The 40,537-nt window shown below is 41.7% G+C and carries 55 protein-coding genes and 1 other annotated feature (1 of these 56 cut by a window edge); of the genes, 2 read left to right on the top strand and 53 right to left on the bottom strand.

The genetic code is table 11. The annotated features are described in order from the left end of the window. Positions 1–306: 306 nt before the first annotated feature. Positions 307–534, bottom strand: a complete 228-nt coding sequence (locus ACXAF2_RS12800) for a hypothetical protein (RefSeq protein WP_113970914.1) — start codon at positions 532–534, stop codon at positions 307–309. Positions 535–674: 140 nt separating this feature from the next. On the opposite strand from ACXAF2_RS12800, the gene pdaB reads away from it, so the two are divergent. Then, complete coding sequence (gene pdaB / locus ACXAF2_RS12795; RefSeq protein ID WP_475139048.1) at positions 675–1,424, top strand: polysaccharide deacetylase family sporulation protein PdaB; 750 nt, start codon at positions 675–677, stop codon at positions 1,422–1,424. Between the two features lie 46 nt (positions 1,425–1,470). Here pdaB and ACXAF2_RS12790 read toward each other — a convergent pair whose 3' ends face one another. Next, on the bottom strand, positions 1,471–2,106 hold the full coding sequence (locus ACXAF2_RS12790; protein ID WP_475139046.1) for a KinB-signaling pathway activation protein: 636 nt from the start codon (positions 2,104–2,106) through the stop codon (positions 1,471–1,473). A gap of 149 nt (positions 2,107–2,255) precedes the next feature. Here ACXAF2_RS12790 and gerD point away from each other — a divergent pair, with 149 nt between their 5' ends. Continuing rightward, a complete protein-coding gene (gene gerD / locus ACXAF2_RS12785) occupies positions 2,256–2,906 on the top strand; it encodes a spore germination lipoprotein GerD (protein ID WP_475139045.1) in 651 nt (216 codons plus the stop codon). A 56-nt stretch (positions 2,907–2,962) separates the two neighbouring features. On the opposite strand, the gene ACXAF2_RS12780 is transcribed toward gerD, so the two are convergent. The 51 genes from ACXAF2_RS12780 to rplA all read right to left on the bottom strand — a co-directional run. Further along, a complete protein-coding gene (locus tag ACXAF2_RS12780) occupies positions 2,963–4,012 on the bottom strand; it encodes a P-loop NTPase (RefSeq protein ID WP_459227782.1) in 1,050 nt (349 codons plus the stop codon). Positions 4,013–4,156: 144 nt separating this feature from the next. Beyond that, positions 4,157–4,885, bottom strand: a complete 729-nt coding sequence (gene cwlD, locus ACXAF2_RS12775; protein ID WP_475139044.1) for an N-acetylmuramoyl-L-alanine amidase CwlD — start codon at positions 4,883–4,885, stop codon at positions 4,157–4,159. 93 nt (positions 4,886–4,978) lie between these two features. Beyond that, positions 4,979–5,425: a DUF2521 family protein gene (locus ACXAF2_RS12770; protein ID WP_475139042.1), complete on the bottom strand. Its 447-nt coding sequence runs from the start codon at positions 5,423–5,425 to the stop codon at positions 4,979–4,981. A 183-nt stretch (positions 5,426–5,608) separates the two neighbouring features. Then, positions 5,609–6,001 (bottom strand): 30S ribosomal protein S9, encoded by a 393-nt coding sequence (gene rpsI, locus ACXAF2_RS12765; protein ID WP_148971251.1) that lies wholly within the window; start codon positions 5,999–6,001, stop codon positions 5,609–5,611. Between the two features lie 22 nt (positions 6,002–6,023). Beyond that, positions 6,024–6,461, bottom strand: a complete 438-nt coding sequence (gene rplM, locus ACXAF2_RS12760; RefSeq protein WP_113970906.1) for a 50S ribosomal protein L13 — start codon at positions 6,459–6,461, stop codon at positions 6,024–6,026. Positions 6,462–6,874: 413 nt separating this feature from the next. Then, positions 6,875–7,627 (bottom strand): tRNA pseudouridine(38-40) synthase TruA, encoded by a 753-nt coding sequence (gene truA / locus ACXAF2_RS12755; protein ID WP_475139040.1) that lies wholly within the window; start codon positions 7,625–7,627, stop codon positions 6,875–6,877. 14 nt (positions 7,628–7,641) lie between these two features. Then, positions 7,642–8,439 carry an energy-coupling factor transporter transmembrane component T family protein gene (locus ACXAF2_RS12750; protein WP_475139039.1) on the bottom strand — a complete coding sequence of 266 codons (798 nt, stop codon included), beginning with the start codon at positions 8,437–8,439 and terminating at the stop codon, positions 7,642–7,644. Then, positions 8,436–9,305: an energy-coupling factor ABC transporter ATP-binding protein gene (locus ACXAF2_RS12745; protein ID WP_475139037.1), complete on the bottom strand. Its 870-nt coding sequence runs from the start codon at positions 9,303–9,305 to the stop codon at positions 8,436–8,438. The genes ACXAF2_RS12750 and ACXAF2_RS12745 overlap by 4 nt, the downstream gene beginning before the upstream one ends. After that, a complete protein-coding gene (locus ACXAF2_RS12740; protein ID WP_475139035.1) occupies positions 9,281–10,117 on the bottom strand; it encodes an energy-coupling factor ABC transporter ATP-binding protein in 837 nt (278 codons plus the stop codon). The genes ACXAF2_RS12745 and ACXAF2_RS12740 overlap by 25 nt, the downstream gene beginning before the upstream one ends. 282 nt (positions 10,118–10,399) lie before the next feature. Continuing rightward, positions 10,400–10,762: a 50S ribosomal protein L17 gene (rplQ, locus tag ACXAF2_RS12735; RefSeq protein ID WP_034765940.1), complete on the bottom strand. Its 363-nt coding sequence runs from the start codon at positions 10,760–10,762 to the stop codon at positions 10,400–10,402. 46 nt (positions 10,763–10,808) lie between these two features. Then, the gene (locus ACXAF2_RS12730) at positions 10,809–11,753 is read right to left on the bottom strand and encodes a DNA-directed RNA polymerase subunit alpha (protein ID WP_034765941.1); all 945 of its coding nucleotides are present in this window, start codon (positions 11,751–11,753) and stop codon (positions 10,809–10,811) included. Between the two features lie 171 nt (positions 11,754–11,924). Beyond that, entirely contained in the window at positions 11,925–12,314 is a 390-nt protein-coding gene (gene rpsK, locus ACXAF2_RS12725; RefSeq protein WP_032085294.1) for a 30S ribosomal protein S11, read from the bottom strand. Positions 12,315–12,339: 25 nt separating this feature from the next. Beyond that, positions 12,340–12,705: a 30S ribosomal protein S13 gene (gene rpsM / locus ACXAF2_RS12720; protein ID WP_034765943.1), complete on the bottom strand. Its 366-nt coding sequence runs from the start codon at positions 12,703–12,705 to the stop codon at positions 12,340–12,342. Positions 12,706–12,729: 24 nt separating this feature from the next. Further along, the gene (gene rpmJ, locus ACXAF2_RS12715; RefSeq protein WP_003156543.1) at positions 12,730–12,843 is read right to left on the bottom strand and encodes a 50S ribosomal protein L36; all 114 of its coding nucleotides are present in this window, start codon (positions 12,841–12,843) and stop codon (positions 12,730–12,732) included. 38 nt (positions 12,844–12,881) lie between these two features. Next, a complete protein-coding gene (gene infA / locus ACXAF2_RS12710; RefSeq protein WP_034765945.1) occupies positions 12,882–13,100 on the bottom strand; it encodes a translation initiation factor IF-1 in 219 nt (72 codons plus the stop codon). Continuing rightward, complete coding sequence (locus tag ACXAF2_RS12705) at positions 13,093–13,416, bottom strand: KOW domain-containing RNA-binding protein (protein ID WP_148971246.1); 324 nt, start codon at positions 13,414–13,416, stop codon at positions 13,093–13,095. The genes infA and ACXAF2_RS12705 overlap by 8 nt, the downstream gene beginning before the upstream one ends. 15 nt (positions 13,417–13,431) lie before the next feature. Beyond that, positions 13,432–14,178, bottom strand: a complete 747-nt coding sequence (map, locus tag ACXAF2_RS12700) for a type I methionyl aminopeptidase (RefSeq protein ID WP_148971245.1) — start codon at positions 14,176–14,178, stop codon at positions 13,432–13,434. Continuing rightward, positions 14,178–14,828, bottom strand: coding sequence for an adenylate kinase (locus ACXAF2_RS12695; protein WP_475139032.1), 651 nt, complete (start codon positions 14,826–14,828; stop codon positions 14,178–14,180). The genes map and ACXAF2_RS12695 overlap by 1 nt, the downstream gene beginning before the upstream one ends. 63 nt (positions 14,829–14,891) lie before the next feature. Continuing rightward, the gene (gene secY / locus ACXAF2_RS12690; RefSeq protein ID WP_113970898.1) at positions 14,892–16,184 is read right to left on the bottom strand and encodes a preprotein translocase subunit SecY; all 1,293 of its coding nucleotides are present in this window, start codon (positions 16,182–16,184) and stop codon (positions 14,892–14,894) included. After that, positions 16,184–16,624 (bottom strand): 50S ribosomal protein L15, encoded by a 441-nt coding sequence (rplO, locus tag ACXAF2_RS12685; RefSeq protein ID WP_113970897.1) that lies wholly within the window; start codon positions 16,622–16,624, stop codon positions 16,184–16,186. The genes secY and rplO overlap by 1 nt, the downstream gene beginning before the upstream one ends. Before the next feature lie 32 nt (positions 16,625–16,656). After that, entirely contained in the window at positions 16,657–16,839 is a 183-nt protein-coding gene (gene rpmD, locus ACXAF2_RS12680; protein WP_475139029.1) for a 50S ribosomal protein L30, read from the bottom strand. Between the two features lie 13 nt (positions 16,840–16,852). After that, complete coding sequence (rpsE, locus tag ACXAF2_RS12675) at positions 16,853–17,353, bottom strand: 30S ribosomal protein S5 (protein ID WP_044340531.1); 501 nt, start codon at positions 17,351–17,353, stop codon at positions 16,853–16,855. Between the two features lie 23 nt (positions 17,354–17,376). After that, entirely contained in the window at positions 17,377–17,739 is a 363-nt protein-coding gene (rplR, locus tag ACXAF2_RS12670; protein ID WP_113970895.1) for a 50S ribosomal protein L18, read from the bottom strand. Between the two features lie 33 nt (positions 17,740–17,772). Then, positions 17,773–18,312 carry a 50S ribosomal protein L6 gene (rplF, locus tag ACXAF2_RS12665; protein WP_475139027.1) on the bottom strand — a complete coding sequence of 180 codons (540 nt, stop codon included), beginning with the start codon at positions 18,310–18,312 and terminating at the stop codon, positions 17,773–17,775. A 30-nt stretch (positions 18,313–18,342) separates the two neighbouring features. After that, positions 18,343–18,741 carry a 30S ribosomal protein S8 gene (gene rpsH / locus ACXAF2_RS12660; protein ID WP_060674108.1) on the bottom strand — a complete coding sequence of 133 codons (399 nt, stop codon included), beginning with the start codon at positions 18,739–18,741 and terminating at the stop codon, positions 18,343–18,345. Positions 18,742–18,771: 30 nt separating this feature from the next. After that, positions 18,772–18,957: a type Z 30S ribosomal protein S14 gene (locus tag ACXAF2_RS12655; protein WP_010191505.1), complete on the bottom strand. Its 186-nt coding sequence runs from the start codon at positions 18,955–18,957 to the stop codon at positions 18,772–18,774. Between the two features lie 24 nt (positions 18,958–18,981). Beyond that, a complete protein-coding gene (gene rplE, locus ACXAF2_RS12650; protein WP_148971242.1) occupies positions 18,982–19,521 on the bottom strand; it encodes a 50S ribosomal protein L5 in 540 nt (179 codons plus the stop codon). Positions 19,522–19,547: 26 nt separating this feature from the next. After that, on the bottom strand, positions 19,548–19,859 hold the full coding sequence (gene rplX, locus ACXAF2_RS12645) for a 50S ribosomal protein L24 (RefSeq protein WP_034765969.1): 312 nt from the start codon (positions 19,857–19,859) through the stop codon (positions 19,548–19,550). A 39-nt stretch (positions 19,860–19,898) separates the two neighbouring features. Beyond that, positions 19,899–20,267, bottom strand: a complete 369-nt coding sequence (rplN, locus tag ACXAF2_RS12640; RefSeq protein WP_032085280.1) for a 50S ribosomal protein L14 — start codon at positions 20,265–20,267, stop codon at positions 19,899–19,901. A gap of 44 nt (positions 20,268–20,311) precedes the next feature. Further along, complete coding sequence (gene rpsQ / locus ACXAF2_RS12635) at positions 20,312–20,575, bottom strand: 30S ribosomal protein S17 (protein ID WP_032085279.1); 264 nt, start codon at positions 20,573–20,575, stop codon at positions 20,312–20,314. Between the two features lie 20 nt (positions 20,576–20,595). Beyond that, positions 20,596–20,799 (bottom strand): 50S ribosomal protein L29, encoded by a 204-nt coding sequence (rpmC, locus tag ACXAF2_RS12630; protein ID WP_032085278.1) that lies wholly within the window; start codon positions 20,797–20,799, stop codon positions 20,596–20,598. Beyond that, positions 20,789–21,223, bottom strand: coding sequence for a 50S ribosomal protein L16 (rplP, locus tag ACXAF2_RS12625; RefSeq protein ID WP_044340527.1), 435 nt, complete (start codon positions 21,221–21,223; stop codon positions 20,789–20,791). The genes rpmC and rplP overlap by 11 nt, the downstream gene beginning before the upstream one ends. Positions 21,224–21,225: 2 nt before the next feature. After that, on the bottom strand, positions 21,226–21,882 hold the full coding sequence (gene rpsC / locus ACXAF2_RS12620; RefSeq protein ID WP_034765973.1) for a 30S ribosomal protein S3: 657 nt from the start codon (positions 21,880–21,882) through the stop codon (positions 21,226–21,228). 3 nt (positions 21,883–21,885) lie between these two features. Next, complete coding sequence (gene rplV / locus ACXAF2_RS12615) at positions 21,886–22,227, bottom strand: 50S ribosomal protein L22 (protein ID WP_034765976.1); 342 nt, start codon at positions 22,225–22,227, stop codon at positions 21,886–21,888. 19 nt (positions 22,228–22,246) lie between these two features. After that, entirely contained in the window at positions 22,247–22,525 is a 279-nt protein-coding gene (rpsS, locus tag ACXAF2_RS12610) for a 30S ribosomal protein S19 (RefSeq protein ID WP_148971241.1), read from the bottom strand. A 60-nt stretch (positions 22,526–22,585) separates the two neighbouring features. After that, on the bottom strand, positions 22,586–23,416 hold the full coding sequence (rplB, locus tag ACXAF2_RS12605) for a 50S ribosomal protein L2 (RefSeq protein ID WP_044340525.1): 831 nt from the start codon (positions 23,414–23,416) through the stop codon (positions 22,586–22,588). 31 nt (positions 23,417–23,447) lie between these two features. Further along, complete coding sequence (rplW, locus tag ACXAF2_RS12600) at positions 23,448–23,732, bottom strand: 50S ribosomal protein L23 (protein WP_058300085.1); 285 nt, start codon at positions 23,730–23,732, stop codon at positions 23,448–23,450. Next, positions 23,732–24,355 (bottom strand): 50S ribosomal protein L4, encoded by a 624-nt coding sequence (gene rplD / locus ACXAF2_RS12595; RefSeq protein ID WP_148971240.1) that lies wholly within the window; start codon positions 24,353–24,355, stop codon positions 23,732–23,734. The genes rplW and rplD overlap by 1 nt, the downstream gene beginning before the upstream one ends. Positions 24,356–24,385: 30 nt before the next feature. Next, a complete protein-coding gene (rplC, locus tag ACXAF2_RS12590; RefSeq protein ID WP_148971239.1) occupies positions 24,386–25,015 on the bottom strand; it encodes a 50S ribosomal protein L3 in 630 nt (209 codons plus the stop codon). A gap of 35 nt (positions 25,016–25,050) precedes the next feature. Continuing rightward, the gene (gene rpsJ, locus ACXAF2_RS12585) at positions 25,051–25,359 is read right to left on the bottom strand and encodes a 30S ribosomal protein S10 (protein ID WP_007085291.1); all 309 of its coding nucleotides are present in this window, start codon (positions 25,357–25,359) and stop codon (positions 25,051–25,053) included. A 721-nt stretch (positions 25,360–26,080) separates the two neighbouring features. Then, positions 26,081–27,271: an elongation factor Tu gene (tuf, locus tag ACXAF2_RS12580; RefSeq protein WP_113970887.1), complete on the bottom strand. Its 1,191-nt coding sequence runs from the start codon at positions 27,269–27,271 to the stop codon at positions 26,081–26,083. Between the two features lie 129 nt (positions 27,272–27,400). Beyond that, positions 27,401–29,479 carry an elongation factor G gene (gene fusA / locus ACXAF2_RS12575; protein ID WP_475139022.1) on the bottom strand — a complete coding sequence of 693 codons (2,079 nt, stop codon included), beginning with the start codon at positions 29,477–29,479 and terminating at the stop codon, positions 27,401–27,403. 51 nt (positions 29,480–29,530) lie between these two features. Further along, positions 29,531–30,001: a 30S ribosomal protein S7 gene (gene rpsG / locus ACXAF2_RS12570; protein WP_034765993.1), complete on the bottom strand. Its 471-nt coding sequence runs from the start codon at positions 29,999–30,001 to the stop codon at positions 29,531–29,533. Positions 30,002–30,045: 44 nt separating this feature from the next. Further along, complete coding sequence (gene rpsL, locus ACXAF2_RS12565) at positions 30,046–30,468, bottom strand: 30S ribosomal protein S12 (RefSeq protein WP_032085266.1); 423 nt, start codon at positions 30,466–30,468, stop codon at positions 30,046–30,048. 99 nt (positions 30,469–30,567) lie between these two features. Beyond that, complete coding sequence (locus ACXAF2_RS12560) at positions 30,568–30,816, bottom strand: 50S ribosomal protein L7ae-like protein (protein WP_475139021.1); 249 nt, start codon at positions 30,814–30,816, stop codon at positions 30,568–30,570. 160 nt (positions 30,817–30,976) lie between these two features. Then, a complete protein-coding gene (gene rpoC, locus ACXAF2_RS12555; RefSeq protein WP_475139019.1) occupies positions 30,977–34,576 on the bottom strand; it encodes a DNA-directed RNA polymerase subunit beta' in 3,600 nt (1,199 codons plus the stop codon). 51 nt (positions 34,577–34,627) lie between these two features. Next, on the bottom strand, positions 34,628–38,185 hold the full coding sequence (rpoB, locus tag ACXAF2_RS12550) for a DNA-directed RNA polymerase subunit beta (protein ID WP_148971235.1): 3,558 nt from the start codon (positions 38,183–38,185) through the stop codon (positions 34,628–34,630). Positions 38,186–38,417: 232 nt separating this feature from the next. After that, positions 38,418–39,026 carry a class I SAM-dependent methyltransferase gene (locus ACXAF2_RS12545; RefSeq protein WP_475139017.1) on the bottom strand — a complete coding sequence of 203 codons (609 nt, stop codon included), beginning with the start codon at positions 39,024–39,026 and terminating at the stop codon, positions 38,418–38,420. Positions 39,027–39,183: 157 nt separating this feature from the next. Next, the gene (rplL, locus tag ACXAF2_RS12540) at positions 39,184–39,543 is read right to left on the bottom strand and encodes a 50S ribosomal protein L7/L12 (protein ID WP_148971233.1); all 360 of its coding nucleotides are present in this window, start codon (positions 39,541–39,543) and stop codon (positions 39,184–39,186) included. A 57-nt stretch (positions 39,544–39,600) separates the two neighbouring features. Next, positions 39,601–40,101 carry a 50S ribosomal protein L10 gene (rplJ, locus tag ACXAF2_RS12535; protein ID WP_148971232.1) on the bottom strand — a complete coding sequence of 167 codons (501 nt, stop codon included), beginning with the start codon at positions 40,099–40,101 and terminating at the stop codon, positions 39,601–39,603. Positions 40,102–40,143: 42 nt separating this feature from the next. Beyond that, positions 40,144–40,288 (bottom strand) — a sequence feature (ribosomal protein L10 leader region). Between the two features lie 51 nt (positions 40,289–40,339). Then, positions 40,340–40,537 carry the 3' end of a 50S ribosomal protein L1 gene (gene rplA / locus ACXAF2_RS12530; protein ID WP_282139298.1) on the bottom strand. It continues 549 nt past the right edge of the window, so only the last 198 of its 747 coding nucleotides appear in the window; its start codon lies off the right edge, out of view — the gene reads right to left on this strand; it ends in the stop codon at positions 40,340–40,342.

The following is a 40,537-nucleotide window of genomic DNA, read 5'->3' as shown; positions in this document are numbered from 1 at the left end:
GTGTGTCACGTCCGTTTGGAGCGACTTTATTAATTTATCACACACCATCGTATGATGTCAACTGTTTTTTTGAATTAATTATTGGTGTTTCTTCTAAATAATTCATTGCGTTTCAGCGACGTTTATTAATATACCAAGATTTTCGGGAAGGGTCAATACATTTCATGAACTTTTTCAAAAAATATTTCAATCACATTACCTTCTTTTACACTCCCGCCTTTTATATTGCTAGCCGCTACCATCAAATCATTCATTGACAGGAAATAGTAAAGCTCCCGTTCGTATAGATACGGAAGCTGATTTTCATCAATATGTTTCTTTCTTCGCTGCCGTCTTCATATACTTTAGACATTCCTTATGACTGGCAAACCTTTTAAAGAGTGAAAATAAGATTTTGTACCGTTCATCCATTGCTCTCTTAACGATATGATCAATTCGAGAATCTTTTAGATCAAACAGTATTTCATCCATCTCTCTTTTTAACAAATACTCTATTTCTTGTTTCTCTCTGTCATTAATCATTAACCCCAGCAAGTATGTCACCCCTTAATGTTTGTATTTGTAGTTTTTTCCATTAAAAGAAATTTATAATCATTTTTTTATAAGATAGATATTTTTTCCGGGGACATGCATATCTTTAGTAGAGATAGACGGTTGAACGGAGGGATGGAATATTGAATACGTTTCACACAGTCAATGCCAAGAAGTTAAAGCAGATCAGTCTGATTATCGTGATTTCATTTTTTACTGCTTTGTTTGTATATAGCAGTAACCTTTCGACTCTTTCTGTTTTTAGTACGAAGGATGGCCCGAAAGCGATCTACAAGGGGGAAAAAGGAGTCGCGATTACATTCAATATTGGTTGGGGAGATGAAAAAGCGGGGCCGATCCTTGAAGAATTAAAGAAGATGAACGTCCAGTCCGCTACCTTCTTTCTTTCAGGGGCCTGGGCGGAGAGACACCCTGATTTAGTGGAGCAAATTGTGAAGCAGGGATATGAAATCGGAAATCTTGGCTATGCCTATTCCGATTATACGGATATGGAACCAAATAAGATCAAACAGGACATTTTAAAGGCCGATACCGTTTTTAAGAAGCTGAATGTAAAAGATGTAAAGTTATTACGCGTGCCAACCGGTCACTTTAATAAAGAAACATTAAAGGTAGCTGACTCTCTTGGACTTACTGTGGTTCACTGGAGTGTAGACTCTAAAGATTGGACGAATCCTGGTGTAGATGAAATCATCAATAATGTGAAGAAAGCCAAAAAAGGGGACATCATTCTCCTTCACGCATCGGATTCGGCTAAACAAACGAAATCCGCGTTGCCGACCATCGTGAAAGAGTTGAAAGGAAAAGGGAACTTCATTACGGTTTCTGACATGATTTCAAACGGGGATGCCAAGTCTTCCCTCATACAGTAATAAAAGCCCGCTGATGAAGAGATCTCACCAGCGGGCTTTTATTTGTTTAACTCTTTGTTGGCTGCTTACGTTGCCTTTCCATTTGGGACTTCTCGATATATTTAGGAAGACGCAGAAGCTGAAATGCATTACATGCCAGTAAGGCGAGCAGCATAAGGTACAGCCATTTAACGGAGTTCACCAGTAAAACCGGCAGCCACTCCAGTGTCGTTACAACAATCATAAAGAATAAGGCAGACACAAATGTGTTCGTCTTGGCTTCTGATTGCTGATTCTTCAAATAAGCTACGATTAAGCCAACGACCAGGATTCCGATTCCCAGAAAAATATAAGGCGTATACGACTCGCCTTCCTCAGCAAAAGCTCTGAAGCGAAAGTAGATTAAATCAAACAGGACAAGAACAATCAGTACGACTTGAACGGAATTCCATAAGCTCTTAAACATTCCCATTCCGAATTGATGGATGGTTAAATAAGCGAAATACCCCATCTGACTGATTACACTAAATGTGAAACCTACAAATATAAACCAAAGCAGACTTGATAATATGCCAATTACGTTTCCATCTTGAATGTATGGTCCGAACTGATCCCATCTAATGAGAAGTGCGGCGGTGGCAGTCACAGCTCCTCCGATCACTAACGTATGAATAAAAAAACGAATCCAATTGCGGATGGTCACTTCTATTTTCCTCCAAATAAAAAAATATACACTCTTTTGATTGTACCAACGCATTCTTAAAAAATCCAGGTTCCAGTTTTTCTTGTGCATATTTTTTTCGTTATTTCTCATATTAAGGGTAAGGGAATTTGTATGGAAGGAGCCTACCCATGAAAAAATATTCCTTTCTTTTTCTACTGTCGGTCCTTCTTCTATCCGCTTGTGGCGGTGGAGGAGATGCAGGCAGTGGCAAAATGGATTATGAAGAAACCAAGAAAATGGTTGTCGATATATTAAAGACCGATGATGGTAAAAAAGCGATTGAAGAGGTCATGTCTGATGAAAAAATGAAATCAGAGCTTATTATGGACCAAGGGGTTGTGACGGATACCATCTCGAAGACGTTAACCTCAGAAAAAGGAACTGAATTCTGGAAGAAATCCTTCGAAGACCCTAAGTTTGCCGAAGCGATGGCAAAAAGCATGAAGGATGGAAATGAAAAGTTGCTCAAAGACCTCATGAAGGATCCCGAGTATCAAGGAATGATGATGGATCTGTTAAAGGACCCTGAATTTAAGAAGGAACTGACTGAAGCATTAAAAAGCAAAGAGTATAGGGAACATTTGCAAAAAGTCATTACGGAAACATTTGAAAGCCCTCTGTTTAAGGCTAAGATCCAGGATGTATTATTGAAGGCTGCCGGTGAAATGAAAGAAGGCGGTAAAAGCGGCGGTGGCGGCGAGTCTTCTTCCGGTGGTGGTGAAGAAGGCGGATCTGGTGATTCTGGAGGTTCTGGCAGCGGTGGCGGAGGAGGCCAATAAATTTTAAGAAAGGACAAATGCGGGGTAACCCTCCCATTTGTCCTTTTTTAGTTTCATTAAGATAGTTTTTCAATTACTTTATGAGCGATTTCACCATAGATCTGCCCCAGACGATGGTCCTCTGCGTAAATAGAAGGAGCAAAATCCTCTTCGTTCCAGTCAGGCTGTTGAAGTGGAAGCTTGCCTAATAAGTCGGTACGGAGTTCTTCCGTTAGCTTCTCTCCGCCACCTTGACCGAATACGAATTCTTTTTCGCCTGTCAATTTACTTTCGAAATAGGACATGTTCTCAACCACACCAAGAATATCGTGATCCGTTTGCAGGGCCATGGCACCTGCTCGAGCTGCTACGAATGCTGCTGTTGGATGCGGTGTCGTGACGATGATCTCCTTACAATGTGGAAGCATCGTGTGAAGATCAAGGGCAACGTCTCCTGTTCCCGGCGGCAGGTCCAGCAGTAAATAGTCCAGTTCTCCCCACTCTACTTCTGAGAAGAAGTTATTCAGCATTTTCCCTAGCATAGGACCTCTCCAAATGACTGGAGCATTGTCTTCAACAAAGAAGCCCATGGAAATGACTTTTACTCCAAAACGTTCTACTGGGATAATTCTCTCTCCCCGAACGACTGGCCTTTTCACGATTCCCATCATATCCGGCACACTGAATCCGTAAATATCCGCATCCACGAGCCCGACTTTTTTGCCTTGGCGGGCCAAGGATACAGCTAAGTTAACAGAAACTGTTGATTTTCCTACTCCTCCTTTTCCGCTGGCAATCGCAATAAACGTTGTTTTACTTGCAGGTGATAATAAATCCGTTCCTTGTCCGCCGGATCCTCTATGCTTTTCAAGCTCTTCCTGTGGAAGCTCCGTGAACCTGATTCCGACAGATTCCGCTCCGTTATCCTTTAAGACTTGTACAATCTTTTGTTGGAATTGCATTTGTTCACCAGTACCTGTCTTGGCAATGGCGATCTTCACGCTCACATGCTTCTTTTCTTCCTTAATTGAAATTTCAGCGATACCGTTAGTTTCTTGTAACGTTTTATTTAAAAAAGGATCTTTTAATCCAAATAAAAGTTCGCGTGTCTGTTGTTCAGTTAACATGAATAACCACCCTTTTCTATGTATTCGTTTTCAATCAATCTGCTTTCAGTATAACATATTCTTAGTTGAATGAATGATCAAAAGGTTTTGAATGCTTTTGTTGAATAATGAAATAATTCATTTAAAAAAATAAAAGCTGAGAGGTTATTCCTCATCAGCTTTTTCTTTATCTTCTTCTTCCATTGTTAAATAATTGAGAACACCCTGATATACAGAAGCAGCGATTTTTTGCTGGTAGTCCTCTTTAAGTAAGTTGGCCCGCTCTCCTGGATTGGATAAGAACCCGATTTCCACTAAGGCTCCCGACTTTTTGGCGTGTTTTAAAATATACACATTCTGAATGCCCTTCGCTTCACGTGTTGTGTTTTCTAAATTACGTATAAGCTCTCCCTGAATGGCTTTTGCAAGGGCTTTGTTTTCTTTATACTTTGGATTATAGAATGTTTGGGCACCGCTCCACTTAGCAGAGGGAATGGAGTTCAGATGGATACTTAAAAATAAGTCTGCTTCAGATTCATTGATTAAGCTTAGCCTCTTCTTCAGATCCTCCACTTTCCTGCGGCTGTACCCTTTGGTTCCTTCCTCGGCAAGGTCTTCGTCTTTTTCACGTGTCAGTATCACAAGAGCCCCTTGTTCCTGGAGATAATCCCTTATCATCAGAGAAACATTTAAAGCGATGTCCTTTTCCAGGGCATCCTGATCACCAGCCCCACCGTCCGGACCGCCATGTCCGGGATCTATATAGATGATTTTACCTGATAAGGGGAGATTCCAGGAATCCCACGTATCCTTGTCCAGAATCTTATATTGAATGATGAATAATAATATCGCCAGTGCAGAAATCATCCCGATAACCTTTAGTTTCTGAATCATTCCAGTCCTCCCATTTCAGTTTCAACCCGGAGTAAAACTCCGCTGCCCTTACTAAAAAATATGGGACGAGAATGATTTTTAGAACTGAAATGATTAATTCAAACGCAGTTTATGACGCTTGATCCCCTTTTCATACCCTTCTGACCACCATGTTTCCACAAAGTGCTCGCAGCAGAAATAAAAGGATTCATCCACTTGATTAGAGACGCCCATCTCTGACCAATACAACCAGAAATTATAAAGTGTATCAATAAAGTGCTTTAATTCTTCCTCGCACCGCTTTTTCACGATGTCTGTGGGTTCCCCGGTATAACCAAACTTGCTGACCTTTCCACCGAGCAGGTAGGCTTCAATGGCCACATCAAAGCAAGCCTCATCAAAACCCTGCTGCATAAATACTCCGCCTTGAACCTTTATATATCCAAAATGCTTTCGGACACTCTCCTGAAGCATTTTAATCGAAATCTCTTTCAGCAATGTTCTTTCCGTCTTAATTTGCTTTTCTCTTCTCTTTGTATTGAAAGTTGTAATAACGTTCAAAGATCATCCACCCCTTTGAACGTATTTTCCTACTTAACACACCACTTCATTCGAGTAACTGTTACCAATTTTTTTGAGGGACGGACCTCTGATATTTGCGTGGAACAGAAGGTCCGTCCCTCTCTCACATAACAAAAAAAGCCCAACCGAATGAATCGGTTGAGCTTTTGTTTGAAATAATAATTAACGCTTAGAGAATTGTGGCGCGCGACGTGCACCTTTAAGACCGTATTTTTTACGCTCTTTCATACGAGAGTCACGTGTTAATAATCCAGCGCGTTTTAGAGTTCCACGGTACTCAGGGTCTGCTTGTAGTAAAGCACGAGCGATTCCGTGACGGATCGCACCAGCTTGACCAGCATAGCCTCCACCATGAACGTTTACTAAAACGTCATAGTTACCAAGAGTTTCAGTTGCAACTAGTGGTTGCTTAATTACTTCTCTTAGTGCTGCGAATGGGATATAAACTTCTACTTCACGATCATTGATAACAATGTTTCCGTTACCTGGTACTAAACGTACACGAGCTACTGAGCTCTTACGACGACCAGTTCCGTAATATTGAACTTGAGCCAAGATAATAACCTCCTCTTATTAATTATCCACGAAGTTCGTAAACTTCAGGTTGTTGTGCTTGATGCTTATGCTCTGCTCCAGCATACACATGTAATTTCTTGAACATTTGACGACCTAGAGAACCTTTTGGAAGCATACCTTTGATAGTAAGCTCTAACATTTTCTCTGAGTAGTTTGTACGCATTTCTAATGCTGTACGTTGCTTTAAACCACCTGGGTGATTCGTGTGACGGTAGTAAATCTTATCCGTTAACTTTTTACCAGTTAGTTCAATTTTTGAAGCATTAAGAATGATAACATGATCACCAGTGTCTACATGTGGTGTGAATGTTGGTTTGTGTTTTCCGCGTAGAATAGAAGCAACTTCACTAGCTAAACGTCCTAGAGTTTTGCCTTCAGCATCTACAACGAACCATTTACGATCGATTTCGTTGGCTTTTGCCATATACGTTGTACGCATGATTTAACCTCCTATTTAATGAATCCGTAGTATTTATTTTCTAATCACAATAAGTTTCCGGGGCTTATCGTGGGGTTAATAACATACCATATGCTATATTATCTTGTTCCCAGTCTATTGTCAAGAGAATGTTACACCAGGATTAGTTGTTTTAGATTTTTTTTTTGAAACTTGATTATCATCTTTATTTAACCAATTCATTTTATGATTACGAGAAGATATGTCTATACCTAGATAGTAGTGGTTGATTTCCGCTCCAGGTGCTCGCTTTCCGCGGGGCGGGCGGTGAGCCTCCTCGGCTTCGCCTGTGGGGTCTCACCTGTCCCGCTATTCCCGCAGGAGTCGAGCACCTTCCGCTACAATCAACTTCAAGGGTGCTAATATAAACTCTCTTTCAGAATGTTTAACACCCACTAATTCTGATTACAACCATAATCAACCTTCCACAGATATAACCCATGGGGTGGCGCTGTCTTCCCTGCCCTATTGCGATCCCGCGCTTCCAGTATTTCAGGGATTTCCTCTATCGGTAAATCCCCGGAGCCTACTTCTAATAAGGTACCAACCAATATCCTTACCATATTGTATAAAAATCCATTTCCCACAAAGGAAAAAATGATCTCTTCTTCATGCTCTTGAATGTCTATATGGTGAATGGTTCTTACTTTGTCTTCCACTTCCGTCTTAGCTGAACAAAAGCTCGTGAAGTCATGCTCCCCGATCAGATGCCGTGCAGCAAGCTTCATATCCGCCACTGAGAGATCGTACGGATAATGAATGGAAAAGTGACGGTTAAACGGACTTCTCGACTCTCCCGTATACACACGGTAACGATATTCCTTCTGTACGACAGAGAATCTGGAGTGGAATTGAGTTGGAACAAACTCAGCTTCTTTAACGGTCACTTCATCCGGTAAGCGTGTGTTCAGCACGACCGGCCATTTCTCTTCAGGGATGGATAAGGGTGTATCAAAATGAAAAACCTGACCATTCGCATGAACACCAGCGTCTGTCCGCCCCGACCCACTGATCCGGATTCTCTCCCCTTTATGGATAGTGGACAGAATATCTTCTATGAGCCCCTGAACGGTTCGCTGATTGGGTTGTACCTGATAACCATGAAAATAGGTGCCATCATAAGCGATGGTACACTTCACTCTCTGCATACACGACACTCCCGTTATCCTCTAAAAATAATCAATACAACTGTTAGAAGGGCCAGTACCACTAAAGCCCCCGTATCCTTCTTGTGCCAGGATAACAGGCGGTATTTCGTCCTGCCCTCTCCACCTTGATACCCTCTTGCCTCCATGGCGGTTGCCAGGTCCTCAGCCCTTTTAAAAGCACTGACGAAGAGTGGGATCAACAGAGGGATGATGGCTTGGATCCGATCTTTGATGGGACCGGAAGAAAACTCAGCCCCCCTTGCAATTTGAGCCTTCATGATTTTATCCGTTTCCTCCATCAGAGTCGGAATGAATCGTAAGGAAATCGACATCATAAGGGCCAGCTCATGAACGGGAAACTTCACTTTCTTCAATGGGTTCAATAGCGTCTCGAGTCCGTCCGTAATCGTGATGGGGGAGGTCGTCAACGTTAATAAAGACGTGATGAGAATCAGATAAAAGAATCGTAAAGAAATGAATATCCCTTGTCTTAACCCCTCTTCATGAACAGATAATATACCTAAGTCCAGGATGACGGGACCTTCCTTGGTGAAAAACACGTGTAAAAAGAACGTAAACAGAATCAACCATAGAATAGGCTTCAATCCACCGATAATAAAACGCAAGGAAAGATTAGAAAGAATGAGTGCGCTAAATGTAAAAAGACCGAGCAATGCATACGTAACTAAATTATTTGCCAGAAAGACGACACAAATAAAGCCAAAGATAAATAATAGTTTTGCCCTTGGATCCATCTGATGAAGGATGGATTTAGCAGGTACGTAGCGACCAAAGATCATTTTCTCCATCATAGGGCTTCACCTCCGTCACTGACTCTACGGATGGCTGAGGCTAATTCCTCTATCGTTAAACACGTCTTCGGTAGCTTCTTCCCTGTTTTGTGTTCAAATTGATATTGAAAACGAACGACGTCGGGCACGTCCAACCCCATCTCAAATAGTTCCTCCGCCGAAGAGAATATCTCTTCAGGACTTCCTTTTCTCTTTAGACGGCCTTTCTGCATGATCACAATCTCTTCTGCATAATGAGCAGCGTCTTCCATGCTATGGGTGACGAGAATGGTCGTCAGTCCTTTTTCTTTATGAAGGTCATAGAACATGTCCATAATTTCACGTTGACCCCTTGGATCGAGTCCTGCAGTAGGCTCATCGAGTACAATGACCTCCGGGTTCATAGCAAGTACACCTGCAATGGCTACACGTCTCATTTGTCCCCCTGATAAATCAAAAGGGGATTTAGTAAGTACTTCTTCTGAAAGTCCAACCTTTACGATCAGTTCCTTGGCTCTTCTTATCGCTTCTGCTTCTGATACGCCAAAGTTCATTGGTCCGTAACAGATATCTTTAAGGACTGTTTCTTCAAACAGCTGATGCTCAGGGAATTGAAAGACGATGCCTACCTTCTGTCTGACCGGTTTTAAACTTTTCTGCTTTTGTTTTGCTTTTATTTGATGTTCCCCTACTTGGACAACTCCCTCAGTAGGCTTTAAAAGTCCGTTTAAATGCTGCAGGAGTGTTGACTTCCCCGAACCGGTGTGACCGATTACCGCAAGGAATTGACCTGTCGGGATGGTAAGGTCGATATCTTGAAGGGCAAGCTTTTCGAATGGAGTGTTGAATGAATATCGGTATTCTACCTGTTGAAATGTGATTTGCATAATTCATTCACCAACTCTTCTTCTGTAAAATATGTTTTTGATAAGGGTATCCCTGCGTCTTTAAGAGCTCCAGCCAGCTTTATTGTGAAAGGAGAGTCCAGACCCAGATTGATTAACTCGTCCTCTAATAAGAAGATTTCTTCCGGGGTTCCTTCCTTAAAGACCACCCCTTGATTTAATACAATCATTCGATCGGCTTTTGTCGCTTCTTCAAGGTCGTGGGTTATGGAAATCACCGTCAGGTTTTCTTCCTCTTTCAACTTGCGTACTGTTTCAAGGACTTCTTTTCTTCCTTTGGGATCAAGCATCGATGTCGCTTCATCTAAAATGATGATGGATGGCTGAAGGGCTACGACCCCGGCAATTGCTACACGCTGCTTTTGACCACCTGATAAATGGTGCGGCTCTTGATTAAGAAAATCCTCCATATGGACGCTTTTTAAAGCATCATTGACTCGCTGTACCATAGATTCATAAGGTACTCCATGGTTTTCTAACCCAAAAGCCACATCATCTTCTACTGTAGCACCAACAAATTGATTATCGGGATTCTGAAAGACCATGCCCAGCTTTGAACGGATGTCCCAAATAGAGCTCTCTTCAAGAACGATCCCGTCCACCGTTACCTTTCCCTTTTCAGGAAAATGAAGCCCGTTCAACATTTTGGCAAGAGTCGACTTACCGGATCCATTATGACCGACAATCGCTAACCATTCACCTTGATTGACAGTCAGGCTAATCCCTTTAAGGGCGTAGGAATTCTGATCAGGGTATCTGAAATGTACATCGTCTACTTGAATGATTTCTTTCAATTTTTGCAACCTCCTCTACGCTCTTCATACTCAGCTCTGCTAAAAAACCTCTGCATATAAAAAAAAGCCTGCACCCCGACCAAAGAAAAGAGAACTTTTCTTGTTCAACCATTGAACAGCTTCTATGAAAATAGAAGTTGGAAGGGGTGCACGAGCTAGACGAGTCAGCCGGAGCTGCTCATCGTAACGCTCTGCTTTTCATCAACATGCACTTATACAAAAAGGGCAAAGAAGCAGTTAAGGATTAACTGTCCTGCCCTTAATGTTAGAAGTCACGAATTATTAAACTAATTCGATGATTGCCATTGGAGCACCGTCACCACGGCGAGGACCAACCTTCATAATGCGAGTATATCCGCCTTGACGCTCTGTGTAACGAGGAGCGATGTCAGAGAATAACTTTTGTAGAGCATCTTGGTTGTTTTCAGCGTTTGCAACTTCTTTACGAATGAATGCACCAGCTTGACGACGCGCGTGAATGTCACCACGTTTACCTAGAGTGATCATTTTTTCAACAACTGAACGAAGCTCTTTCGCACGAGTTTCAGTTGTTTCGATGCGCTCGTTAATGATTAGGTCTGTAGCTAAATCACGTAGCATTGCTTTACGTTGAGCACTGGTACGTCCTAACTTTCTGTAAGCCATTAAGGGTTCCCTCCTTTGTTGAATCTATATATGAAAGAAGATGTTATCAGTCGTCTTTACGTAAGCCAAGTCCAAGGTCTTCAAGTTTAACTTTAACCTCTTCAAGTGATTTACGTCCTAAGTTACGCACTTTCATCATATCTTCTTCTGTCTTGTTAGCAAGCTCTTGAACAGTATTGATTCCAGCACGCTTCAGGCAGTTATAAGAACGAACAGAAAGATCTAATTCTTCGATCGTCATCTCAAGAACTTTCTCTTTTTGGTCTTCTTCTTTTTCTACCATGATTTCAGCATTCTGCGCTTCATCTGTAAGGCCAACGAAAATATTTAAGTGTTCTGTTAGAATCTTAGCACCTAAAGAAATCGCTTCTTTTGGTCCAATACTTCCATCAGTCCATACATCAAGAGAAAGTTTATCGTAGTTCGTCATTTGACCAACACGAGTATTTTCTATTTGATAGTTAACGCGTGAAACTGGAGTGTAAATAGAATCGATTGGGATCACGCCAATAGGAAGATCCTCACGTTTGTTCTGGTCTGCCGGTCTGTATCCACGTCCACGTGATGCGCTTAAACGCACACGGAAGTGTCCACTCTTAGATAATGTTGCAATGTGTAAATCAGGATTTAACACTTCTACATCACTATCATGAGTAATATCAGCAGCCGTTACAACTCCTTCGCCCTGTACATCAATTTCTAGCGTTTTCTCTTCATCAGAGTAGATCTTTAACGCTAACTTCTTGATATTCAAAATGATGGATGTGACATCCTCTACGACGCCTTCAATTGTTGAAAATTCATGCAGTACTCCATCTATTTGAATAGATGTGACAGCAGCACCTGGGAGTGACGATAGTAGGATACGACGTAAGGAGTTACCCAAAGTTGTACCATATCCACGCTCAAGTGGTTCTACGACGAACTTTCCATATGTGGCATCATCGCTGATCTCAACCGTTTCAATTTTTGGCTTTTCAATTTCGATCATTAATATTTACCCTCCTTCAAAACGTCGAAACTCCGGGCTAAATAAGTTAAAGTCCGAAATTCCCCATGTTTACGTTCCCTATTGTGCACCAACAACTGGTTACTTTTCTGAATGAACGTATCTTGTATCATATCCCATTATAGACAACGATACAAAATTTATACAGAAAAATTAAACGCGGCGACGTTTTGGTGGACGGCATCCATTATGAGGAACTGGAGTAACGTCTCTGATTGCAGTAACTTCTAGACCTGCTGCTTGAAGAGCACGGATAGCTGCTTCACGACCAGCACCAGGACCTTTAACTGTTACTTCAAGAGTTTTTAAACCATGTTCTTGAGAAGCTTTCGCTGCAGTTTCAGCTGCCATTTGCGCTGCGAATGGAGTCGATTTACGAGAACCTCTGAATCCTAGTGAACCTGCACTTGACCAAGCAACAGCATTTCCGTGAACATCAGTAATAGTTACGATTGTGTTATTGAATGTAGAACGAATGTGTGCAATACCAGCTTCGATATTCTTTTTCACACGACGTTTACGAGTGTTTGTTTTACGTGCCATACTAAGAAGTAACCTCCTTTACCTATTATTTTTTCTTATTAGCTACAGTCTTACGAGGACCTTTACGTGTACGAGCATTGTTCTTCGTATGTTGTCCACGAACAGGTAGTCCACGACGGTGACGAAGACCGCGGTATGAACCGATTTCCATAAGACGTTTGATGTTTAGTGATACTTCACGACGAAGATCACCTTCTACTTTTAATTTATCAACGATATCACGAATCTTTCCTAGTTCGTCGTCAGTTAAATCGCGAACGCGAGTATCCTCAGATACACCAGCTTCAGATAAGATTTTCGCTGCAGTATTTTTACCAATACCGTAGATGTATGTTAATGAAATGACAACACGTTTGTCACGTGGAATGTCTACACCAGCAATACGTGCCATAGTGATAGCGCACCTCCTTTAAGATTAGCCTTGTTTTTGTTTGTGTTTAGGGTTTTCACAGATAACCATGACTTTACCTTTTCTACGAATAACTTTACATTTTTCGCAGATTGGCTTAACAGATGGTCTAACTTTCATCTTATTCTAACCTCCTTAATAGTACGGAGTGCAATAGATTATTTATAACGATAAGTGATTCTACCACGAGTTAAGTCATACGGTGATAATTCTACTGTTACCTTGTCACCAGGTAGGATACGAATGAAATGCATACGGATCTTTCCTGAAACATGTGCCAGTACTGTATGACCATTTTCTAATTCTACCTTAAACATCGCATTGGGCAAAGTCTCGGCGACCTTACCTTCAACTTCAATTACATCATCCTTAGCCATCGAACATGTCTCCCTTCTTCTCATCATTTAAAACTTCGTTAACAAACTTTGAAACAGCATAACGGAGTTTACCGTTCGTCACTCTTCCTGTTTCTATAATACTGTTTTGAACTTCTGGAGAAACATAGTCACACAAGTGAAGATGAGCGATGTTCTTTCGCTTGGCGCGATCAAACTTTCTTCGATCTCCATCTGCTATGAGTACAAAACGTTCATCCAATTGCTGAACTACGACCGAGTAGCTTCCTGTTTCTCTCCCTTTAAGGGTTTGAACAATCTGGCCTATCCTCGGAATCGTCGAATCTGACTCGATCAATCCAATCACCTTCACTTAGGCTTTCGTCAATATCTCATAGCCGTCTTCAGTAATTGCAATGGTGTGTTCAAAGTGCGCACACATTTTATCATCTACTGTGACGACTGTCCAGTTATCTGATAACGTTCTAACATATCGACTTCCTGCATTAACCATAGGTTCAATAGCCAGTACCATGCCAGGCTTTAAACGGGGGCCTTTGTTGGGTGGTCCATAATGAGGAATTTGCGGGTCCTCATGTAAGTCTTGACCAACTCCGTGTCCCACATACTCTCGAACGATAGAAAAGCCATTAGCCTCAACAAATGTTTGTATACTATGAGAGATATTCGACAGACGCTCGCCTGGTTTAGCTTCCTTAAGTCCCAGAAATAATGATTCTTCCGTAACATCCAGAAGCTTCTGGGTTTCATCATCTATTGTTCCAACTGGATATGTCCAAGCTGAGTCACCGTGATAACCGTTATACTTAGCACCGATATCGATGCTGATAATATCGCCATCCTTCAGTACCCGATCGCCTGGAATTCCATGAACCAACTCATTGTTGACGGATGCACAGATGCTGCCACGAAACCCATTATACCCTTTAAAAGATGGAATTGCATCATGTTTACGAATGAATTTTTCAGCAATTGCATCCAATTCCTTCGTCGATATTCCCGGAGAAATATGCTTCTGCAATTCCGCATGAGTTAATGCCACAATCTTTCCAGCTTGCCGCATAATCTCAATCTCTCGCGGAGTTTTAGAAATGATCATTATGAAAGGCCTCCAAGTAGTTCATCAATGTCATCAAACACTCTATGGATGTCTTGTTGACCGTCAATGTTTTTCAGATAGCCTTTATCTTCGTAGTAAGCCAATAGTGGTTGAGTTTGTTTGATGTTTACGTCTAAACGGTTTTGAACCGTTTCTTCGTTATCATCTGCACGTTGATATAACTCACCGCCGCAGCGATCACAAACGCCCTCTTCTGTTGGCGGATTAAAGACAAGATGATAAGTAGCGCCGCACTCTTTACAGATCCTGCGACCTGTCAAGCGCTCCATCAGGATGTCCTTATCTACATTTATATTAATGACATAATTCATTTTTTTACCAAGATCAGCCAGGATGTTTTCAAGTGCTTCTGCCTGAGCAACCGTTCTTGGAAACCCATCCAGTAAGAAGCCTTTTACACAGTCCTCTTCGCTTAAACGTTCACGAACGATACCGATTGTCACTTCATCAGGAACAAGATCGCCATTATCCATGAATGATTTAGCCTTCAAGCCTAGTTCGGTACCGCCTTTGATAGCTGCACGGAACATATCGCCAGTAGAGATATGGGGGATACCATATTTATCTACGATCTTTTCAGCTTGAGTGCCCTTTCCTGCGCCTGGTAAGCCCATAAGAACTATATTCACTCTCGAACTCCCCCTAATTGTCTATAAAATGGCTTCAGGAACAAAATGTTCCCGAAAACCCTCTTATTTAATAAATCCTTTGTAGTGACGTTTCACTAACTGTGCTTCGAGTTGCTTCATTGTCTCAAGTGCAACACCTACTACGATGAGTAGACTTGTTCCACCAATTTGAGCTGCAGGAGGTAATCCTGCAAAGTTAATGAAGAAAACAGGAAGTATAGAAATGACAGCTAAGAAGATTGCCCCAACAAATGTTAGACGATACAGAACGCGAGTGAGATACTCTTGTGTGGTTTTACCTGGACGAATACCAGGGATATATCCACCTTGCTTCTTCAAGTTTTCAGCCATTTGTTCTGGATTCACTTGAATGAAAGCATAGAAATACGTAAAGGCAACGATCAGAGCTACATAGATGATCATACCAACTGGTTTAGTGTAATCAAAGATGTACTGAATAGTACTTGTCACATCATTTTCCCCGAAGAAAGATGAAATGGTCTGTGGCGTGATTATGAAAGAAATCGCAAAGATAACTGGAATAACACCCGCAGCATTTACTTTTAACGGTAGATGTGTTGATTGACCACCAACCGGACTACGCCCCACTAAACGTTTTGCATATTGAATCGGAATCTTACGAAGTGCTTGTTGAATAAACACGACACCAACCACGATTGCAATAACTGCTAAAACAAGAAGTGCAAGAACCACAATTCGAAGGAAAAGCTGTTCGCCTGCCCCTTCAATTTGCTGAGCATAGATTTGGTTTACTGTGTTAGGGATAGCAGCAACGATACCTGCAAAGATCAGGATCGAAATACCATTCCCTACACCTTTAGCCGTAATTTGTTCACCCAACCACATAAGAAAAGCCGTACCAGCTGTTAGAACTAACGCTATTAGTAGGTACGTACTAACTCCAGGGCTTTGGATAAGCATTCCACCATATATTCTATTGAAACCATAGGACATACCTAAAGCTTGGATAAATCCAAGAACAATAGTGAAATAACGTGTGAACTGAGCTAATTTCCGGCGTCCGACTTCACCTTGCTTAGACCACTCTGTAAACTTCGGAACAACATCCATTTGCAGGAGTTGTACGATGATAGAAGCGGTAATGTAAGGCATAATTCCCATCGCGAAGATGGAGAAGTTTTGCAGTGCACCGCCACCAAATGTATTAAGGAATCCAAGAATTCCTGCCTGGTCTTGCATTTTCAATACATTAGCGTCTACGTTTGGCACCGGAATGAAGGTACCAAGACGGAAGACTATTAACATTAGAAGGGTGAAAATAATTTTATTTCTTATATCACCCACGCGCATAAAATTGGAGATAGTTTGAAACATTAGATCACCTCGGATGTACCGCCAGCAGCTTCGATAGCTTCTTTAGCAGTGGTTGAGAATTTTTGTGCTTTTACTGTAAGCTTTTTCTCGATTGAACCTTTACCAAGAATCTTAATTCCCGCTTTTTCGTTACTCACTACGCCAGTTTCTACAAGTAGGGCTGGAGTAACTTCTGTACCATCTTCGAAGCGATTCAATGCGTCAAGGTTGACGATTGCATATTCCTTACGATTGATGTTCGTGAATCCACGTTTTGGTAGACGTTGGAATAATGGTGTTTGACCACCCTCAAAGCCAGGACGAGTTCCGCCACCTGAACGAGCGTTTTGTCCTTTATGACCTTTACCAGAAGTCTTTCCATTACCTGAACCAATACCACGTCCTACACGATTGCGGACCTTACGTGAACCTTCTGTAGGCTTTAACTCATGTAATTTCATGTCGGCACCTCCTTTTTTTCGAAAGAAATCGATTATTTTTCTGTAAGCGTTACAAGGTGAGCAACTTTGTTGATCATACCGCGGATAGCAGCATTATCTTGTTGTTCAACTGTTTGATGCATTTTGCGAAGTCCTAAAGCTTCAACAGTTTTACGTTGATCTTGTGGACGACCAATTGTACTGCGAGTGAGGGTAATTTCTAGTTTGTTAGCCATCGTTATCCCTCCCTTATCCTAATATCTCTTCTACTGATTTACCACGTAATTTTGCAACGTCTTCAGCACGCTTTAATTGTTTTAAACCTTCGATAGTAGCGCGAACCATGTTAATTGGAGTGTTAGATCCTAAAGATTTAGATAGGATATCTTGAACACCAGCTAATTCAAGTACGGCACGAACAGGTCCACCAGCAATAATTCCTGTACCCGCAGAAGCAGGTTTGATCAGAATTTGACCAGCACCAAATCGTCCAGTTACTAGGTGAGGAGTTGTACCTTCAACCATAGGAACTTCAATTAGATTTTTCTTCGCATCTTCAATCGCTTTACGGATTGCATCAGGTACTTCCTGAGCTTTACCAGTTCCGAAACCAACGTGACCGTTTTTGTCGCCTACTACTACAAGAGCAGCGAAACGGAAACGACGTCCACCTTTAACAACTTTCGCAACACGATTGATTGTAACTACGCGTTCTTCAAATTCTAGTTTACTTGGATCAATACGACGCATCTGGATTGTCCCTCCTTTTTTTATTAAAATTCTAAGCCGTTTTCACGAGCTGCTTCAGCTAAAGCTTTGATACGGCCATGATATAAATATCCTCCACGGTCAAATACCACGGATTTCATTCCTTTATCTACTGCACGTTTCGCAACTAGTTCTCCAACTTTTGCTGCTGCATCGATAGTAGCGGCTGAGTCTAGATCGAAATCTTTATCTTGAGAAGATGCACTAACTAGAGTAACACCGTTCACGTCATCGATAAGTTGAGCGTAGATATTTTTGTTAGAACGGAAAACGTTCAAACGAGGACGAGTTTCAGTTCCAGTAATTTTTGAACGGACACGAGCATGTCTCTTCTTACGTGTTTTGTTCTTATCTGGCTTAGTAATCACCTACGGTCACTCCTTTCTTTTGCCTACGCGGCATTATTTACCTGTTTTACCTTCTTTACGACGAACATATTCACCTTCGTAGCGAATACCTTTTCCTTTGTAAGGCTCAGGAGAGCGTACAGCACGAATGTTTGCAGCTAATGCTCCAACACGTTCTTTATCGATACCTTTGATAGATATCTTTGTGTTTGCCGGTACTTCGATCTCGATACCTTGTTCTGGTTCGATCTCAACTGGGTGAGAGTAACCAACGTTAAGTACAAGCTTCGTACCTTGTTTTTGAGCACGGTAACCTACACCGACTAGCTCAAGATTTCTTTGGTATCCTTTAGATACACCTTCAACCATGTTCGCGATTAGGGCACGAGTTGTACCGTGTAACGCGCGGTGTTCTTTTGCATCAGAAGGGCGAGTAACTGTTGCTACGTTTCCTTCTAATTCAACTTTAATATCAGAATTGAATGTACGAGAAAGTTCCCCTTTAGGTCCTTTTACAGTTACAGTGTTATCTTCACCTACTGTTAGAGTAACGTCAGATGGAATTTCGATTGGTAGTTTTCCTACACGTGACATCCTGTTGCACCTCCATTCATATAAAAAATATTACCAAACGTAAGCTAGTACTTCTCCGCCTACTTGTTGAGCACGAGCTTCTTTATCAGTTAAAACACCTGTAGAAGTAGAAACAAGTGCGATACCTAAACCGTTTAATACTCTAGGTACTTCTGTAGATTTCGCATATACACGTAAACCAGGTTTAGAGATACGCTTTAATCCAGTAATTACACGTTCGTTGTTTGCTCCATATTTTAAGAAAATGCGGATAACACCTTGCTTGTTATCTTCTACATATTCTACGTCACGTACGAAACCTTCACGTTTAAGGATTTCTGCAATTTCTTTCTTGATGTTAGAAGCAGGAACTTCTAATCTTTCGTGACGAACCATGTTCGCATTACGGATGCGAGTAAGCAAATCTGCAATTGGATCTGTCATTGTCATAATAATTTACCTCCTTCCCAATATAGGGTATTACCAACTAGCTTTCTTAACGCCAGGAATCTGACCCTTGTATGCAAGTTCACGGAAACAAATACGGCAAAGCTTGAATTTACGGATAACTGAATGAGGACGTCCGCAACGTTCGCAACGTGTGTACGCTTGAACATTATGCTTTGGCGTGCGTTTTTGTTTCGCAATCATAGATTTTTTAGCCACATTTTCGCCTCCCTTATATAGCGATTACTTTTGGAATGGCATTCCGATTTGTGTCAATAATTCACGAGCTTCTTCGTCTGTGTTCGCAGTTGTTACGATTACGATATCCATACCGCGTACTTTAGACACTTTATCATAGTCAATCTCAGGGAAAATCAATTGCTCTTTAACTCCTAATGTGTAGTTACCGCGACCGTCGAATGCTTTTTTAGAAACACCACGGAAGTCACGTACACGTGGAAGTGAAACAGAAATTAATTTATCTAAGAATTGGTACATACGCTCTCCACGAAGAGTAACTTTTGCACCGATAGGCATACCTTCACGAAGACGGAAGCCTGCGATAGATTTTTTAGCTTTCGTTACAACTGGCTTTTGACCAGTGATTTGAGTCAACTCATCAACAGCTACATCAAGAGCTTTTGAGTTTTGAACAGCTTCACCGATACCCATGTTGACAACGATCTTTTCAACTTTAGGTACTTCCATTACTGATTTGTAATTGAATTTGCTCACTAGAGCTGGACTGATTTCTTGTTGAAATTTTTCTTTTAGGCGGTTCATTCAGAATACCTCCCTTCTTAATCGTACTATTTATCTAGAACTTCACCTGATTTTTTTGCTACACGTACTTTTTTGCCGTCTTCTGTCTTATAACCTACACGAGTTGGCTCGTTAGATTTCGGATCTAGAAGCATAACATTTGATACATGGATAGATGCTTCTTGGCTGATGATTCCGCCTTGCGGGTTCATCTGTGAAGGCTTAGCGTGTTTTTTCACAACGTTGATTCCTTCAACCAGCACTCGGTCTTTCTTAGGGAATGAAGCAAGAACAACACCTGTTTTGCCTTTATCTTTCCCAGTAATGACCATTACTTTATCGCCTTTTTTTACATGCATTTCATCGCACCTCCTTGAATGGCCCAATGCTAATATCTATTAAAGAACTTCTGGAGCTAAAGATACAATTTTCATAAAGTTGCTGTCACGTAGTTCGCGAGCAACAGGTCCGAAGATACGAGTTCCACGTGGTCCCTTATCGTCACGGATAATTACACAAGCGTTCTCGTCGAACTTAATGTAAGTACCGTCTTGACGACGTACACCAGATTTAGTACGTACAACAACCGCTTTTACTACGTCACCTTTTTTAACAACGCCACCTGGTGTTGCTTGTTTTACTGTACACACGATAACATCACCGATGTTAGCTGTTTTGCGTCCAGAACCACCAAGCACTTTGATAGTTAATACTTCACGAGCACCAGAGTTGTCAGCAACTTTTAAACGTGATTCTTGTTGAATCATGTAGGTAACCTCCCTTCGGAATTTAAAATATCCGAACAAATATATTAGATAATAACTGCTTTTTCAACAACTTCTACTAAACGGAAACGTTTTGTAGCAGATAGTGGACGAGTCTCCATGATACGTACGATATCGCCTACTTTTGCTTCGTTGTTCTCATCATGAGTTTTAAACTTCTTAGAGTACTTAACGCGCTTGCCGTATAGAGAATGCTTTTTATAAGTTTCTACCATAACCGTTACTGTTTTATCCATTTTGTCGGAAACAACACGGCCAGTGTATACCTTACGTTGGTTGCGGTCACTCATTTAAGCAAACCTCCTCTCATTTATCGATTGTTAACCCCGATCTCTCTTTCACGGATTACAGTTTTCATACGAGCGATCCCTTTGCGGACTTCACGAATGCGAGCTGTATTTTCTAATTGCCCAGTCGCAAGTTGGAAGCGAAGGTTAAATAACTCTTCTTTTAGAGTTTTTACTTTTTGTTCAATTTCAGCAGTGGTTAGGTCACGAATTTCATTAGTTTTCATTTGATTCACCACCAATTTCCTCACGTTTTACAAACTTCGTTTTGATTGGAAGTTTGTGTGATGCTAGACGAAGTGCTTCACGAGCTACCTCTTCAGACACACCAGCGATTTCAAACATGATTTTTCCAGGCTTAACTACTGCTACCCAACCTTCTGGAGCACCTTTACCTGAACCCATACGTACTTCTAAAGGTTTTGCAGTGTAAGGTTTATGAGGGAAGATTTTAATCCATACTTTACCGCCACGTTTCATGTAACGAGTCATAGCGATACGAGCTGCCTCGATTTGACGGTTTGTGATCCAAGAAGCTTCCACTGCTTGTAAACCGTATTCACCGAACGCTACCTCTTGACCGCCTTTAGCACGTCCACGCATTTTTCCGCGGTGTTCGCGACGATGTTTAACGCGTTTAGGTAATAACATAATTATTTGCCTCCTTCCTCAGATTTCTTTCTTGTAGGAAGAACTTCTCCACGGTAGATCCATACTTTAACGCCAAGCTTACCATAAGTTGTGTCAGCTTCTGCATGAGCATAGTCAATGTCAGCGCGTAGTGTATGAAGTGGAACAGTACCTTCACTGTAATGTTCTGCACGAGCGATATCTGCTCCGCCTAAACGACCAGATACTTGTGTTTTGATTCCTTTAGCTCCAGCACGCATCGCACGTTGGATTGATTGCTTTTGAGCACGACGGAAAGAAACACGGTTTTCTAATTGACGAGCGATGTTTTCTGCTACTAATTTAGCATCAACGTCAGCTCTTTTGATTTCAACGATGTTGATGTGTACACGTTTTGAAGTAAGTTCGTTAAGTGCTTTACGAAGAGCTTCAACTTCTGTACCACCTTTACCGATAACCATACCAGGCTTAGCTGTATGAACAGTAATGTTAATACGATTTGCAGCGCGCTCGATTTCCACTTTAGAAACAGAAGCGTCTACTAAACGTTTTGCAATATATTCACGTACTTTAATGTCTTCGTGTAATAGATTAGCGTAATCTTTATCTGCGTACCATTTAGATTCCCAATCACGGATTATACCGACACGAAGTCCGACCGGATGTACTTTTTGACCCACAGCTTATCCCTCCTTCTTTTCTGATACGACAAGTGTAATGTGACTTGTACGTTTGTTAATTTGACTTGCACGTCCCATCGCACGAGGACGGAAACGTTTAAGTGTTGGTCCTTCATTTACATAAGCCTCAGTTACCACTAGGCTATTAATATCCATGTCAAAGTTGTGCTCTGCGTTCGCAATAGCAGACTTAAGTACTTTTTCGATTACTGGTGAAGCAGCTTTAGGTGTATGCTTTAAGATAGCAACCGCTTCTCCAACTTGCTTACCTCGGATTAGATCAACGACTAAACGTACTTTACGAGGAGCAATACGTACTGTTCTTGCAACAGCTTTTGCTTGCATTAGGATACCCTCCTCTCAATTAGCGTCTTGTTTTCTTATCATCACTTGCATGACCTTTGTAAGTACGAGATGGTGCGAATTCACCAAGCTTGTGTCCTACCATGTCTTCAGTGACGTATACAGGTACATGTTTACGACCATCGTAAACTGCGATAGTGTGACCGATGAATGCTGGGAAGATCGTTGAGCGACGAGACCAAGTTTTAACAACTTGTTTGCCTTCAGTTTCGTTCAATTTCTCAACCTTACTCATTAAATGATCATCAACAAAAGGTCCTTTTTTTAAGCTACGACCCATGTTTGAACCTCCCTTCGTGATTGATCTACGGCTCTTTTCAGGAACCGTAGTACAATCCCGTTATTTTTTGCGACGACGCACAATAAATTTATCAGATTTGTTGTTTTTCTTACGTGTCTTGTATCCAAGAGTAGGTTTACCCCATGGAGACATTGGTGATTTACGTCCGATTGGAGCGCGTCCTTCACCACCACCGTGTGGGTGATCGTTAGGGTTCATTACAGAACCACGAACTGTTGGGCGTTTACCTAACCAACGAGAACGTCCGGCTTTACCAATGTTGATAAGTTCGTGTTGTTCATTTCCAACTTGACCTACAGTAGCACGACAAGCAGAAAGAATCATACGAGTTTCACCAGAGTTAAGACGTACAAGTACATATTTACCTTCTTTACCAAGTACTTGAGCAGATGTTCCAGCAGAACGTACTAACTGGCCACCCTTACCTGGTTTAAGTTCGATATTGTGTACGATTGTACCAACTGGGATGTTGATAAGTGGTAATGCGTTACCCACTTTAATATCTGCTTCAGGTCCAGACATTACTTCCATACCTACTTCGATTGTTTTCGGTGCAAGAATGTAACGTTTTTCCCCATCAGCGTAGTTAATTAGTGCAATGTTTGCTGAGCGGTTTGGATCGTATTCGATCGTAGCAACGCGTCCAGGTATACCATCTTTTTCACGTTTGAAATCGATGATACGGTATTGGCGCTTATGACCGCCACCTTGATGACGAACTGTTAACTTACCTTGGTTGTTACGGCCACCCTTTTTGTGTAGGGGTGCTAAAAGTGACTTTTCCGGAGAATCTGTAGTGATTTCAGCGAAATCAGAACTAGTCATGCCGCGACGACCATTAGAGGTAGGTTTATACTTTTTAATCGCCATGTTTTTCCCTCCTCTTCTTAATTAAAGAATTTTATACTTCAAAGAATTCGATTTCTTTACTATCAGCAGTAAGCTTAACGATAGCTTTACGACGCTTGTTAGTGTAACCAGCGTGTTTACCCATACGTTTGAACTTACCTTTGTAGTTCATGATGTTAACTTTATCTACTTTCACGTCAAAGATTTCTTCAACAGCGTCTTTTACTTGAGTTTTGTTAGCTCTAGTATCAACTTCGAAAGTATACTTTTTCTCAGACATAAGATCAGTTGAAGCCTCTGTAATTACGGGGCGCTTAATGATTTCACGTACATCCATTATGCAAGCACCTCCTCTACTTTTTCAACAGCTGATTTAGTGATCACTAGTTTGTCGTGTCCTAACACATCCAGAACGCTAATTCCATCAGCAGGAACAACAGTTACACCAGGGATGTTACGAGCTGAAAGTGCTACGTTTTCGTCGATGCCATCAGTGATTACTAATGTTTTAGAATCAACAGAAAGACCTTTAAGAACGTTAGCAAATTCTTTTGTTTTAGGAGCATCGAATGATAATGCTTCTAATACTAAGATGTTTTCTTCTACTACTTTAGAAGAAAGAGCAGATTTGATCGCTAAGCGACGAACCTTCTTAGGAAGTTTGTAGCTGTAGCTGCGTGGAACTGGTCCAAATACAGTACCACCACCGCGCCATTGTGGAGAACGGATTGACCCTTGACGAGCACGGCCAGTTCCTTTTTGACGCCAAGGCTTACGCCCACCGCCACGTACTTCAGAACGATTTTTTACTTTGTGATTCCCTTGACGTAAAGAAGCTCTTTGCATCAATACTGCTTCAAACATTACATGTTTGTTTGGTTCGATACCAAAAACAGTGTCATTAAGTTCGATATCACCAACTTTAGAACCGCTTTGGTTAAATAATGCTACTTTCGGCATTCTTGTTTCCTCCTTTCTTGAAAAGTTCTATTAGTTTGCTTTAATAGCTGACTTTACTTTGATCAGTTGTTTCTTAGGTCCAGGTACATTACCTTTAACCAAGATAAGGTTACGATCTGCATCAACTTTTACAATTTCAAGGTTTTGAATTGTAATTTGCTCTCCGCCCATACGTCCAGGTAGTAATTTACCTTTGAATACACGGTTTGGATCAACAGGACCCATTGAACCAGGACGACGGTGGTAACGAGAACCATGGGACATAGGTCCGCGAGATTGGTTATGACGCTTGATAGCACCTTGGAATCCTTTACCTTTTGAAACTCCTGTTACATCTACGATTTCGCCTGCCGCGAAAATATCAACTTTGACTTCTTGACCAACTTCGTACTCTTCTACGTTTACACCGCGGATTTCACGGATGAAGCGCTTAGGAGCAGTTTCAGCTTTAGCAACGTGGCCTCTCTCTGGTTTGTTAGAAAGCTTTTCACGTTTGTCTTCAAAACCTACTTGGATAGCTTCGTAGCCATCAACATCGATAGATTTCTTTTGAAGTACCACGTTTTGAGCAGCTTCGATAACAGTTACAGGGATAAGATCACCGTTTTCAGCGAAAACTTGAGTCATACCAATCTTTCTTCCTAAGATTCCTTTGGTCATAAGTCACACCTCCTAATAATTATGGTTTTTATGAATTAAAGTTTGATTTCGATATCTACACCTGATGGTAAGTCTAAACGCATAAGCGCATCAACTGTTTGAGGTGTTGGGTTTACAATGTCGATTAAGCGTTTATGAGTACGCATTTCGAATTGCTCACGAGAATCTTTGTATTTGTGCACAGCACGTAAGATTGTGTAAACAGACTTTTCAGTCGGTAGTGGGATCGGTCCAGAAACCGCCGCACCAGAACGTTTTGCTGTTTCAACAATTTTCTCAGCTGATTGATCAAGAATTCTGTGATCATAAGCCTTTAAACGGATACGAATCTTTTGTTTTGCCATTATTTTCCCTCCTTTATCGCCTATTTTTGAATAGACATTCTCCACAGAAATTTCCCACACACTCGCCATGGCAAAGCGGCCGTGTGTGTCAGCAACCTTCTGTTTCATCGCAGTCAAAGACCAACATTGTCTATTATAACTAAAACACCTAGAAGATGCAACTGTTTCTTGCAAATTCTTTATGTTTTGCACACTTTCTCTATTATACAAACGAACGGTGGTATTTTCAAGGTTATGTGGTATTTTCACAATATTTAATATAACAATGTGAATGGGTTAAATTACTTTAATCCAAAGTGAACTATTAATCATTCTTATCTAATCCTTAGTTATAATATTTCTTCAAGAGTAAGTGCTTGTTGATTTCCGCTCCGGGATGCTCGCTTTCCGCGGGGCGTGAGTTAATCCTCCTCGGGCTTTGCCCTGTGGGGTCTCAACTTTCCCGCTATTCCCGCAGGAGTCGAGCATCCCTCCGCACCAATCAACTTAGTGTTTTAATTACTTATTCATGCAGGAAGTATAACTAATGTGAAGTGTGATCCATAAGCTGAAGTATTTCATTTTCAAATATTATAATGAAGATTGATCAACATATATAAACATGTACTATACTATATAGAAGAAACTCGACAACGCCATTATCATATTCGTTGTAGTACGTAGCTATTTAAACACAAAAAAACAGATGGACATGATGTCCATCTGTTTTTGATATCAATGATTACTCAGTGATTGTAGCTACTACTCCAGCACCTACAGTACGTCCACCCTCACGGATAGAGAACTTAGTACCTTCTTCGATAGCGATTGGAGCGATAAGCTCAACAGTCATTTCGATGTTATCGCCAGGCATAACCATTTCTACACCTTCAGGAAGGTTACAGATACCAGTTACGTCAGTTGTACGGAAGTAGAACTGTGGGCGGTAGTTAGTGAAGAATGGAGTGTGACGTCCACCCTCTTCTTTAGAAAGAACATAAACTTCTGCTTTGAACTTTGTGTGTGGAGTGATTGTACCTGGCTTAGCAAGTACTTGTCCACGTTGGATATCTTCACGAGCTACACCACGAAGTAGTGCACCGATGTTGTCTCCAGCTTCAGCATAGTCAAGAAGCTTACGGAACATTTCTACACCTGTTACAGTAGTAGATTTTGGCTCTTCAGAAAGACCGATGATGTCGATAGTGTCTCCAACTTTAACTTGTCCACGCTCAACACGACCAGTAGCAACTGTACCACGACCTGTGATTGAGAATACATCCTCAACAGGCATCATGAATGGCTTTTCAGTGTCACGCTCTGGAGTTGGGATGTAGCTATCTACAGCTTCCATAAGTTCGTAGATTTTTTCTTCCCACTCAGCTTCTCCTTCAAGAGCTTTAAGAGCAGAACCTTTGATTACTGGTACGTCATCGCCAGGGAAATCGTACTCAGAAAGAAGGTCACGCACTTCCATTTCTACTAATTCAAGTAGCTCTTCGTCGTCTACCATGTCACATTTGTTCATGAATACAACTAGGTATGGAACACCTACTTGACGAGAAAGAAGGATGTGCTCACGAGTTTGTGGCATTGGGCCATCAGCAGCAGATACTACTAGGATCCCACCATCCATTTGTGCAGCACCAGTGATCATGTTTTTAACATAGTCAGCATGTCCTGGGCAGTCAACGTGTGCATAGTGACGAGTATCAGTTTCGTACTCAACGTGTGCAGTAGAGATTGTGATTCCACGTTCTCTTTCTTCTGGAGCACCATCGATTTGGTCATATGCCATTGCAGTTCCACGACCATACTTCTTGTGAAGTGTAGTTGTGATTGCAGCTGTTAGAGTTGTTTTACCATGGTCAACGTGACCGATTGTACCGATATTCGCATGTTGCTTGGAACGATCAAATTTTTCCTTACCCATTTGAAAATCCTCCTTTGATTTTAAAGAAAATAAGTATATTTTGGGTGCCTCAGAGATAGCTAAAAAACCATCTCTGACACAACAATTGCTTACATTAGTATTTATACTTTATAAAAGCGAATAAATCAATTATTCACCTTTATTTTTTTTGATGATTTCTTCAGAAATCGATTTAGGTACTTCTTCATAGTGATCGAAGTGCATGGAGTATGTTCCACGTCCTTGTGTGTTAGAACGAAGAGATGTTGCATATCCAAACATTTCAGATAGTGGTACGAACGCTTTAACGACTTGAGCGTTACCGCGTGCTTCCATACCTTCTACACGTCCACGACGAGAAGTTACATCACCCATGATATCTCCAAGGTATTCCTCAGGGATAACAACCTCTACCTTCATCATTGGCTCAAGGATTACTGGCTTACATTTAGAAGCAGCATTCTTAAGTGCCATTGATGCAGCGATTTTGAACGCCATCTCAGAGGAGTCAACGTCATGGTATGAACCATCGAATAATCTTGCTTTAACATCAACAAGTGGGAAACCAGCTAAGACACCATTTTCTAAAGCGTCAGATAGACCGGCTTGTACTGCAGGGATGTATTCACGTGGAACAACACCACCGACAATACCGTTCTCGAATTCGAATCCTTTACCTTCTTCGTTAGGTGAGAATTCGATCCAAACGTGTCCGAATTGTCCACGTCCACCAGATTGACGGGCGAACTTACCTTCAACTTTAGCCGTATCACGGAAAGTCTCACGGTAAGATACTTGAGGAGCTCCTACGTTTGCTTCTACTTTGAATTCACGTTTCATACGGTCAACGATGATATCTAAGTGAAGCTCACCCATACCTGCGATGATAACCTGTCCAGTTTCCTGGTCAGTATGCGCGCGGAATGTTGGATCTTCCTCTTGAAGTTTTTGTAGAGCAGTAGTCATTTTATCTTGGTCAGCCTTTGATTTAGGCTCAACAGATAGAGAGATAACCGGCTCTGGGAACACCATTGATTCTAGAATAACAAGACTCTTTTCATCACATAGTGTATCTCCAGTAGAAGTATCTTTCAGACCAACTGCTGCTGCAATATCTCCAGCATATACTTTAGAGATTTCTTCACGGGAGTTAGCGTGCATTTGTAGGATACGACCTACACGTTCACGTTTTCCTTTTGAAGAGTTTCTTACGTATGAACCTGACTCAAGAACACCAGAGTAAACACGGAAGAATGTTAACTTACCAACATAAGGGTCAGTTGCAACTTTGAACGCTAATGCAGAGAATGGCGCATCGTCTGATGAAGGACGAGTCACTTCTTCTTCTGTTTCAGGTACAAAACCTTTGATATCTTCAACGTCTGTTGGCGCTGGAAGATAGTCAATAACTGAGTCAATTAGTAATTGAACCCCTTTGTTTTTGAATGCAGATCCACAAACTACCGGGTAGAACTCAACAGTCAGTGTAGCCGCACGGATAGCAGCTTTGATTTCTTCGTTAGAAAGCTCTTCACCTTCTAAGTACTTCATCATAAGCTCTTCATCAAGTTCAGAAACAGCTTCAATTAACTTTCCGCGGTATTCTTCAGCTTGATCTTTGTACTCTTCAGGAATGTCACGAGCTTCTGCGCGTGTTCCAAGGTCATCTTCATAGAAGTAAGCTTTCATTTCTACTAAGTCGATGATACCTTCGAAGTCATCCTCAGCACCGATTGGAAGCTGAATTGGATGTGCATTCGCTTGTAAACGTTCATGAAGTGTCCCAACAGAGTAAAGGAAGTCAGCACCGATTTTGTCCATTTTGTTAACGAACACAACACGGGGAACCCCGTAAGTTGTTGCTTGGCGCCAAACAGTTTCAGTTTGAGGCTCAACACCAGATTGAGCATCAAGTACTGCTACTGCACCATCAAGCACACGCAATGAACGTTCAACTTCAACAGTGAAGTCTACGTGTCCCGGTGTATCGATGATGTTAATACGATGGCCTTTCCATTGAGCTGTTGTCGCAGCAGAAGTGATAGTGATACCACGTTCTTGCTCTTGCTCCATCCAGTCCATTTGAGAAGCACCTTCGTGAGTTTCTCCAATTTTATGGATACGACCTGTATAAAATAGGATACGCTCAGTTGCAGTTGTTTTACCAGCATCGATGTGAGCCATGATACCGATATTACGAGTGTTTTCTAAGGAGAACTCTCTAGGCATGCGGTCTTTCTCCTTCCTTATATGAGAATGGTTTGTTTGTTTAAGATCAGATTACCAACGATAGTGAGCAAACGCTTTGTTCGCTTCAGCCATCTTGTGTGTATCTTCACGCTTCTTAACAGAAGCTCCAGTGTTATTAGCTGCATCAAGGATTTCGTTAGCTAAACGCTCTTCCATTGTCTTCTCACCGCGAAGACGAGAGTAGTTTACTAACCAACGAAGACCTAGTGTAGTACGACGCTCTGGACGCACCTCTACAGGTACTTGATAGTTTGAACCACCAACACGACGAGCTTTAACTTCTAATACCGGCATGATATTTTTTAGAGCTGCATCGAATACTTCCATTGCATCTTTACCTGAACGCTCGCTAATGATATCAAACGCAGCGTATAGTTTCTTTTGAGCTTTACCTCTTTTACCGTCAATCATGATTTTGTTGATTAAACGAGTAACTAATTTTGAATTGTACATTGGATCAGGTAAAACGTCTCTTTTTGCTACAGGACCTTTACGTGGCATGTGATTTCCTCCTTTCAACGAGAAATGAATGTATGATTTTTTTATTATTTTTTAGCTGCTTTAGGGCGCTTAGTTCCGTATTTAGAACGTCCTTGCATACGGCCTTCAACTCCAGCTGTATCAAGCGCACCACGTACGATGTGATAACGTACCCCCGGTAAATCCTTTACACGTCCTCCACGGATAAGAACAACACTGTGCTCTTGAAGGTTATGTCCGATACCAGGAATGTAAGCAGTAACCTCGATTCCATTTGTTAAACGAACACGAGCATATTTACGTAGCGCCGAGTTCGGTTTCTTTGGAGTCATTGTACCAACACGAGTACATACACCACGTTTTTGTGGAGAAGACAAGTTCGTGTGCACTTTCTTAAAGCTGTTATAACCTTTGTTAAGTGCAGGTGACTTTGATTTAGTTGATTTAGACTGACGAGGCTTGCGAACTAATTGGTTAATAGTTGGCATTTTGTTTTCCTCCCTTCTTATTTGGTAAGCCCACACATCCAGGTGGTTCTTTTTTGGGTAAAAGTAAAGTTTTTGCAGATAGCTTCTACAAAAACTATTTTACTGTATAATCGCAACAGCTGCTGCTCCAACATCTATTCCGCACGATTTACCAAGTTTCTTCATGGAATCCACTTTGTTAACCGGTACTTTAAGATCAATAGCGACCTGAACTACCTTGGCTGTAACTTTGGGATCAGCATCCTCCGCAATAACAACCTCTAGTACATGACCTGTTTTAAGAGCTTTCACTGCTTGCTTTGTTCCTACAATAATTTCTTTAGCCTGCGCTACTTTTTCATAAGACATTTCATATCCTCCAAAGTAACAGGTTATTAATAGGAGCAACCTTGAATATATTATCATCTTAAAATCTCTATGTCAACATAGATTTAAAAGATTTATAAAAGCTAACTCTTAGAGCTTATGTTTGAGCAATCAAACACGCCTAAGAGTTAGCCTAAATAGATTACTCTACTGTTACTGTTTCTTCACTAGTATCTTCTGCTAATACCGGCTCTGCCTTGCGGTAACGTTGCATACCTGTACCGGCAGGAACCAATTTACCGATGATAACATTTTCTTTCAATCCAAGTAACTCATCACGTTTTCCTTTAATGGCAGCGTCCGTTAACACACGAGTTGTCTCCTGGAACGATGCTGCTGATAAGAAGGAATCTGTTTCAAGTGAAGCTTTGGTGATTCCGAGCAGGACAGGACGTCCTGTTGCCGGAAGCTTTCCGCCAAATAGAGCTTTTTCGTTCGCGTCTCTGAATTGATGGATGTCCATAAGAGTACCAGGTAGTACCTCTGATTCACCGGCATCAATAACACGAACCTTGCGTAACATTTGACGAACCATGACCTCTACGTGTTTGTCGCCGATTTCAACCCCTTGCATACGGTATACTTTTTGTACCTCACGCAGCAAGTATTCTTGAACGGCTGACACATCACGCACTTTAAGAAGTTCTTTTGGATCGATTGAACCTTCAGTGATTTCCTGACCGCGTACTACTTTATCATTCACAGCGTATTTCAAGCGGGCTGTGTATGGAGCTGTGTAACTTCTCGTTTCCACATCACCTTGAACGGTAATTTCGTACTGACGATCTTTTCCTTCGCTGATGGAAGTGATGACACCATCGATTTCAGAAATAACGGCTTGACCTTTAGGATTACGCGCTTCGAAGATCTCTTGGATACGCGGTAAACCTTGAGTGATATCGTCTCCTGCAACCCCACCAGTATGGAACGTACGCATCGTTAACTGAGTACCCGGTTCCCCGATGGATTGAGCAGCGATGATTCCCACAGCTTCCCCTACTTCGACTTTTTGTCCTGTTGCCAGGTTCGTTCCATAACATTTCTCACATACACCATGTCTAGTGTTACATGTGAAAGCAGAACGGATCGAAACATGTTCGACACCAGCGTCAATGATCGTCTTAGCTAAGTCTTCTGTGATCAGCTGATTTTCTGTAATGATGATTTCATCTGTCTCAGGATGACGTAATGTTTTACGTGAGTAACGACCAAGTAAACGTTCTTCAAGAGGCTCGATGATTTCTGTACCCTCTTTAATGGATCCTACAAGTAGGCCTCTGTCCGTTCCACAGTCTTCTTCACGAACGATTACATCCTGAGCCACATCAACAAGACGACGTGTCAGGTAACCTGAGTCAGCTGTTTTCAGTGCAGTATCGGCAAGACCTTTACGGGCACCATGTGTAGAGATAAAGTACTCAAGAACCGTTAAACCTTCACGGAAACTTGATTTGATCGGTAACTCAATGATACGACCAGCCGGGTTGGCCATCAGTCCACGCATACCAGCAAGCTGAGTAAAGTTAGATGCGTTACCACGGGCACCTGAATCACTCATCATGAAGATCGGGTTGCGTTTATCCAGTGTCGCCATTAATTTACCTTGAATCGTATCTTTCGCAGCACTCCAGATTGAGATAACACGATCATATCTTTCATCTTCTGTAATAAGACCACGTTTAAATTGTTTTAATACGTTGTCTACTTTACTTTGTGCTTCGATTAAGATTTCTTCTTTTTCCGCTAGTACGACGATATCTGCGATACCAACCGTAATACCGGCTTTGGTAGAGTATTTGAATCCTAAGTCTTTCATCTTATCAAGCATACGAGACGTTTCAGTGATAGCAAACTTCTTGAATACTTCCGCAATGATATTCCCTAAGAATCCTTTTTTGAACGGGTTGATTAACTCACGGTTTTGGAATACTTCTTTAACGTCCGTTGACGGATCAACAAAGTAGTTCTCAGGAGTAGCTACTTCCAAGTTCGTTCTTGTTGGTTCGTTAATGAACGGGAATGTATCAGGTAAGATCTCGTTAAAGATTACTTTACCTACCGTTGTTAATAATAATTGTTTATTTTGCTTCTCTGTGAACGTTTTGTTGTTGATGGTGCTGGCATGGATCGCAATACGGGTATGCAAGTGAACATAACCATTTTGATAAGCAAGAATGACTTCATTTGCATCATTGAAGATCATACCTTCACCAACAGCATTTTCACGCTCAAGTGTCAGGTAATAGTTACCTAATACCATATCCTGGGACGGAGTAACAACTGGCTTACCGTCTTTCGGATTAAGGATGTTTTGGGCAGCAAGCATGAGCATGCGTGCTTCAGCTTGTGCTTCAGAAGATAGAGGTACGTGAACCGCCATTTGGTCACCATCAAAATCCGCATTGTATGCCGTACATACAAGTGGGTGAAGACGGATCGCTCTACCTTCGACAAGTGTTGGTTCAAATGCTTGAATACCAAGTCTGTGAAGAGTAGGTGCACGGTTTAAGAGAACTGGATGTTCTTTAATAACCCCTTCTAATACATCCCATACTTCCGGTTGTACGCGTTCGATCTTGCGTTTTGCACTCTTAATGTTGTGAGCCAATCCTTTTTCAACAAGTTCTTTCATAACAAATGGTTTGAATAACTCAAGAGCCATTTCTTTAGGAAGACCACATTGATACATCTTAAGGTTAGGTCCAACGACGATTACAGAACGACCTGAATAGTCAACACGTTTACCAAGAAGGTTCTGACGGAAACGACCTTGCTTCCCTTTAAGCATATGTGAAAGGGATTTTAATGGACGGTTACCTGGTCCAGTGACTGGACGGCCACGGCGGCCATTATCAATTAAAGCATCGACCGCTTCTTGAAGCATACGCTTCTCGTTTTGAACGATGATGCTTGGAGCACCAAGGTCCAATAAACGTTTCAAACGGTTATTACGGTTAATAACACGACGATATAAATCATTTAAGTCAGAAGTTGCAAAGCGTCCACCGTCCAGCTGAACCATCGGGCGAAGCTCTGGAGGAATGACAGGCAGTACATCAAGAATCATCCAGTCCGGATCATTTCCTGAGTTCCTGAAAGATTCCACCACTTCTAAACGTTTGATTGCACGGGTACGGCGTTGACCTTGAGCTGTTTTCAGTTCTTCTTTAAGGAATTCAGCTTCTTTATCCAGGTCAATGTCCTGCAGAAGCTTTTTAATCGCTTCAGCTCCCATTGCCGCTTGGAATTTCACTCCATATTTCTCACGATACGCACGATACTCTTTCTCAGAAAGAAGTTGCTTTCTTTCGAGAGCCGTGTCACCAGGTTCTGTTACAACATAGGAAGCGAAGTAAATAACTTCTTCCAAAGCACGGGGAGACATGTCTAAAACAAGTCCCATACGGCTTGGGATTCCTTTGAAGTACCAGATGTGGGAAACAGGTGCAGCCAGTTCAATGTGACCCATACGTTCACGGCGAACTTTAGCCTTCGTTACTTCAACACCACAGCGGTCACAAACGACGCCTTTATAACGCACACGCTTGTATTTTCCACAGTGACATTCCCAGTCCTTCGTAGGACCGAAGATACGTTCACAGAATAAACCATCTTTTTCAGGTTTTAATGTACGATAGTTAATCGTTTCAGGTTTTTTAACCTCCCCGAAAGACCACGAACGGATCTTATCGGGGGAAGCTAAACCAATTTTCATATACTCAAAATTATTTACATCTAGCAAGGGGCCTACCTCCCTTTTAATCTACAGGCTCTAACCCTAATTGCTCTAAATTTATTCTTTTGACCCTACTGTCTCGGATTCTTGTGCATTAGATTCAGAGATATTTAGCGTGTCTGCTTGTTGTACTTCTTCTTCATCCTCTAAGTCACGCATTTCAATTTCTTCTTCGTTACTAGAGAGGATCTTAACATCCATACCTAAACTTTGAAGCTCTTTGATCAGAACCTTGAAGGATTCCGGAACTCCCGGTTCAGGAACGTTTTCACCTTTGACAATGGCTTCGTATGTTTTCACACGACCCACAACATCATCAGACTTAACCGTCAGAATTTCTTGCAGAGTGTAAGCAGCACCATAAGCTTCAAGTGCCCATACCTCCATCTCACCGAAACGCTGTCCACCGAATTGAGCTTTACCACCCAACGGTTGCTGCGTAACAAGTGAATAAGGACCGGTTGAACGTGCGTGAAGTTTGTCATCGACCATGTGAGCAAGTTTGATCATATACATGATCCCAACTGATACACGGTTATCAAACGGTTCACCTGTTCTACCATCATAAAGAACGGTTTTCGCATCACGTGCCATACCGGCTTCTTCGATGGTTGCCCATACGTCTTCTTCACGCGCTCCATCAAATACCGGTGAAGCGACATGTACACCAAGATATCTTGCTGCCATACCTAAATGAAGTTCAAGCACCTGTCCGATATTCATACGTGATGGTACCCCTAATGGGTTCAACATGATATCGATCGGTGTACCGTCTGGCAAGAACGGCATGTCTTCTTCAGGAAGGATCCTTGAGATAACACCTTTGTTACCGTGACGACCAGCCATTTTGTCACCTTCAGAAATTTTACGCTTCTGAACGATGTATACACGTACAAGCTGGTTAACACCTGGTGGTAATTCATCGCCGTCTTCACGATTGAAGACTTTGACATCGAGGATAATTCCTCCCCCACCATGTGGTACACGAAGAGATGTATCCCGGACTTCACGGGCTTTCTCACCGAAGATTGCATGTAACAGGCGTTCTTCAGCAGTCAACTCCGTTACACCCTTAGGCGTTACTTTACCGACAAGTAAGTCGCCATCTTTCACTTCAGCACCGATGCGGATGATTCCACGCTCATCAAGATTGCGAAGTGCATCTTCACCAACGTTTGGAATATCACGAGTGATTTCTTCTGGTCCTAATTTCGTATCACGAGATTCAGACTCATATTCTTCAATATGAATGGAAGTATATACATCGTCTTTTACAAGACGTTCACTCATGATGATCGCATCTTCATAGTTGTAACCGTCCCAAGTCATGAATCCAACCATTACGTTGCGTCCTAAGGCGAGTTCTCCCTTTTCCATTGAAGGACCATCAGCAAGGATTTCTCCTTTAACTACGCGGTCACCTTCACTTACGATCGGACGCTGATTGTAACATGTACCCTGGTTAGAACGGATGAATTTTTGCATACGATATTTATCGAGGTCACCTTTTACTTCTTGACCGTCGATTTCTTTCACACGACGTACCCAAACTTGTTTCGCTTCAACCTTTTCAACAATACCTTCATATTTACAAATCACAGCTGCACCAGAGTCTTTCGCAGATACGTGTTCCATACCCGTTCCGACGATCGGTGATTCCGGATTCATTAAAGGCACTGCTTGACGCTGCATGTTCGCTCCCATAAGAGCACGGTTAGAGTCATCGTTTTCCAAGAAAGGAATACATGCTGTCGCAGCTGATACTACTTGTTTAGGAGATACATCCATGTAGTCCAGGCGTTCACGTTTGATAACCGTGTTTTCACCACGGAAACGAGCGATGACTTCTTCATCAAGGAATGCTCCGTCATCACCAAGACGCGCGTTTGCTTGTGCCACTACATAGTTATCTTCTTCGTCTGCCGTCAAGTAATCGATGCGATCGGTTACTTTCCCTGAATCAGGGTCAACACGACGATACGGCGTTTCGATAAAGCCGAATTTATTCACTTTCGCAAATGAAGAAAGTGAGTTGATCAGTCCGATGTTTGGTCCCTCAGGCGTTTCAATCGGACACATACGACCATAGTGGGAGTAATGTACGTCACGCACTTCGAAACCTGCGCGCTCACGCGTTAAACCACCAGGTCCTAAAGCAGAAAGACGACGTTTGTGCGTTAATTCTGCAAGAGGATTCGTTTGATCCATAAATTGAGACAATTGAGAGCTTCCAAAGAACTCTTTGATTGATGCGATTACCGGACGGATGTTGATCAGTTGCTGAGGTGTGATCGTGTTCGTGTCCTGAATGGACATTCTTTCACGAACTACACGCTCCATACGTGATAAACCGATACGGAATTGGTTTTGAAGCAATTCACCTACCGAACGTAAACGACGGTTACCTAAATGGTCAATATCATCCGTTAGTCCTACTCCATGTAATAAATTAAAGAAGTAAGAAATAGAAGAAATGATATCTGCAGGTGTAATGTACTTGACCTCTTCTTCAACATACGCATTGCTGATGACATTAATCTCAAATTCTCCCTCTTCGTTAGGAGAATAGATTTTGATAGATTGAAGAACGACGTCTTCTTCTAACACGCCACCGGACTGTTGGTAGTTTTTAAACCCGATGCCATTTTCTAAATAAGGAATAACCTTATCCAGAGCGCGACGATCAAGAACCGTGCCTTTCTCCGCCAGAATCTCACCCGTTTCCGGATCTGCTAGAGTTTCTGCTAGAGTTTGACCGAATAAACGGTTCTTAATGTGAAGCTTTTTGTTCATTTTGTAACGTCCAACGTTTGCTAAGTCATAACGCTTAGGATCAAAGAAACGAGAAACGAGTAAACTTTTAGCATTTTCTACTGTAGGAGGCTCTCCTGGACGCAGACGCTCGTAAATCTCGAGCAATGCTTTGTCGATACCTTCCGTGTTGTCTTTCTCGAGCGTGTTACGAATGTACTCATTATCACCGATCAAATCGATGATTTCTTGATCAGAGCCAAACCCAAGGGCACGTAAAAGAACCGTTACCGGTAGTTTGCGAGTTCGATCAATTCGCACATATACAACATCTTTCGCATCTGTTTCATACTCAAGCCAAGCTCCGCGGTTTGGTATAACGGTAGCAGTAAACCCTTTCTTTCCGTTCTTATCTACTTTTCCGCTAAAGTAAACACTAGGTGAACGTACTAGCTGAGATACGATAACGCGCTCAGCACCATTAATGACAAAAGTACCTGTGTCTGTCATTAATGGGAAGTCACCCATAAATACGTCTTGATCTTTCACTTCTCCTGTTTCCTTGTTCACAAGACGGACTTTCACTCTAAGCGGTGCAGAGTAAGTAACATCTCTTTCCTTTGATTCTTCCACCGAGTACTTTGGCTCTCCCAGACTATAGTCAATAAATTCCAAAGAGAGATTACCAGTGAAGTCCTCAATCGGAGAAATGTCACGGAACATTTCTCTTAACCCCTCATCAAGAAACCATTGATACGAGGAAGTTTGAATTTCGATTAAATTCGGTAATTCTAAAACTTCACTGATACGCGCAAAACTTCTGCGTTGGCGGTGTCGTCCATACTGAACTAGTTGACCTGTCAACTGATTCACCCCTCAAATCAAGCGTTTTGGTTGTGTCTATATGCCTTCAAGTAGGAATGCTACTCTACACAAGACAAAAAGAAAAAGGGTTTTAATGATAAAACCTCATTTTCATATGACGAACTATTATTTTATAATCTTTTCCAATTTATCCAATATGTATACATATGGACATAATACCGGAAAATAATATTTTTGCATTTTATAATGTTATCATAGCAGTAAAGCTACGTCAACGGATTTCTTTTACCGATTTCAAGATGTAGTATCCCTTTTTTCTAGCGACAATTTCTACATTTGAAAACAATTCTTCCATTTTATCCATGGCAGATGGAGCACCTTGTTTCTTCTGAATAACGACCCACAATTCACCATTTTCCGTCAGGTAGTCATAACTAGCTTCAAGAATCGAATGAACCGTGTCTTTCCCTGCTCTTATCGGCGGGTTCGTTAATATGGCCGCAAACCCAGCTTCAACGACATTCGCATATCGGTCACTTTGATAGATGCTCACGTTTTGAACTTTATTCTCTCTAGCATTTTCTTTCGCTAAAGACAGCGCTCTTTCATTTACATCAATCATATGAACCATACGATCATCATTTTCTTTCGCTAAAGACAGACCGATCGGACCATACCCGCAACCGACATCCAGTAACGGACCCGTTACGCCAGGTAATTCAAACGTTTCAATCAAAGCTCTTGAACCAAAGTCAACTTCCTTCTTAGAGAAAACACCTTGATCCGTTTTGAAACGGAATGTATGTCCTCTCAACTCAAAGGTGATCGTTTGGGGGTTACTCTCTACATCAGGGTTATGAGAATAATAGTGATTGGTCATTATATCATCTCCATCCATTCTTACATATCGTCTAGTAATCATCATTCCCAACGAAACTGAAGATAACCGGCGATAGATATCCATGTTTACTATTCTGTTAGAAGCCAGACAAGAAAAAAGCCCGCCAAATATAGCGAGCTTTTCATCTATACAATCATTACTTAACTTCTACGCCAGCTCCAACTTCTTCAAGTTTAGCTTTAAGTTCTTCAGCTTCCTCTTTAGAGATACCTTCTTTAAGAGCTTTTGGAGTGTTATCAACAACTTCTTTCGCTTCTTTAAGGCCAAGACCTGTGATTTCACGAACAACTTTGATAACTTTGATTTTTTGAGATCCAGCGCTCTCAAGGATTACGTCGAATTCAGTTTTTTCTGCAGCAGCTTCTCCGCCACCAGCAGCTACAGCTACAGGTGCAGCAGCAGTTACTCCGAATTCTTCTTCGATTGCTTTAACTAGATCATTTAATTCAAGAACTGACATTTCTTTAATCGCGTCAATGATTTGCTCTTTACTCATTTTAAATTTCCTCCTTGTAATGTGTGCTTAATTTTTATTTAAACGACTTGCTTTAACTTACGCGCCTTGCTCTTCTTTTTGATCTGCAACGGCTTTTGTTGCCAATGCGAAGTTGCGCATTGGTGCTTGAAGCACGCTGAGTAGCATAGAAAGAAGTCCTTCGCGGCTTGGAAGTTCAGCGATTGCTTTAACATCCTCAACTGAAGTGATTGTTCCTTCGATGACACCCGCTTTGATTTCAAGCGCTTCGTGTTCTTTAGCAAAGCTGTTAAGAATCTTTGCAGGTGCAACTACTTCTTCACTGCTGAACGCGATTGCGTTAGGACCAGTTAGGAATTCGTTTAACCCTTCAAGACCAGCTTCTTCAGCCGCACGACGTACCATAGTGTTTTTGTACACTTTGAAGTCGATGCCAGCTTCACGGAGTTGTTTACGAAGCTCAGTTACTTCGGAAACATCAAGACCGCGGTAATCTACAACGATTGTAGATACGCTGTTTTTTAGCTTGTCAGAGATTTCTCCAACGATGTGTTTCTTTTGTTCTAGAATGCTGCTCATCATTACACCTCCTGTAGATTGACTGATGAACATTTATACCGTCATCCAATAAAAAATGCCCTTATATCAAGGTAGACATAAGGGCATTGCAAACACGCTATAAGCGGTTATTTTATCGCAATTACCTCGGCAGGGCATTAAGCTCTTAACGAGCACCTACTGTCTACGGTACAAATGTATTCGTTTTTTAACAACAGAACTAATTATAATCACTAGTCCCTAGTAAGTCAATACCAAATTATGCCTTAACTGCGAAAGATGAAGGATCGACTTTAACGCCAGGTCCCATAGTTGAAGTTACAGAAACGTTTTTCATGTAAGTTCCTTTTGCAGCAGCAGGTTTAACTTTAAGCATTGTTTCATACATTGTAGCAAAGTTTTCAACAAGCTTGTCGTTGTCGAATGAAATCTTTCCAACAGGAACGTGAACGTTACC

The sequence above is a fragment of the Rossellomorea sp. ABR4_004 genome, from assembly GCF_056159585.1.
This window is presented reverse-complemented; position numbering and strand designations above follow the sequence as displayed.

Coding starts and splice junctions, on each gene's coding strand:
- rpsS (WP_148971241.1), bottom strand. CDS start 22,525: ATGGGTCGTAGCTTAAAAAAAGGACCTTTTGTTGATGATCATTTAATG.
- cwlD (WP_475139044.1), bottom strand. CDS start 4,885: ATGATTCAGAAACTAAAGGTTATCGGGATGATTTCTGCACTGGCGATA.
- rplM (WP_113970906.1), bottom strand. CDS start 6,461: ATGCGTACAACGTATATGGCAAAAGCCAACGAAATCGATCGTAAATGG.
- rplN (WP_032085280.1), bottom strand. CDS start 20,267: ATGATTCAACAAGAATCACGTTTAAAAGTTGCTGACAACTCTGGTGCT.
- rplD (WP_148971240.1), bottom strand. CDS start 24,355: ATGCCGAAAGTAGCATTATTTAACCAAAGCGGTTCTAAAGTTGGTGAT.
- ACXAF2_RS12545 (WP_475139017.1), bottom strand. CDS start 39,026: ATGACCAATCACTATTATTCTCATAACCCTGATGTAGAGAGTAACCCC.
- ACXAF2_RS12560 (WP_475139021.1), bottom strand. CDS start 30,816: ATGTCTTATGAAAAAGTAGCGCAGGCTAAAGAAATTATTGTAGGAACA.
- rpsJ (WP_007085291.1), bottom strand. CDS start 25,359: ATGGCAAAACAAAAGATTCGTATCCGTTTAAAGGCTTATGATCACAGA.
- tuf (WP_113970887.1), bottom strand. CDS start 27,271: ATGGGTAAGGAAAAATTTGATCGTTCCAAGCAACATGCGAATATCGGT.
- rpmJ (WP_003156543.1), bottom strand. CDS start 12,843: ATGAAAGTTAGACCATCTGTTAAGCCAATCTGCGAAAAATGTAAAGTT.
- ACXAF2_RS12745 (WP_475139037.1), bottom strand. CDS start 9,305: ATGCAAATCACATTTCAACAGGTAGAATACCGATATTCATTCAACACT.
- rplJ (WP_148971232.1), bottom strand. CDS start 40,101: ATGAGCAGCATTCTAGAACAAAAGAAACACATCGTTGGAGAAATCTCT.
- rpsL (WP_032085266.1), bottom strand. CDS start 30,468: ATGCCAACTATTAACCAATTAGTTCGCAAGCCTCGTCAGTCTAAATCA.
- rplP (WP_044340527.1), bottom strand. CDS start 21,223: ATGTTATTACCTAAACGCGTTAAACATCGTCGCGAACACCGCGGAAAA.
- rplV (WP_034765976.1), bottom strand. CDS start 22,227: ATGCAAGCAAAAGCTGTTGCAAGAACAGTACGTATTGCTCCTCGTAAA.
- rpsK (WP_032085294.1), bottom strand. CDS start 12,314: ATGGCACGTAAAACAAACACTCGTAAACGTCGTGTGAAAAAGAATATC.
- gerD (WP_475139045.1), top strand. CDS start 2,256: ATGAAAAAATATTCCTTTCTTTTTCTACTGTCGGTCCTTCTTCTATCC.
- rpsE (WP_044340531.1), bottom strand. CDS start 17,353: ATGCGTCGTATTGATCCAAGTAAACTAGAATTTGAAGAACGCGTAGTT.
- rplX (WP_034765969.1), bottom strand. CDS start 19,859: ATGCATGTAAAAAAAGGCGATAAAGTAATGGTCATTACTGGGAAAGAT.
- rpsG (WP_034765993.1), bottom strand. CDS start 30,001: ATGCCACGTAAAGGTCCTGTAGCAAAAAGAGACGTTTTACCTGATCCA.
- truA (WP_475139040.1), bottom strand. CDS start 7,627: ATGCAGAGAGTGAAGTGTACCATCGCTTATGATGGCACCTATTTTCAT.
- rplB (WP_044340525.1), bottom strand. CDS start 23,416: ATGGCGATTAAAAAGTATAAACCTACCTCTAATGGTCGTCGCGGCATG.
- ACXAF2_RS12780 (WP_459227782.1), bottom strand. CDS start 4,012: ATGTTAACTGAACAACAGACACGCGAACTTTTATTTGGATTAAAAGAT.
- secY (WP_113970898.1), bottom strand. CDS start 16,184: ATGTTTCAAACTATCTCCAATTTTATGCGCGTGGGTGATATAAGAAAT.
- fusA (WP_475139022.1), bottom strand. CDS start 29,479: ATGCCTAGAGAGTTCTCCTTAGAAAACACTCGTAATATCGGTATCATG.
- rpmD (WP_475139029.1), bottom strand. CDS start 16,839: ATGGCTAACAAACTAGAAATTACCCTCACTCGCAGTACAATTGGTCGT.
- rpsM (WP_034765943.1), bottom strand. CDS start 12,705: ATGGCACGTATTGCTGGTGTAGACATTCCACGTGACAAACGTGTTGTC.
- rplE (WP_148971242.1), bottom strand. CDS start 19,521: ATGAACCGCCTAAAAGAAAAATTTCAACAAGAAATCAGTCCAGCTCTA.
- rpmC (WP_032085278.1), bottom strand. CDS start 20,799: ATGAAAACTAATGAAATTCGTGACCTAACCACTGCTGAAATTGAACAA.
- rpsH (WP_060674108.1), bottom strand. CDS start 18,741: ATGACAATGACAGATCCAATTGCAGATTTGCTTACTCGCATCCGTAAT.
- rplO (WP_113970897.1), bottom strand. CDS start 16,624: ATGAAATTACATGAGTTAAAGCCTACAGAAGGTTCACGTAAGGTCCGC.
- rplW (WP_058300085.1), bottom strand. CDS start 23,732: ATGGATGTACGTGAAATCATTAAGCGCCCCGTAATTACAGAGGCTTCA.
- ACXAF2_RS12730 (WP_034765941.1), bottom strand. CDS start 11,753: ATGATCGAAATTGAAAAGCCAAAAATTGAAACGGTTGAGATCAGCGAT.
- rplL (WP_148971233.1), bottom strand. CDS start 39,543: ATGAGTAAAGAGCAAATCATTGACGCGATTAAAGAAATGTCAGTTCTT.
- ACXAF2_RS12750 (WP_475139039.1), bottom strand. CDS start 8,439: ATGATGGAGAAAATGATCTTTGGTCGCTACGTACCTGCTAAATCCATC.
- rplC (WP_148971239.1), bottom strand. CDS start 25,015: ATGACCAAAGGAATCTTAGGAAGAAAGATTGGTATGACTCAAGTTTTC.
- infA (WP_034765945.1), bottom strand. CDS start 13,100: ATGGCTAAGGATGATGTAATTGAAGTTGAAGGTAAGGTCGCCGAGACT.
- rplF (WP_475139027.1), bottom strand. CDS start 18,312: ATGTCACGTGTAGGAAAACTACCAATCGAAATTCCATCTGACGTTACT.
- rpsQ (WP_032085279.1), bottom strand. CDS start 20,575: ATGAGTGACCGCAACCAACGTAAGGTATACACTGGCCGTGTTGTTTCC.
- rplQ (WP_034765940.1), bottom strand. CDS start 10,762: ATGGCTTACAGAAAGTTAGGACGTACCAGTGCTCAACGTAAAGCAATG.
- map (WP_148971245.1), bottom strand. CDS start 14,178: ATGATCATTTCTAAAACTCCGCGAGAGATTGAGATTATGCGGCAAGCT.